Here is a 57671-nt window from a genome sequence, read left to right on the forward strand (position 1 = left end):
AATTGGTTACGGCATAAATGGAAAGGTTTACTATGCTTTAGAAGGAAGTATTTTTGTGGCTGGTTCTTCGATTCAATGGCTGAGAGATGGACTTCAAATGTTGCAAAAAGCTAGTGATTCGGAAGACGCGGCAAAACGCTCCACAAACGAAGATGAGGTCTATGTTGTTCCTGCATTTGTTGGACTGGGGGCTCCTTATTGGGATCAGTCAGCGCGAGGGGCTATGTTTGGTTTGACACGTGGAACGACAAAAGAAGATATCATTAAAGCTACTTTGCAGTCGATTGCCTATCAAGTGAGAGATATCATCGATACGATGCAAGATGACACTGGAATCAATATTCCTGTATTGAAAGTGGATGGCGGTGCAGCAAATAATGAATATCTGATGCAATTCCAAACAGATATCTTGAATGTACCGATCCAACGAGCAGAAAATTTGGAAACAACAGCACTAGGGGCAGCATTTTTAGCAGGATTAGCTGTCGGTTATTGGAAAGATACAGATGAGATCCGCGAATTTTATGAAGCTGGTAAGTTATTTGAAGTTCAAATGGAGGAAGAGCGCCGAGAAAAACTTTACAATGGCTGGAAAAAAGCAGTAAAAGCTACCCAAGCATTTGAATAAGGAGGAAATCCATATGTTTTCAAACAAGACAAGACAAGATAGCATTCAAAAAATGAAGCAAGAAGAATTGGATCTGTTGATCATCGGTGGCGGAATCACTGGTGCCGGTGTGGCAGTCCAAGCAGCAGCATCAGGAATCAAAACAGGATTGATCGAAATGCAAGATTTTGCAGAAGGGACGTCCTCTCGCTCGACCAAACTTGTGCATGGCGGTATTCGTTATCTGAAAACATTTGATGTGGAAGTAGTAGCTGACACAGTTGGTGAACGTGCAGTCGTACAAGGTATTGCCCCACACATCCCAAAACCAGATCCAATGCTTTTACCAATCTATGAAGATGAAGGAGCAACAACCTTCAATATGTTCTCCGTCAAAGTAGCAATGGACCTTTACGACAAACTGGCAAATGTGACAGGAACTAAATATGAGAACTATACCCTGACACCAGAAGAAGTATTGGAAAGAGAACCATTTTTGAAAAAAGAAGGACTAAAAGGTGCAGGTGTTTACCTTGATTTCCGCAACAATGATGCCCGTTTAGTGATCGATAATATCAAAAAAGCTGCAGAAGATGGGGCTTATCTAGTAAGTAAAATGAAAGCGGTTGGCTTCTTATATGAGGGCGATCAAATCGTTGGCGTCAAAGCTCGTGATCTGCTGACAGATGAAGTGATCGAGATCAAAGCAAAATTAGTGATCAATACGAGTGGTCCTTGGGTAGATAAAGTACGGAACTTGAATTTTACGCGTCCAGTCTCTCCTAAAATGCGTCCAACCAAAGGGATCCATTTAGTCGTAGATGCGAAAAAACTGCCTGTACCACAACCCACATACTTCGATACAGGAAAACAAGATGGGCGGATGGTCTTTGCTATCCCAAGAGAAAACAAGACTTACTTTGGCACAACAGATACGGATTACCAAGGAGACTTTACGGATCCGAAAGTCACACAAGAAGATGTGGATTATCTATTGGATGTAATCAACCATCGCTATCCAGAAGCAAATATCACATTGGCAGATATCGAAGCAAGCTGGGCAGGACTTCGTCCACTATTGATTGGTAATTCTGGTTCTGATTATAATGGTGGAGATAATGGATCGATTTCAGATAAGAGCTTCAATAAAGTAGTTGATACAGTGAGTGAATATAAGGAAAATAAAATTTCACGTGCTGAAGTAGAAGATGTGTTAAACCATTTGGAAAACAGCCGTGATGAAAAAGCACCTTCTACGATTTCCAGAGGTAGTTCTTTAGAAAGAGAACCAGATGGATTGCTGACTTTATCAGGTGGGAAAATCACCGATTACCGTAAGATGGCAGAAGGAGCTTTACGATTGATTCGTCAGCTGTTAAAAGAAGAATACGGAATAGAGACGAAAGAAATCGACTCTAAAAAATATCAGATTTCAGGTGGAAATTTCGATCCAACGAAATTAGAAGAAACAGTGAAGGAATTAGCAAAAGAAGGAGTAGCAGCCGGTTTAGAGGAAGAAGATGCTACTTATATCGCTGATTTTTACGGGACTAATGCTCGACGTATCTTTGAATTAGCAAAAGAAATGGCACCTTATCCTGGTTTGAGTCTCGCTGAGTCAGCTCGGTTACGTTATGGCTTAGAAGAAGAAATGGTTTTGGCTCCAGGTGATTATCTCATTCGTCGGACGAATCATCTGTTGTTTGAACGAGATCAGCTGGATGAGATCAAGCAACCTGTGATCGATGCAATTGCTGGGTATTTTGGGTGGACAGAAGAAGAGAAAGCGCAACAGACTAAACGTTTAGAAGCATTGATCGCAGAATCAGATCTGCGAGAACTAAAGGGGGAGAAATAAATGAACAGTGATATGACTCAAATCATGGGGGAGTTTATTGGGACATTGATCCTAGTCTTGCTTGGAGATGGTGTGTGTGCAGCTGTGAATCTAAACAAAAGTAAAGCACAAGCTTCTGGATGGATTGTCATCGCATTTGGTTGGGGACTTGCTGTAACAATGGCTGTCTATATTTCTGGATTCATGGGCCCAGCTCATTTGAATCCTGCAGTCTCTCTAGCTATGGCGATGACAGGGGCAATTAGTTGGAATCTTGTCGTTCCTTTCATCATTGCGCAAGTTTTAGGAGCTTTTGCAGGGGCCATTCTTGTTTGGCTTTCTTATTTGCCACATTGGAATGCAACGAAAGATGAGAGTGCGATTTTAGGTACGTTTGCAACAGGTCCTGCTATACGGAATTATCCAGCAAATGTAATCACAGAATTAATTGGTACATTTGTATTAGTTCTTGGGTTGCTAGCTTTTGGACAAAACGAATTTGCACCTGGAACGAACGTATTCGCTGTAGGTGGATTGATCTTAGCTATCGGTCTTTCATTAGGAGGACCAACAGGATACGCAATCAACCCTGCTCGGGACTTTGGTCCTCGATTAGCACATGCGGTATTGCCAATAGCTAATAAAGGAACTTCAGATTGGGCATATTCATGGGTACCAATTGCAGGCCCAATGATTGGAGCAATTATCGCGGTAGGTGTCTATTCGTTAATGGTGTAAGTCTATAAAACATACTAAGGTTTGACAATCAAAAGGCGTCTTGCTATAGTTAAGTGGAAAATAAATAAGACCTAGAAGAATGGGGAATGTTTTGTGAGTGTAGCTGGTATCTAATCAGTAAGTCGAATAGCCAATAAACAAGGTTTATTTGGTGTGCTTATGAAACGGTACCTGTCAGAAAAACAATATCTTTGTATTCTAATGAGGATAGGACATGACTTTTTTAAGCTGTGTTCTATCCTTTTATTTATCTCTAGGCCCTTATTTATTTTGGGACAGGTATCTCTTCAAGAAAAGGAGAGAGTATGAACAACGAAATGATTAGTCAATTACAATTTGATCGGATCAAAAAGGAAATCCAAGCAAGAGCAATCGGAAACTATAGCAAAAAACGAATCAACAATATGACGGCCTCGACAAACCTACAAACCGTCTTAGATCGTCAAGAAGAAACAAGAGAAGCACGCTTGATCTTAGAAAGTAGTCAGCATGTTCCATTTATGGGATTGCCGAGGATCGATACACTGACAGAACAAGTCAAAAAAGGGTTGGTTCTGTCGCCCGCTGATTTGATCGAATATGCGGATTTTCTAAGAAGCAGTCGGATGATTACAAAGTTTTTTGATAAGAATCAATACCAGGCACCTTTGTTGTTTGCTTATAGCAAGCATCTTCCTGATTTGATAAATGTAGAAGAGTTGATTGACCAAAAAATAAAAAATAATAAAGTCAGTGACGATGCTTCACGTAATCTGCGTAAAGTACGCAAACAATTACAAATAATCGAAAAAGAAATCCAGTCAAAATTGCTGAAATTCTTACGTCATCCGAAAAACAAAGAAATGATCCAAGAAGCAATGATCGTTCAAAAAGGTGAATATTATACGATTCCTATCAAAGTCAGCTATAAAAATAAAGTAGATGGGACGATCATCGATGAATCGAACAAAGGAACGACGGTTTTTATTGAACCGACTGTGGTTTCTAAACTGAATGAACACTATCAATTGTTAAAAGCTGAAGAAATCAGTGAAGAATATCAAGTTCTGGCTGCATTGACTGGTGCTATTGCAGAAAATGAAGAAGCAATCGATTTATTGATCGAAACGATGACGGTATTAGATATCATTTTTGCTCGGGCAAAATTCAGTCGAGAAATCAATGGGATCACGCCTAAAATCAATAAATCAGAACATATCGTCATCAAACAAGGCAGACATCCATTTTTACCTGATCATGCGGTACCATTGGATATTGAAATCGGTAAAGACTATCGAGGCTTGATTATCACTGGAGCAAATGCCGGCGGTAAAACAGTCGTGTTGAAGACGGTCGGTTTATTGACTTTGATGGCGATGTTCGGCATGCAAGTTCCGGCAAAAGAAGGGACAGAGCTTGCTGTCTTTGATGAGGTTTTCGTCGATGTCGGTGACCACCAAAATTTAGAAAATGCGTTGAGCACATTTTCTGGTCATATGCAAAACATCGCTGCTATTTTGAAAAAGATAAAAAGGAATACATTGGTACTTCTGGATGAGATTGGCAGTGGAACAGAGCCAAATGAAGGGGCTGCATTAGCGATTGCAATCATGGAATCTATGTATGAGCAGGGGGCATTGATCATTGCCACGACCCATTATGGAGAAATTAAGAAATTTGCCAGGGATCATGAAGATTTTGTGCCGGCTGCTATGGCTTTCGATCGGGAAGCACTTCGTCCTAAATATCAATTGCGTGTTGGAGAAACAGGAGAAAGCCAAGCTTTATGGATTGCACATAAAATGGCTATGTCTATGAAATTGATCCAGCAAGCAGAGCGTTACCTGGAGGAAAAAGCCTATCGGACACAGAAAAAAGAATTTCCTCCTAAGACAGCAGTTATAACTAGGAAGGACAATAAAAAAGAATGCCAGCTCTTTGCAAAAGGCGATCGAATATTTGTGAATGAATACCAAAAAGAAGCATTAGTTTATGAGGATATAGGTGAAGATACGATTGCCGTATATTTAGAAAAAGAAATGATCCGTGTGCCTCGTCAGCGTGTTCGTCTGGTGCGTTCAGCAGAAAATCTGTACCCGACAGGTTACGATTTAGACAGTCTGTTTATCGATTTTAAAACACGGAAACAGCAGCGTGACCTAGAGCGAGGATCAAAAAAAGCCCATAAAGCGTTAGTAAAAGAAATGCGTAAACGACAGGAAGAAAGAAGAGCAAAAGATGAAAAAAGCAAGTGATTATTTCAGACCAACTCATATGATCAGTGATTGCAAAAAAATAACAGCAGTAAAATCATTGGTTTTATTCTCTATGTAAGCTAAAATAAAAAAGAGTGCTGAGGAGGTGGGTCGGTCAAATGAAAATAAGCACAAACTGGCGTAAAGAAATCCAAACGATTCCGAATCTTTTATCGATATTCCGTATTCTCTTGCTGCCGATTTATCTTTATTTTGTGCTGAGACAGTCGTTTTATGTAGCAGGCACGATAATTGTTGTCTCAGGATTGTCTGATTATTTAGATGGGGTCATTGCTCGGAGATATAATCAGGTAACAGACTTAGGGAAGGTACTTGATCCGTTTGCAGATAAATTGACACAACTTTTCCTGATTTTGTCTATGGCATGGTATCGACCGTGGCTTTGGCTATTGTTTGGTCTATTCTTGATAAAAGAAGGCTTTATGTTTGTAGCTGGATTAATCGGGCTATCTAAAAATATCAAATTAAGTGGTGCGAAGTGGTATGGCAAAGTAGCGACTGCTGTCATCTATGTTGGCATGATCCTTTTGTTGCTTTTCCCAGAATTACCAACGCTGTGGGTGAGAGTCATTTTTGCCGTCATCACTTACGGTCTTTTACAATCTTTTATCTTGTATGCTGTCGAGTACCGAAAGATGTTTCAAAGAAAATAAAGAAGGGGTGTGACCTATGTCGCACTCCTTTTTTTGATAAATAGACTTCCAATAGCTACTTCTCGATAATAAGCCAACCAAACCAAAAACATGAAAAGTTGTTTTTAATATTATTTCTTGTAACTCGGAGTTAAATGGTAGGATCACAACCTCTACTGACTAGGGCTTGATATAAGCATAACCTTGGGATTGCAGTTCAACTAAATCAAGTACACCTGCTGGTACAACGATTACTTGTTCAGGTAAAGAACTTTCTGAAACATGATTAGCACGCATAGCATTCGCACAAGCGTGAAAAACGACTTCTTTCAAATTTAAGAATTCTGCATTGGCAGAGTCTAGATAACCGGTAATCGCGATGCCGTTGACGGAAACGACGATCGTCGTTTCAGGAGAAGCTTTTATCAGGTTTTTTACGTTTTTCCCTGTTTCTGACCATTTTTCTAATTCATCAATATGGAAAACGACTTTCATTGAAATCATTCCTTTACTTTTTAATAATCATCTTGATTGCTTGCTCTAATTTAGCTGCTTGTTCTTCTGGATTACTATCAGGATTTTCAAAGCAATTTTTCAGATTATCTGCAACGATCATTCCCATTACGCGATCAATGCTAGAACGAACAGCGCTTAATTGAGTGATGACATCCATACATTCTTTTTCATCTTCGATCATTTTTTGGATACCACGAATTTGTCCCTCTGTACGTTTCAAACGGTTCAGGATATTTTTATTCTCAATCTCCATAGCACATTCTCCTCCATTTTTATAACTCGATAATACCCCTAATCGGTATTTTATGCAAATATAAAAAGCAGTAAAAAAATGAAGAGTCATTCTGGTTGACAGAATAAGAAAGCTCTTGTTTAATATACCCCATAAGGTATTTATAAAATATAAATGAGGTGCAGAAAATGAGTTTGTTATTTCAACCCATAAAATCGATAACAGTCCCAGAATTAAAGGAAAAGCTTTTAGAAAAGCCAGTATTACTTGATGTTAGAACACCTGTAGAATACCGGGGTGGGCATATAAAAGGAGCTAAAAATATTCCATTACAAGGCATAAACAGATATGATGGAGACAAAGAAAAGACCGTTTATGTGATTTGTCAATCAGGGATGAGGAGTAAACAAGCAGCAAAAGAATTAAAGAAATCTGGTTATGATGTGGTGAATGTACGTGGCGGTATGAATCAATGGTTTGATCGAACAGTAGGAGGGAAATAAGATGAAAATCGTTATTGTCGGAGGTGTAGCGGGTGGGATGTCTGCTGCTACACGGCTTCGCCGTTTAATGGAAGATGCAGAAATCATTGTTTTTGAAAAAGGACCGTATGTTTCTTTTGCAAATTGCGGCTTGCCTTATTATCTTTCGGGTGAAATCAGTGACCGGGAAAATCTTCTGGTCCAAACGCCAGAATCATTAGCTGCTCGTTTTTGTTTAGATGTGCGTCCAAACCATGAAGTGACAGCTATCTTTCCTGAAAACAAAACAGTAGAAGTCGTACATGGAGGTCAAAAACACCTGGAACAGTACGATGTATTGGTTTTATCTCCTGGCGCAAAACCAGTTGTTCCGTCAATTCCAGGGATAACAGAAGCCGACAATGTTTTTTCTATTAGAAATGTACCAGACATCGATAAAGTGATGCATGCGTTAGAAAAACAGCCAAACCGTGCCGTGATCGTTGGTGCAGGATTCATCGGATTGGAAATGGCAGAAAACCTAAAAAAAAGAGGTTTAGAAGTCATGGTGATCGAACAAGCGCCGCATATTCTTCCGACACTGGATGAAGAAATGGCAGCTTTTATAGAAAAAGAATTGTCTCATCAAGGAGTAGAAGTGATTACTTCTCATGCTGTCGCTAGATTTGAAGACCACGGGAAACGATTGCGACTGGATGACGGGCGTACCATCCCTGCTGATTTAGTTATTTTATCCATTGGTGTTCGTCCTGATAACCAGTTAGCAGTGACCGCTGGAATCGAATTAGGTATACGCGGGGGTATCCTAGTAGACGAACGATATCAAACGAATATTCCTGATATTTATGCGGTGGGGGATGCTATCGTTGTAAAACAGCTAATCACTGGAAAAGATGCACTTATTTCTCTTGCTTCACCAGCCAATCGTCAAGGTAGACAAGTTGCAGACACGATTTCCGGAATTTCTCGAAGAAATCAAGGCAGTATTGGAACAGCAATTATACGAACATTTGGAATGACCGCCGCATCCACCGGATTAAGTGAAAGAACAGCCAAAGAAAACGAGCTGTCTTTTGAAGTCGTTCATGTGTCAGGAAAAGATCATGCAAGCTATTATCCAGAAGCAACAGATATTTTACTGAAGTTGATCTTCCATCCAGAGACTGGCGAGATTTATGGTGCACAAGGTGTTGGGGCAAAAGGTGTGGATAAACGGATCGATATTTTAGCAACAGCAATCAAAGGGCATTTGACGATCTTCGATTTGCCGGAGTTAGAATTGACGTATGCACCGCCATTTGGCTCAGCCAAAGATCCAGTAAACATGCTAGGATATGCAGCAATGAACATTGCAGAAGGGCTTAGTGAAACCGTACAATGGCATGAATTGCCAACAGAATTAGCCAAAGGAAAAATTTTATTAGATGTGCGAACAGCAGAAGAATTGGAAAAAGGCAAATTCAAGGAAGCCAAACATATCCCTTTGAATGAACTTCGGGACCGATTAAATGAATTAGACAGTCAACAAGAATATATCGTCAGCTGTCATAGCGGCTTACGTAGCTATCTAGCAGAAAGAATCTTGAAGCAGTCTGGCTACCACGTAAAAAACCTTGATGGAGCATTTTCTTTATATCAAACTGTCCGACCTGAAGAACTGATATATCCTAACAAATGATACTCGTTAAAAAGCTTGCATTCGACTCTTAAAAGAGGTAAACTAATCGGTTCCACCACTTTAAAAAAAGAGGAGAATGTGTATGGTCAACACACAAAAGCAGTTAGAAGAAGCATATCTGAAGAATGTGTATCAAAAGCTAATCGATAAAAGAAACGAACTGCGTGAATCGATGGATACGGCAAAAATAGAAGGAAACCAGTCGCTGAAAGAAATGGCTGGCGAGCTTCGATTGAATTTTGACAGTTACTTAGATAACCTGGATACTTTTTCGATGATTGAAATGAAAAATAGAGAAATCGATCAGATGAATATCAAACAGAAAAACGCAGAAAATCAGCTGGCAAAGATCGAACGTTTATTGAAAAGTCCCTATTTTGGAAAAGTCATTGTAGACTTTCTGGATAATGAGCCAAAAGAATCCTTTTATATCGGTACAGCAAATTTCACAGATGATGTAGATGAAAATCTTGTTTATGATTGGCGTTCACCAATTGCCGAACTTTTTTACAATAACGTGATTGGTCCGTCTTCTTATACGGTTCGTCAAAATAAAATCGATACGGTTATCAAAGAAAGACGACAATTTATTTTGGAAAGAGATCGTTTGGTCAAGTTTTTTGATACGTCTGTAGCTATCCAAGACGATGTGTTATTAGAAGTGTTAGGTCAAGATGAAACCAATGAAATGAAGGCTATCACTGCTACGATCCAATCGGAACAAAACACAATCATTCGGGATGTGAAAAGTCAAAATATCTTGGTAAATGGCGTAGCAGGAAGTGGTAAAACCTCTGCTATCATGCAGCGTATTGCGTATCTGCTCTATTTATATCGAGATACGATGACATCTGATGACTTGCTGATTCTATCGCCTAATCATCGGTTCATCGACTATATCTCGAATGTCCTACCATCATTAGGCGAAAGAAATCCACTGAATCTAACCATCTTGCAGCTGGTTTCACAGCTTTCAGCAGAGAAAATAGAAGGTGAAGAAGCTTATTTCAAACGTATCACGAAAGAAAATGTATCAGAGCAAGCAGAACATTTGCGTAGTAAAGAGTATATCGATGATCTAAAACGATCAGATCCTTTGTTTCTAGATCATCCTGATTTTATCCGTGGACTTACTAAAAATGGAAAAACAGTTCTTTCTAAAAAAACGATCGAAAAAATATATGAGAAAGTTCCTGCTCATCCTAAATTGATCGATAGGCTTCAAGCAACGAAAAAGGCACTGATGAGCGAATGGAAGAACCATCTTTTGAAACAAGCAAAAAGTCCTGCAGTGCAGAATCAGGTACTCTCGTTGACAGAAGATAGGCAGTTGAAATTATTCGGTGAATTGATTTCTGATGATTCGGAACAAAGTATCGCAACTTATGCAAGGAAACTTTTACAAAAAAACTATCGAAAAATAACCAGACAAATCGAAGAAATGGCGTGGGTGGATGAGCATCGATTGTTTGAAAGAATTTATGAAAAACGATATGGCTCAGCTTATGTTTGGCAACACACACGTACTGTTGATGAAGCAGTCATTTTATTAGCTATTCATCATTTGCTTGTTGAAAAGGTAAATGTACCAGCGTTTCGCTATTTATTGATTGATGAAGTCCAAGATTATACCCTGGCACAATTAGGTCTATTGATTGAATTATTTCCAAAAACTCACTTTACTTTAGTAGGTGACGAGAATCAAGCAATCTTTAATTCTTCCACTACTTTTGCTGATATTATGCGTTGTTTCGATGACTACCATCTGCCGATCCATCGATATGATCTTAGAAATAGTTACCGTTCTAGCGGAGCAATCACAGAGCTTTTCAAAACCTATGCTGTGGATCAAGAGAAGATCGACATCGTATCGATCCGACCGCAAGGAAAAGAACCCGAATACCGCTCTTTTCAATCCTCTGAAGAATTGTTGGAAATACTAGCTGAGATTTTGGCTTTTCTAAATGGAGAAAAAGCGGCAATTATCACCCAAACAGAAGAGGAAACCCAAACGCTACAAGAATCGATTAAAAAAAGTTCATATGGATTAGAAAACTGCCAGATCATTCCTTTGAGTCTAGCAAAAGGACTAGAATTTGATCATGTAATCTTGTATCCATTTGAAAACAATAGAGATGAGCAAAGAAGACGCAGACAAATGTACACGGCGATATCTAGAGGAATGAAAAGCATTGTCGTATTGGAAAGAGAAACATAATTAAGAGATAAAAAAATAAAAAGAACAACTGATAAAAAGAACAAAATATTTTTCATTTGCCGATGAGAAATGTTTTGTTCTTTTTCTTAGGAAAAATTTAGGAACACTTTATGTGAAAAGAAATGAAAAGTATGGTAAACTCCTACGTCGTAACAAAAAATGTGAGGTGAGGATATGAAAAAAGTAACAAGAGAAGAAGTTGCATCGATTTTGGTGAAAGATAAGTATTTTTCGAAAGGTAATTATTGGTTGAAAATTTGGCAAACGCTAGTGGCTCTTTTCGGTTGGATGATCGTTGTTCTTCCTTTTATATAGGTGTTTTTTCCATTGACGAGACCAGAAAGAGCCAAAGATTTTTACTTGTACGCTTTTTTATTGGAAAAGAAAATGCTGTATTTCTTCATCGGCTTTTTTGCATTGATCTTTTTCAGCTTCCTGATTATCTCATTTGTGTTGACTAGATGGAACAATCGAAATTTGTATAGAAAAGTAAATAAGTCTTTTGAATATGAAGATGAAGAATTGAAAAAAAGACAAGAATTACTTGAAGAAATGTATACGGAACGTTTTGGAACAAAGTAAGAGAGAGAAACGGTCCGTTTTTATTCTGTCTCCGAAGAGAAAAATCTAGATACGACACTCATTGCAGATTTGTATAAAGAAAATGGGGTGGAACTGAAATGACCTCAATCACTCATACAGGTAATCAATTCCTAGATACTTGTTTGTCTATCATGTATTTTTTTCTCGTTTCTTACCCGATTTTAGGCGGATTTGCATGGTTTATTGGTGTCTGGTGTTATGTTTTTTTATACAAACACAAACAAAAAGAATGGGTAGATGTTCCATCAGGTGTCGAACCGTTCATTACGATCATGGTACCAGCCCATAATGAAGAGATTGTGATCGAAGATACGATCGAGTATTTGATGACGAAATTGAATTATCACAACTATGAAGTATTAGTGACAGATGATGGTTCAACGGACCAAACACCAGAAATATTAGCCAGACTGATGAAAAAATACGCTAATCTTCGTGTGGTTCGGATCGAAAAAAATAAAGGAAAAGCCCATGCGTTTAATATCGGACTTGCCTTTGCAAAAGGGAAATTGATTTTAAGCAATGATGCAGATACGGTACCGGAGCCAGATGCACTGAAGAGGTATGTGAATTATTTTATTCGCCCTGGTGCAAGACATATTGCTGCGGTCACTGCAAATATGGATGTCCAAAATCGTACAAAGTTGATTGCAAAATCGCAAACGGTTGAATTCTCAAGTATCGTTGGTATTATCAAACGAACACAGTCAGCTGTTTTCGGTGGCCTTTATGCGTACAGTGGGGCAAATACGATGTATCGAAAAGAAGCCTTGATCGATGTGGGCGGATTCAGACAAGATCGAGCGACAGAAGACATCAGTATTGCTTGGGATCATCAGTTGAATGATTGGGTATCTGTTTTTGCTCCTGGAATCATCTTTTTCATGGAAGTACCTGTGACGTTGAAGATGCTATATCGACAAAGAAAACGTTGGGCAAAAGGTGGAACAGAAGTCTGGCTGACGAATTTCAAAAAAGTGATGCTCCATCCTTTTGAACATATCGGAAGAACGATCATCTTCATTGATCAAACATTGAGTATTGTCTGGTCAATATTCTTTTGTATTTCCGTGATTCTTTTTATTGGATTGATTGGGCATTATGTGTACCAAGGAAACTATGAACAGATCTATGTCACTTTTACATTCAGTTTTGTGTTCATCTGCTTTGAAATGGTCGCAGGATTTTTCCAGTTGTTAGCTTCGCTGATTGTAGATGATCGACGAAGAAAATTGAAATACCTTCTTTTCGCACCCCTATATATGCTTTTGTTCTGGATAGTGAACGCGATAACGATCGTGACGACTTTCATTCCAGCGGTCAAAACGATTTTAGGTTATGGAAGCGGGACATGGAAAAGTCCGGAACGTACAAAAAAATAAAAGATGCACCGTTTTTTAGACAAACAGCCTGTTGTGTTTATGGTTCTTCCAGACATTTTTGCTTATAATAAGAAATTAGTTAAAAAGTAGTAAGGATGGGAAAGTGATGAAAAAAAGAATGAAGCCGTTGATCTGGCCGATTGCTGTTTTCGGTATTTTCTTCTTCGGACAAACAGCTTTTGCAGAAACTTCTGAACCTGCTCAAACAGAGCCTTCAACAACTATAAGCTCTTCTGATGCTGAAAACGGAACCTCAGAAACAGAAATGACTTCCAATGTACCGACAGATAACTCAGGAGAAACGATTTCGTCTTCAGAAGATACATCAACGAATAGTTCTACCTCTTCTGACCAAATCGATCATTTGCAAGACTTGGAAAATAAAAGAAAAGAACTCGAAGAAGCATTAGAAGCTGCAAAAAACAAATTGAAAGAAGACCAAGCAGCAATCGATCAAGATTTAGCTGATCTTAAAAATAAAGCGGGAAATGACCGTGCACAACTTGAGAAAAAGCTTGCTGAAGCGAAAGCAAAAGCGGAAGCTGTCCAAACAGATCTTGACGGGAAGATCCAACAAGCAAAAGAATTCAATCAACAATTAGATCAGGTTGCTCAAACAGCTTCTGGAAAGCTAAGTCAAACTCAAGCGGATATCACAGCGGCCAGTCAAGCGATCCATGGAAAGATCAGCGAAGCACAAACAGTTGCTAATGATTTTGAAGCAAAAAAAGCAGACTTAGCAGCTAGTTTCCAACGAATAAAAGATATTTTGCATTCGGCAGGAGAAAAATCAGTGGCCTCTGGAACCACGACAGAAACAGTTCATCAAACGACAGAGCCATCCGAATCAACAAGTCAGACTTTACCAAAAACAAATGAAAAAACAGCTTCTGTCAATTACTCCTTCGTAGGCACAGGTGTGCTAGTTGCAGCAGCTTACGGAATCATTCGCAAAAAGAAATAAAAAAGAGAGAATGGGAAGGTAGTGAACCTCGAAGTTAGACTGAAAAATCTAACTCTTGGGTCCCACTACATGTCCCATCTCTTTTTATTTATTAAGACAGCTATTCCTACTTATCTTGTGGAGACAGCTGTTCCACTACATGTGACCATCAGCATACCATTGTCGCTACCTAATACTTCGTAGTCCATTTTTACGCCAATGATTGCATCAGCTCCTAATGCTTTTGCACGTTCGGCCATTTCCGCAAGTGCTTCTTCTCTTGCGCCCATTAGTTCATTTTCATAACTTTTTGAACGGCCGCCAAAGACGTTTCGCAAACCAGCCCCAAAATCTTTCAATACATTGATCCCAGTAATAACTTCACCAAAAACGATTCCTTTATAAGCTACTACGGTTTTTCCTTCCACACTATTCGTGGTTGTTGTAATCATTCGATCACTCCTCTCTTTAACGAAAGTATAACAAAGTTCAAGATGCGCAACACATATTTTCCCAAAATTAGGAATTTATTATATACTTGAATTGTTCATTAATGAAAGCGAAATCAATCGTTAGCAACTATGTAAAAGAAAGGAAGATTCTTGTGAAAAAGAGTATTTTGCTTATTTCTCATAGTCAAAAAGTAACAGATGGTATTAAAGAAATGATTGAGCAGATGCAAAAATCCCAAGAGGTGCAGATCTTTTCTCTCGGCGGAATAAATGGCGAGATCGGATCAGACCCGATGAAAATCGTAGAAGCTGTCAATGAATCAAGTGATGCAGCTAGTTATTTTGTTTTTGCGGATATCGGCAGCGCGGTATTGAATTCGGAACTGGCAAAAGACATGTTGGAAGAAGAACAGCAGCAACGTTATCATCTGGTGGATGCGCCTTTAGTGGAAGGAGCTTTTGCAGCAGCCATCACTGCCGGTATAACGGATGATACTCAGCAAATCTTAACAGAAGCACAAAATGCCGGAAAGAAAGGATGGGAATAAATTGAAAAAAATCATGAATGATCCAAGCAATATTGTCGAAGAAATGCTGGAAGGATTAGTAAAAAGCTATCCAGAACTTGTTTATCGTGTAGAATCTTCCCGTGTTGTAGCCAAGAATCAGAAATCGGAACAAGTTGGTTTGGTTTCTGGTGGAGGAAGCGGACATGAACCATCCCATGCCGGGTTTGTAGGGGAAGGAATGTTAAGTGCAGCGGTGCTCGGTGATGTATTTACTTCTCCAACTCCAGATCAGATTCAAACGGCTATCAAGGAAGCGGATAGTGGCAAAGGAGTTTTACTAATCATTAAGAATTATACAGGGGATGTATTGAACTTCGATATGGCAAAGGAACTAGCTGCTATGGACGATATTGAAGTAGAAAGTGTAATCGTAGATGATGATATCGCCGTTGAAAATAGTACGTATACTGCTGGAAAACGCGGAGTCGCAGGTACTGTCCTTGTACACAAAATCGTGGGCGATGCAGCAAGAAACGGTGCTTCCCTAGCAGAGTTGAAAGAATTGGGAGAAAAGGTCGTACAGGCAACTAAAACAATCGGTGTAGCGCTTCGAGCAGCAACTGTACCAGAAGTAGGGAAACCAGGATTCGAACTAGGAGAAGATGAAATCGAGTACGGTGTTGGTATCCACGGTGAGCCAGGCTATCGTCGAGAAAAGATGCAGCCTTCTAAAGTACTGGCAAAGGAACTTGTTACTAAGATTTTAGATGATTACTCGAATTTGCCAAAAGAAGCAGGTGTATTCGTCAACGGAATGGGCGGGACGCCTTTGATGGAACAGTTCGTATTCATGAATGATGTTTTAGCTCTGCTGGAAGAAAGAGGCGTCAATGTAGTTTTCCGAAAAGTCGGTAATTTTATGACCTCACTAGATATGCAAGGCCTTTCTCTTACGCTGATCGACTTGACGGAGACACAATGGAAAGATTCTTTAGAAAGCAATGTACAGACGATTTCATGGTAAGACAATCTCAAGATAAAAGGGTGATAATATGAAACTAACCGTTCAAGAAATCCAAGAATGGCTCTCACAATTTGCAGAGGCAATCAATCAGAACAAACAATATCTCAGTGATCTAGATACCCCGATTGGCGATGGAGACCACGGAAATAATATGGGAAGAGGGGCTTCAGCTTATGAAGAAGCTTTTCAAACCGATCATCCTGGAACAATTAGTGATACATTCAAAGTATTCTCTATGGCGATGATATCGAAAGTCGGTGGGGCTTCTGGTCCGTTATACGGATCTGCATTCATGAACATGATGAAAGCGACAAAAGGGGTCGATTCTATTGATTCTCAAGAAAAATTAGGAGAAGTGATCGAGCAGGGAACAGCGGGTATTCAAAGCCGAGGAAAGGCAGAAGCTGACGATAAAACGATGTTAGATGTTTGGCTACCAGTTACAGAGGCGTTGAAAGCAGGGAATCTAACAAAAGAAATTATTGACCAGGCAAAAGAACACACCAAAGACTTGGTAGCTAAAAAAGGACGAGCTTCCTATCTAGGAGAGCGTGCAATCGGACATATCGACCCGGGAGCTGCTTCCAGTGCCATTTTATTTACGTCACTACTCAATGTGATCAAAACTTCATGACCATTCCTGTAAATGGAAACAGAGGCTGAACTCGAAAAGCAATCAGTTGCTTTTTCGATTCAGCTTTTTTACAGTTGTTTCTTTTAAATAACATAGTTAAAATAAAAAAGAAAAGAGGGAACAAAATGGATTTAATGAAAGAAGACTATCAGTTATTTGACAGAGACAATTATGCATTCAAACAACTCAAAGAAATACATACACCAGATGAAGTCGAACTAATCAAACAAGAATACAAAGCACACTGGCAAAAATGGAAAGAGATCCAGCTCCAGACAGCTGCACTTTTGCCTGATACATATGGCATGAGCAAACCTAAAATCGAAAGCTGGACGAATGGCTGGAATTTACGCAGTCATTTTTGGAGTGCTTATCGAAGTGAAGATCGGCAAAACGAGAATGCCTGTCTAGCAGTTTTGTTGAATCAAAAACAATACCAAATCTATTTGATGTATCAGCACTATAAAAGTGACACGAGAGAAGGAAGCGTTGAAGGATACAATCAATTGCTATCTTTACTGCAGGAATGGAGTACCCAGGTAGCGATTGAAGATTATTATATCTGGCCTCAGCCTGAAAATGAGCTGGAAGATCATTTGCCTTTATCCGTTTATTTATCAGATAAGAGCAAGCAAGAAGAGCTGCGAGAAACAATGGGCGATCGAACCTTCCAACTTGGCAAACTGTTTTTTTCTCCAAATGAATACACAAACATCGAAGAGAAAACTGCTGAGGCACTCAAAGAACTAGCGCCATTGTATCACGCGATAAAAAAGAAGTTATGAAAAAGCTGATTTGCGTTGCGTACTAAATAGATGGCATATCATCGAATCCACTGCTCTCATGATGCAACATAAACAGACACCTGCGAAAAATCATTTTTTTGCAGGTGTCTGTTTGGTTTTTCCATCAGTCAAATCAGAATAAAAATTTAAACAAATCTAAAAACATAACAGTTAACAATCTCTAAAAAACAACAATTACTTGCGCCTGTTTATTCTTTTGTATATGTGTTTCGATTTACATAACAGAAAAAATGAAAAAATATTCATTTCGTTATCAAACAAGGAAAAGTAAGAACAAGGCTTCTTTTTTCACTGATAAGCCTATGGTAAAATCCATTTAAAGCGTTTTCTTTGTGAAGAGAAGTAAGAAGAGCAAGTATGAAAAAAATCATTTTCAGAGGAGTCATAGTCATCATCGCACTAAGTATAGGAGGGAAAATATTGATGGATAGAAGAGAAAAAGACAATGAAGAACTGCGTACCATCCAAACCGATCTGGCAAATTATTTGTATAATCATTATGAGATTTCAACAGTAGATGAAAAGCGAGAAAAGGAAATCTTCAAAGAATTTAATCAAGGTAAAGGAGACATGACTGAACAGGAATTTTTTGAAAGATTAGATTCTATAACTGAGTATATTGATATTGAGAAAATAGAATTTACAGGTTTTTCTGTAACCCCTATGAAATCTTTAGAGGTCCACTTCGAAATCAATGACCTGCTCTCCCACACTGCGACATTAGGAGTAAAGTCTGCAGAAACAGGTCAGTGGATCTATAGGATTGATAGTGGTATAGAAAAACCGAGGCAAGATCATTATCTCAGTAGAAAAGACCAAGAGACCAATAGGAGCATACCCATGAATATCGTCACATTCTATGATGGGGGGATCGACTGATGGATCAGAATCGAGTTTTTTCAGAAACAGTTTATCAAGTAGAAGTAGGAAATATAAAAAAGCTGGATAGATTTGGCGTGAAAAACGAATATTTAATTCTTGATATGGTAAACACCGACAAACATACAATCGGAAAAGAAAAAACACCAAAGAAAAACGGAATGCAGGCCATGGTCGTGGCTGAAATCAAAGATGAATATAAAAGTAAGAAGCAAGATCAATTACAGCAAATTTCCGGCTACCCCAAATCCGTCATCAAAAAAGACCTGACTATCGCCTACGCGGGCACTAAAAACTGGCAGGATTGGAAAACGAACATCCGAGAAGTCGGCTTTGAGGACAAACACGACAACGGCGCCTTCCAGTCGGCTTTAGCGTATGCCGATGCAATCGAAAAGACCTATTCTGTCAAAGACGGCTACACCATTTCCACGACCGGTCATTCCTTAGGTGGAGCGCAGGCAATCTATGTCGCTGTTTTAAAAGGCTATCACGGATTTACATATGCAGCGGCAGGCCCAGGCTTGAGTGAGAAGCAGCTCATGAATTATGAAGGGCAGATCATCAATCTGTATGACACTTCAGACATCGTGACTAGTGGCTGGCTGACTGGCGGGAAAGGCCAACTGCCATTTCACAGTTTCGGAATCGACAACGCCGGCTGGAAAAACTATGGACACGATCTAAATCAGTTCAATCTCGACAAAAACGGGAATTACATCGATAAATATGGCGATATCATCATCTATTCCGACCAACATGGAGGGGTCGCCCTCGAACAGACCTTACTCGCCCAGCAAATCATCAAAAACAAAGCTATGATCCGTCAAATGGAGACATATGGCGAAAAAAATCAATGGGAGAAAGATCGGATCAGTCAACTGAAAGAAGAAAACAAGTGGCTCCAGCTACAAATCAGTGCTTTCTCCAAGCTAGTGACTTGGCGGAAAAGATTCACAGCTAGCAGCGGCGGTCTGTCGACCAATGAACAGATCTATTTAGACGACCAGCAGGCGCTGATGATCGTGAAACATGCGGCTTCCGTCTTCGATCAAGCGATGGAACAAGTGCTAGTCATTTACCAGCGTGGAATTCGTGATTTGGAACAGCTGTGGGCAGATGGTCTTGCGATGGTCCGCAGACAGACACCGCTTTTGTCTCAGAACGAAATGCTCGATGCTCTGCGAGAAGTCGGTTGTACAAAGCAGACGATCGTTGATGAACCTACGCAGGAATTCAGGGAAAAAATCTTCAAAATCAAGCAGCTTTCAGCAGAATTCTCTACCTTGGCAAAAGAGATCGAAGCGAAAATCAATGAGCTGGTCCAACGTGATCGAGACTTGGCACGACAATTATTTTAAAACAAGGAGTAGTGAGATGGAAAAAGAAAACCAGATTCATGAAACATACCGAAAAGAACGACTGCAGCTAGAAAATCAGGAAGATCAGCTCAGACAGATGCAAAAGAACATGCAGCAGCTGGCAGAAACGACTTATTCCAATATACGTTTTTCGGTGTGTTCCTTTGAATGCCCGAAGGATTCTTTGTATTTTGCACAAAAAGAACTCAGACGTTTAGAAGAGAGGTTCTCTCATGAATTGATGCAGAAACGAAAAAAAATCTATGATCAGCAAGATGAAGTCGAACGCCGTTATCGTGCTGATCTGCAACGATTAAACAAAAAGTAACAAGAAAGGAGATAATAAGTGATCATTCTAGAGGAAAAAATTTGGGAAGATTACCAGAAAGAGATACAAAAAATCTCAGCAAGAGCTTTAGGGATTGCGATGACTCAAGACAAAGTCACGAAATGCAAAAAGGCGAAACAAGCCGCAGAGGTGGAAGCAAGTACGGCAAAAAAAGCGGTATCCTCTGCAACGACTGGATTGGAAAAAGCAGTAAAGGGTCGTTTCGGCAAACAAGTAACAGCGGCATTTAGTAAAAAAAGCCGAATGTTAGTAAGTTTTTGAACACTGTGAATCTCGGAGGTTGTGAACTTGCCGTTTAACCCTGAGTCACAAGGAACAATTTAAAAAACAGCTTCTCATGTTTGATGAATATCGTGACTTGTATCCGAGAAGTTGGCAGGAGAACACCATTTATTCAAAAAATAGGAGTTGCGACAAGGCGTTTGTCACAGCTCCTATTTGACATAAGAGGCAATTTTCAATTTTACTTATAGATAGTATCAAAAAATGATTTTAAGGCATAAAACACTCACCGCCATTATTACCGAGAGTCTGATCCTAGTGGCCGAGGTGGCAAACGGTATGCTTTTCCATGAAATGAGTATTCTGATCGTGGTCATAAACGGCATGTGTCTGCTTACTTATCGCACAAAAAGAAAAATCTTGATACAACAATTACCCAAGTTAAACGAACAAGTAGAATAACAAACAAGGAAGAAATCCAAAGGAGGAATCTGCTATGAGACATGAAGGATTGTGTGTTTCACTCGTTCCATTATTCAATCATCTCGAGATAGAAGATCAGCAAAAAATCCACTCGTTAGTGACACACAGAAAAGTGGAAAAAGGAGAACAGCTTCTTGCGCCGAATAGAGAGTCTCAATTAGTAATCGTGGCTTCCGGTAGTATGAAAGTGTATCAATTATCTGCTAGCGGAAAGGAACAGCTTTTACGAGTAGTAGAGCCGGGCGGATATGAGGGAGAGAGCCAGTTGTTAGGCGTTCCAAATGAATCTTTATTTGGCGAAGCACTAGAAAAAACGGAAATTTGCGTATTGAGACAAAAAGATTTCTCGGAACTTTTACTGCATTATCCCGCCCTTAGTCTGAAACTTTTAGCAATCAACGCTGAGAAATTAACAAAAGTACAGCAGCAGACAACTTTTTTGATGATGGAAAAAGTAGAAGAACGAGTCGCTGTCTATCTGCTTGACTTAGCTAAAGCGACAGGGAAGGATCACTTTTTCCTGCCAATGAAAATGAAAGAACTTGCTGCATTTATCGGTACGACCCCCGAAACTTTATCTAGAAAATTTAAATTATTAGAGGAGAATGGTTATGTAAAAAGAGAGAATCGGGAAGTCTGGATCATTGATAAAGAACAGTTAGAAGACATGTAAATACAAAAATGACCTCCAAATGTTGGATTTTTGATCCCAATTTGGAGGCTAGCATGAAATTGAACATGCTCTTTTTTTGTTATCCTTCCACTAAATCTCTTCTCCTATAACCGATAGCACCAAGGACGATCAGTGCAAGGCTGATACAGGATAACGTAAGGAATACGGAAAGATCGAAAGAATCGTTTGGCATCCGTGGTACCCAGCTAGGGACCGCTGTTTTGGAGAACCATTCTGGTAAATCCAAAATCCCGCCAAAGTAATTGAGCGCAAAGGAGTAAGCTAAGTAGATATAAGCAAATTTACCCATTCGAGGAAGCCATCCGAATAGAAAGCCACTCATTCCGATAAACACTAAAACAGCAGGCAGAAAGTTGAATCCGGCTTTAAGAAACAGCAATAGATCCATATCTTTCGCATCCTTCATCGATGCCAAAGCAGAAAGTCCTAGCGCACCAGAACTAATCAGAATCGACAATATAGAAAACAGGATCGCTAGTAACAGATTTGTCCAATAAAGTTGGTTCCTAGAAATTTTTGTTGCGAACAGCTGATTCATACGTCCGTGGGTTTCTTCTGTAAATAAACGATTGATGCTAGCAATTGGTAAAATAGCAGCTAGACAAATCAAGACGACCATGATCGTGCTTGTAAAGTTTTTTTCAATTGAGACGCCAGATTGGATAAACATCTGTTTCATTAAGTCGTTACTTTCTAAAAACTGTTGCATATTCCCGTAGATAGAGCCGTATGCCGCCCCCATCAAACCAAAAGTGATAAGCCAACTGATGGTCATTCCTTTATTTAGATAGAATAATAAACCACGCAAGGATAGAAGAGAACGTTTAGCATACGGTTTTCCTTCACGTTCGGGGATATAGCCGGTGTTCAAGTCTCGATGTTCCTCTAAAACAAATGAACTGATTATCAAGATGAGACTGAACAAAAACAAATAAAGCAAAGGAATCCAGTTATTAGTTGTAAATGGATAGGACAAATAAGACCAGCCTAAAGGATTCCACATCGAAAGAGAGGAATCAGCTACATCTGTTATTGCTCTTAGAAGGTAAAGTCCACCTAAAAACGCTAGAGACAGACCATTCGAACTGGCTGCACTTGGCATCAGTTGTGAAGCAAACAGTGCAACGGCACTCCCCAAAATCCCCGTACTACCTACAGATAGCCCAAAAAGCCAAGCACCTTCTGCAGTGATCGAATCTGCTTGAAAAAAAATCATCGTACAGCTGATCGATATTGCTAAAAGCAAATTAATCAGAATACTTTCAGCGATGACAGCTAAAGAGTTTGCTTGACGTCCGACTCGAAAGGAACGAATAAGTTCAATCAGACCAAGCTCCTCTTTTTTTCTCGTTTGGCTCACCACATGCAAAACAGAGATCACAGCAGCAAACAAACTGCAAAAAAGCAACATTTCATTTGCATACATCGCTCCTAAAGTATACTCAGCAGCATTCGAAGCGGGAGTTGGTCCGACCATTGCTATCATTGCCGGGTTTTGCATTGTTTCGTATAATCCAGCTAACCCTTGTCCTGAAGTCAATTCTTCAAACGCAGGGACAAAACCACCAGAAAAAGCAGTGACACCGACTAGCCATATCAAGATCTTTTTCCAGTCACGGCTAAGGTTTTGAGAAAAAAGGGTGGACCAGCGTGAAAATTTATCAGTCATTTCGTTTCCTCCTCATCCTTCATAGTGCCTCATGAATAAATCTTCAAGAGTCGGTGGAATAGATTCAAATTTTTTCACACCTAATTTGGAAGTTTCAGCTAAAATCTCATCGAAAGCTTCGTTGTCAGCAGCAAATTGAGCAAGGTGGCCTTTTTGCACAAAATCATGGACACCGTTCAATTGTGCTAAGTGGCTGTTATCTGCTTCTGTTTCTATAGTAATGGTCGAGCGGGTCAAATGACGCAATTCATCGAGTGTTCCTTCTTCTACGACTGTTCCCTCGCGGATGATCACGACTTTATCTGCCAGCCGTTCGACTTCACTGAGAATATGAGAAGAAAGCAGGATGGATTTGCCCTGTTCTTTCAGTTTTTCAACTTCTTCTTGAAAAATGGTTTCCATCAAGGGATCTAAACCAGAAGTAGGCTCATCAAATAAATAGAGATCCGAATCAACAGCTAAAGCAGTAATCAAGCCCACTTTTTGACGATTTCCTTTTGAATAGTTTTTTGCTTTTTTCTTAGGATCAAGAGAGAAACGTTGAATCAGTTCGTCCTTTTTTTGAGCGTTCCCTTTTCCATGAAGCTTCATGAAGAGATCGATGATCGCTCCTCCAGTCAAATTTCCCCATAAAGAGATGTCACCTGGAACATAAGAAAGACGTTCATGGATAGATAAACTATCTTCCCATACATCTTGACCAAAAATCGTTGCCGTTCCGCCGTCTTTTTTTATAATCCCTAAAAGTGTCCGAATCGTCGTGGATTTTCCAGAACCATTTGGTCCGATAAATCCAACGACTTCACCTGAATGTACGGTGAAAGAGACATCTTTTAAAGCTTCGAAACGACCAAAGCTCTTTTTCAAATGTGTGACTTTGACGATTTCTGCCATAAAAACCCCACTCCTTTTTCTTAAAATATATACTAAAAAAGATTAATCAGTTTAATAAAATGGTTTTATACCTTTTTATAAAACTTTTTTTTATATTTTAGTACATAATATTCTTTTTATAAATTTCTGTCAATGAATTCATAAACAAGGAATTGCTAGCTTGATACTTTCTCAATAGATAGTTATAATAAACCTCAGAATAAATTTGAACTATATATATTATAAAAGTTTAAAATTACGGGAGGCTCTATAAATGAACGGTTTTGAAAAGAGAGCACAAGAGAAAAAGAAAGAGATTTTACAAGCAGCTTTTGACTTGATGAACACAGACATAGGAACCGCTGGAGTGACGATGGATAAGGTTGCTGAGAGCGCTCAGGTAAGTAAAGCGACGATTTTTAAATATTTTGGCAGCAAGGAAGGGCTGATTTATGAAGTATTTTTCACATTTATGAATGATTTAGGGCAAGAAGCGAAAGCGTTGATTGCGGAAAATCTTCCATTTGAAGAAACGCTGATTGCTATGAGTGAAAATAAAATCCGCTATCTCAATCGAGTGAACAAACAATTTTATATCGATTTGATGACATACTATACAAAAAAAGAAAAAAAAGAATTTTCTGACGCGATGGATGCGTATACGCAAGAAAGTTTCAGTATCATGCTTGATCTTTTCCACCGAGGACGTAAAGAAGGAAAAGTGGATTTGAAATATTCGGATGAGTTTTTGATCCTCTATTTTCAAGCAATGGTAGAAGGAATTTCTAAGCCGGAGATATACGCAAAACTGCTTCCATATACAGCAGAATGGACAGAAGTCCTGATCAAAGGTATCGCGCCGAAGAAGAAATAAAGCATAAAAAAAGCCGAAACTGACGATAAAATGTCAGTTCGGCTTTTTTTGTTTATAAATGATGTAAAATCAAGCGGATTCGCGTGCTTCTTTGTCGTAGACCTCATGAACATTGATGAATGCATCAAGAATAGGGTTTTGTCCGTCTAAATCTGATTGGAACCGAATGCCATCAATATTGATTCGAGCATTTCGATAGAAATCCGTACCTAATTGTCCCCAAGCGGGAGTAGAAGCATCTACATTGCAGAAAATATCGAAACCTTGACTCTTCAAGTAAGCAAATTTTTGATTTTCTGCTGAATAAGGCTGCCAGTCGCTAATATCTGCACCAAATGGATAAATCAGGATATTTGTTTTTCCTAGGATAGGTGCAACTTCTTGCTGCCATAATTCATTGTCTTTTTTGACATCCTCTAATGAAGCTTGAGTCATATTCAAGTGTCCCCAGGTATGGGAAGCAAAGCTCCAACCATCTTTCTTCAACTGATCAGCCACTTTTTTAGCTTCTTCGCTCTCTTTTTTTGTTTTTTCGTTATCTCCGTATTGAGACTTGGATGTTCGATAACCTAAAACACCGTTGTAACCTGTCAGGGCCAAGGTGCCTTTTGCGCCTCGATAAGAAAAATCAGGATGTTTCTTGACAAAAGCATCGATCAGAGGAACCATGTCAAAGTCCCCAATTTCTTCCTTATCATTCTCTTTATAAACATTTTTGATTTCATTGTTATTTGATACGACTAATCGGCTAGGAAAACCGGAATTATCCATATATTCATAATAGCTGACATCATCTTGTGAAAGAATTAATGGTTTTTTTCCTTCAGGTAGCGCAAGCCCGTTAAAGGAAAGATTCCCTTGTTCGTCTTTTTGGATCAAATCATTCAAATTGACTAAAACAAAATCATTTTGATAGAGTTGTTCGATTGAACGGTTGAATTCTTCAACAGTTACCATATAGTCTTTATATCCTTGAGCCTGTTGAGAGTGGAAGGCTTTTTGTGGGTCCACGATCAAGCTGTGAAAAAAGACGTGAGAGATCTGAGTAGGATCAGACCAGTCAATTAGTTGTTCTTTCTCCTTTTTCAGTGTTTGAAGAAGCTGCTGTGTTTCCGCAGATCCGTTTTTACTGTTTTTCTCCAATAAAGCAATCGCTTGGTCATAATCATAGCTTTGTGCCAGATTTTTTGCTTGAGTCACTAGCTGTTGCTTATCATCCATTGGCTCTTTTGTCTTTTCTGTTATTTTTTTTTCATGAATAATCGGTTCTTTTTTTGTGTATGCTCGGATGACAAAAAAAAGACTTAAAATTAAAATAACGACAGTTAAAGCAGAAGTGGCTCCTAAAATAATTTTTTGCTTTTTTTCCATATACCTCGTCCCTTACTTTTTCATTTTTTACTCGTCCCGTTGTTCATTGTAACGAAGAAAGAATAAGAGGAAAAGTAAAGTGACTTCTCGATAAATTGCAGAAAAAATACAGAAAAAATAGTTTCTTTTAACAATAGTTGAAAATAAAATGTTCGGGATTAGAGCGGATTCAAAAAAGAAAAAATGAGGAATTTAAAAAAAATATCTTTTTTCTGTTGACAAAGAAAAAGTTGCGCTCTATGATAGACACATATTAATAATAACAAGACGAAGATTGAAACGAAGTAGTTGTTAAAGCCAATGTTTCAGAAAGCTGGTGGTTGCTGCAAACCAGTACATGCTTTAAAGCGAATTACATTTCAGGAGTCTCTGGCAGTGATTGCCACGCGACAGCGTTAAATGTTCGAGAGGTATGTTGGATATCTAGACATACAAATTGGGTGGTACCGCGAGATTTCGTCCCTTGGCTATATGCCAAGGGACTTTTTTTATTTTCCATCCCGAAGAAATACTCAATGACGCATGCTAGCAGGTTCCTGCTTTCATAAAAAAACTACACGGAGGTCAGTAAAATGAATATTATTGATGAATTAACTTGGCGCGACGCCATTAATCAGCAAACAAACGAAGAAAGACTTCGCGAGCTCGTTGAAGAAAAGAGCATTTCACTTTATTGCGGCGTTGATCCAACTGGTGATTCGATGCATATCGGACATTTGATCCCATTTATGATGATGAAAAGATTCCAATTGGCAGGCCATCATCCATATATTCTGATTGGCGGCGGAACAGGAACAATCGGCGACCCAAGCGGCCGTAAAACAGAACGTGTGTTGCAAACGATGGAACAAGTACAACATAACGTGGATGCACTTTCCAATCAAATGAGAAAATTGTTTGGTAAAGACGCAAATATCACATTTGTGAACAACTACGACTGGTTATCAAAAATCTCTTTACTTGAATTTTTGAGAGACTACGGTAAAAACTTCAACATCAACACGATGTTAGCAAAAGATATCGTTGCCAGCCGTTTGGAAGTAGGGATCTCATTCACAGAATTCACTTACCAAATCCTGCAATCCATCGACTTTTTACATCTGCATAAAACATACGATGTACAACTACAAATCGGTGGAGCAGACCAATGGGGAAATATCACAGCTGGTTTAGACCTGATCCGAAAATTAGAAGGACCAGAAGCAGAAGCGTTCGGTTTAACGATTCCATTGATGTTGAAAGCGGACGGAACGAAATTCGGAAAAACCGCAGGCGGTGCCATTTGGCTTGATCCTAAGAAAACTTCACCATTTGAATTCTACCAATTCTGGTTGAATCAAGATGATCGTGATGTAGTGAAATACTTGAAATTCTTTACGTTCTTATCTCAAGAAGAAATTGAAGAATTAGCGAAAAAAGTAGAGACAGAACCTGAGAAACGTGAAGCACAACGCCGTTTGGCAGAAGAAGTTACAAGATTTGTGCATAGTGAAGAAGACTTGAAAGAAGCGCAAAAAATAACGCAAGCATTGTTCTCTGGAAATATTAAAGAACTAAATGCGGAAGAAATCGCGCAAGGATTCGGTAAAATGCCGAACGTTGAAATTTCAAGCACACCTGAAAATATCGTGGAGCTACTTGTTTCCACAAAAATTGAACCATCTAAACGTCAGGCACGGGAAGATGTTTCAAACGGAGCTATAAGTATTAACGGTGACCGCGTTACCGATTTAAATTTTGTCATAAATCCATCCGATGAATTCGATGGTAAGTTTGTGGTTATTCGAAAAGGTAAGAAAAATTACTTTTTGGCCAAAGTAATTGATTAGAATTTAGTAAGTTTTTGCCTTGAAAAAGGGGAATACTATTACAACATTCCAATTTTGAAACCCATCCTAAAATAGAACGCTGGTTGTCGTTAATACAATCTTTGCGAGGGAGTTTACTTTTGTAAATTCCCTCGTTTTTTTTAATTATTTCAAAAGTGCGAACAATTCGAATAATTGATACATATTAAAATACGATTAAAAAACGGTCGAAAGCTTAGTTTACAGAATAGGAGAACAGGTGTAATGTAGGGCTCGACAAAATTTAAATATTTTTTTTAGGAGGGTTTCACTATGAGTGAATCATTGTCGAAAGATCTAAACCTAAATGCCCTATTCATTGGGGACAAAGCTGAGAACGGCCAAATCTATAAAGCTTTGTTGAATGAATTGGTGGACGAACATTTAGGCTGGCGTCAAAACTACATGCCTCAAGACATGCCTATCATTACGCCAGAAGAAAAAAGCAGTGCTAGTTTTGAACACACTGTGAATAAAACAAAAGATGTTCTATCAGAAATTTCAGCGCGGATGCGTACCCATTCCGTTCCTTGGCATAATGCCGGACGCTACTGGGGTCATATGAACTCTGAAACATTGATGCCATCTTTACTAGCGTACAATTTTGCTATGCTATGGAATGGTAATAACGTTGCTTACGAATCTTCTCCTGCAACAAGCCAAATGGAAGAAGAAGTAGGCATGGAATTTGCAAAATTAATGAGCTATAAAGATGGCTGGGGACACATCGTTGCTGATGGTTCTTTAGCAAACTTAGAAGGACTTTGGTATGCCCGCAACATCAAATCATTGCCACTTGCTATGAAAGAAGTGACACCTGAACTAGTTGCTGGAAAAAGCGATTGGGAATTGATGAACTTGTCAACAGAAGAAATCATGAACTTGTTAGACAGTGTTCCAGAAAAAATCGACGAAATCAAAGCTCACTCAGCACGTAGCGGAAAACATTTAGACAAATTAGGAAAATGGTTGGTTCCACAAACAAAACACTATTCATGGCTAAAAGCTGCCGACATCATCGGTATCGGTTTAGACCAAGTAATTCCAGTGCCAGTTGACCATAACTACCGCATGGACATCAACGAACTTGAAAAAATCGTTCGTGGTCTAGCAGCTGAAAAAACACCCATCTTAGGTGTAGTCGGTGTTGTAGGATCAACAGAAGAAGGAGCAATCGACGGTATCGATAAAATCGTTGCATTGCGTCGCGTATTAGAAAAAGACGGTATTTACTTCTACTTGCATGTAGATGCTGCTTATGGCGGATACGGTCGTGCGATTTTCTTAGACGAAGACAACAACTTCATTCCATTCGAAGATTTAAAAGATGTTCATTACAAATACAACGTCTTTACAGAAAACAAAGATTATATCTTAGAAGAAGTACACAGTGCATATAAAGCAATCGAAGAAGCAGAATCTGTAACGATCGACCCACATAAAATGGGCTATGTTCCATATTCTGCCGGTGGTATCGTCATCAAAGATATCCGCATGAGAGACGTTATCTCTTACTTCGCAACATATGTATTTGAAAAAGGTGCAGATATCCCAGCATTACTTGGAGCGTATATCTTGGAAGGTTCAAAAGCAGGGGCAACAGCAGCCAGCGTTTGGGCAGCACACCATGTCTTACCTTTGAATGTCACAGGATACGGTAAATTGATGGGTGCATCAATCGAAGGGGCACACCGTTTCTACAACTTCTTGAATGACTTGTCATTCAAAGTAGGTGACAAAGAAATCGAAGTTCATCCATTAACTTATCCAGATTTCAACATGGTAGACTACGTATTCAAAGAAAAAGGCAACGACGATTTAGTTGCGATGAATAAATTGAACCATGACGTATATGATTATTCTTCATACGTGAAAGGAAGCATTTACGGTAATGAATTCTTAACTTCACATACTGACTTTGCTATCCCAGACTATGGCAACAGCCCATTGCAATTCGTGAACCAACTAGGATTCTCAGATGAAGAATGGAACCGTGCCGGAAAAGTAACTGTATTGCGTGCCAGCGTAATGACACCATACATGAACAAAGAAGAACACTTTGAAGAATATGCTGAAAAAATCAAAGCAGCTCTTCAAGAAAAATTGGAAAAAATCTACGCAGACCAATTATTGGCAAGCGAAGCAAAATAAGCAAGGTAATCATGTTAGAAAACAGCTTGAATGCTAACTGTTTCTGACGCATGTTTGGATCTGAAGAGCAAGGGGTGACCTAAGCTCTTCGATCCCTTTGTTTTGAGGTTGTCTTTGAAGAACTCCTTCAAGCAATAGACTCAAAGAATCCCCTCAAATATTCGCTGAATTGTTTCGTTTATTGCTGAAACTACTTCAAAGACACCGTTATTTTATCCAAAAAATCAAGGAGAGTGTCAACGGTGAGTAAATCTGAAGTAAGTAAAATGGGTCTTGGGACCTTTATCGGTCTGACAATGGCACTGTGTGCAACGGTTCGGAGTATTCCTACGTTAGCCGCAGTCGGTTGGACATTGATTTTTTATTCAATTTTTGCAGTTTTGTTTTTTGCCGGTCCGATATCAATGGTTTCCGGTGAACTTTCAACGATGCTTCCTCAAGAAGGCGGTCCTCAGTTATGGGTAAAAACAGCACTGGGCAGCAAATGGGGATTTGTCGTTGCATGGCTATTATGGGTGCAAATGTTCCCAGGTATGGTAATGGTCGCTTCTACTTTAGGACCATTGTTAGGAAACACATTTGGTAATGTAGAACTTGGCAATAATCATTGGTTCGTTTTAGGTTGTATTTTAGTTATTTACTGGATCATCACGATCTTGAACTTGAAATTCGATATGGCAAAAGTCGGCGGGAACATCGGTGTATGGCTAGGGGTATATATCCCAGTAGTCATCATGTTCGTTTTAGGTGTTTTGGCAGCCTTCAAAGTCGGACTAGTCTCAAACGGCTATCTAGGTGACTTTTCATGGTCAAAAGCTTTCCCTGACTTGGAACATATTGATTCATTGAAATACTTAGCTGGTATCACATTTATTTTTGTTGGGATCGAAATGAGTTCTGTTTACATGCCTCGTTTGAAAGACGCAACAAAAAATTATACAAAAGGCGTATTTATCGCTTTGATCGGATTAGTTTTATTGAATGTCATCAATGCGATGCTTGTTGCCAATGTCGTACCAGATGGAAAAATGGAATTAGCAAATATCACGCAGCCAATCTTGATTGATTGCCAAATCCTAGGCTTACCAGAAGTGATCGGAAATATCTTCAGCTTCATGGTATTTATTGGTGTGCTTTTACAATTATCAGCTTGGGTTACTGGACCATCAAAAACAATCATCCAAGTAGCTCGTGAAGGATTCCTTCCACCAAAATTCGGATTCCATAAAGAAAACAAATACGGCGTATCTAGAAATGTCGTTCTAACACAATCAATCGTTATTTCATTATTTGCTTTGCTTTATGGTGTAATGGATGACGTAAGTGCTGTATTCTTGACACTTACAAATGCTACAACTGTTATTTATTGTATCGTGTACATTTTGATTGCTGTTTCATTGCTTAAAATGCGTAAGAAACATCCAGAATTCGAACGCCCTTACCGAATTGGTAAAAACGGAAACGGCTTAGCTTGGGTAGTCAGCTGCATGCTGATCTTCTCTATCATCGTTGTCGTATTTGCTACATTAGGTACAGCGACATTGAGTGATGCATTGTTAGTAGCAGCTATCACAGTGGTCATGTTCGTTATTCCATTGATCATCAATCACTTCAAGAAAGATTCTTGGGGGATTGAGGTAGAAAAAAGTTTAGAAGAAAAATAAAAAAATAAGTCTTTCAGCCGACGATCTGTCGCTGATTTAGTAGGAGGTCCTGCCAAGTGAATAGTTTTTTCATGGCAGGGCCTTTTCATTTGAAATAGGAGATCGACGATGAATAAAAATATTTCTTTAAAAGAAAGTATCGCTGTATTGATCGTGTTGTTGGCACTCCTAGGAGTACTGATCATCGGATTCCAACTCTCGCCACATATCCCGATCCTTGCAGCTTTCATGTGCTTGTTGTTTTATGGCAGATTTAAAAAGTTCTCATGGGATGAGATCCATGACGGGATCGTCAAAGGAATCACTCCGGGGATCATCCCAATCCTGATTTTTCTTTTGATTGGCGTCTTGGTTGCCTCTTGGATTCTATCTGGAACCATCCCTACGATCATGGTTTATGGTTTCAAACTTGTCTCTGTACGTTTCTTTTTGCCGACAGCATTTCTTGTTTGTGCAATTGTCGGAGTGACAGTCGGCAGTTCATTTACAACGATTTCGACGATTGGGATTGCTTTTTTGGGAATCGGACATTTGCTTGGATTCAACGATGCAATGACTACAGGTGCGGTCGTTTCTGGTGCATTTTTAGGGAATAACTGCTCGCCTTTATCGGATACGACGAACTTGGCAGCTGGTATCGGTGGAGTCAATCTATTCGAACATATCGCTGGTATGCGTTATACGGATTTTCCGGCATTCGTCCTTTCGTTGCTTTTTTATACGATATTAGGACAGAACAGTCATTCAGCCGACCTAGCCAGTATCAATGAAATGATCCAAAATATGAAAGCAAGCTTTTGGATCTCTCCTTGGACATTGATTCCGTTAGTTATTTTATTTGGCGGGGCAATCAAAAAAATTCCAGCTATCCCTACATTATTAGCAGGATCGACAGCCGCCCTCGTTCTTTCCTTTATCCATGAGAAAAGTTTGACAATTGGAAAAGCAGCAGACATCTTGATGAATGGTTATGTCGCGCATACACCTGATCCTAAGCTAGATGAACTGCTTTCTCGAGGCGGTATCATGAGTATGTTGGGCTCAGCCAGTTTGATTTTACTGGCATTGGCATTAGGTGGTTTATTGATCAAATATTTGATTGTTGAGACCATCGTGCAAGAATTAAAAGAAAAGATGGATCGACCTTCTCGTTTAGTCGGGTTTACTGCCTTGAGTTGTATCGGAGTCAATCTGATCGTTGGAGAGCAGTACTTGTCCATCATTCTTCCAGGAGAAACATTCAAACGCTCCTTTGATGAGGTTGGCTTATCAAAAAACTATTTGACACGGACGCTAGCAGATTCAGGAGCAACCGTCAATTCTCTTGTACCGTGGGGAGTTAGCGGCACATTCATTATGGGGACGATGAAAGTTAGCGCGTTGCATTACTTGCCATTCGCTTTTTTCTCGATCCTTGCTCCTGTCTTTACAATAATAGGCGGTTTTTTATTGAATCGCCGACATGTGAAAAATTGAAGAAAAGATCAAAAGGTTGTGACTATTTTTGTCACAGCCTTTTTTGCGAAACTAGCGATTTATACGATTGAAAACTATCTTTTCTTCAAAAAGAAATAATAGGAATAGAAGCTTTGATAGTTGCGATAAAATAAAAATGGATAGATAAAATTCGAGAGAAACATGTATTGACGTAGCAGATGAAAGGGGTAGATTTGTTAGTGTATCAGGAGTGCCGTTAGAAGAACAAAAGGAGAGAAAAGATGGAATTATTAGAAAAAGAAAGTATTGATTTTTATTTGGAGCGTGCTTGGACTGTGTTACGGTATGCTTTTTTCAAGGAAGAAGAATATGACGGGCTAAATAGTCATCAGGAGGCAGTTTTAGAATTTCTCAATTACTCAAGCAGATTGTGTGCTGGTTGGTCATGGCGAATCAAAGAAGGGCTTATAGTTTCTAAAAAAATATATGCACAGAAACTTTACGAATTCAGAGAAGAAAAAATCAACTATACGGATATCCAATTTTTTGACAAGATGAAAGAGTACCCTATTTATGTAAATAAAGAAATGATGAAGGCGAAAAGAATCACGCCTGGATCATTCTGGGCTGAGGATAGTATCTATCGGACTTCTTTTCTTGATGCGCCTCAAGGAGCGGCAGGAACGGAAGAAGAATTTAACCAGTTGAATGATCGTCTTTTCCCAGATAAAGATCATCTGCATATTTACCTTTGGAACAATGGATTTACGAATTATTATAATAATGGTCGTTATTGGAATGGTGCTTATGTGTGGTCAGTGTATGACGAAAAAAGAAAGCGATTTACTGTTTTCGATGCTATATTGGTATTGGATTGAATTATTCCATATAGTGAACTGGAAAAGGAGAGAAAAGATGGAATTATTAGAAAAAGAAAGTATTGATTTTTATTTGGAGCGTGCTTGGACTGTGTTACGGTATGCTTTTTTCAAGGAAGAAGAGTATGACGGACTAAATAGTCATCAGGAGGCAGTTTTAGAATTTCTCAATTACTCAAGCAGATTGTGTGCTGGGTGGTCATGGCGAATCAAAGAAGGGCTTATAGTTTCTAAAAAAATATATGCACAAAAACTTTACGAATTCAGAGAAGAAAAAATCAACTATACGGATATCCGATTTTTTGACAAGATGAAAGAGTACCCTATTTATGTAAATAAAGAAATGATGAAGGCAAAAAGAATCACGCCTGGATCATTCTGGGCTGAGGATAGTATCTATCGGGCTTCTTTTCTTGAAGCAACTCAAGGAGCAGAGGGAACGGAGGAAGAATTTAACCAGTTGAATGATCGTCTTTTCCCAGATAAAGATCATCTGCATATTTACCTTTGGAACAATGGATTTACGAATTATTATAATGAAGGTCGTTATTGGGATGGTGCTTATGTGTGGTCAGTGTGTGACGAAAAGAGAAAGCGATTCACTGTTTTTGATGCTATATTGGTATTGGATTGAATTATTCCATATAGTGAACTGGAAAAGGAGAGAAAAGATGGAACTATTAGAAAAAGAAAGTATTGATTTTTATTTGGAGCGTGCTTGGACTGTGTTACGGTATGCTTTTTTCAAGGAAGAAGAGTATGACGGACTAAATAGTCATCAGGAGGCAGTTTTAGAATTTCTCAATTACTCAAATAGATTGCGTACTGCCAGGTTATGGCGGAGCAAAGAAGGGCTTATAGTTTCTAAAAAAATATATGCACAAAAACTTTACGAATTCAGAGAAGAAAAAATCAACTATACGGATATCCGATTTTTTGACAAGATGAAAGAGTATCCTATTTATGTGAATAAAGAAATGATGAAGGCGGAAAGGATCACACCTGAATCATTCTGGGCAGAAGATAGTATTTATCGGACTTCTTTTCTTGATGCGCCTCAAGGAGCAGAGGGAACGGAAGAAGAATTTAACCAGTTGAATGATCGTCTTTTCCCAGATAAAGATCATCTGCATATTTACCTTTGGAATAATGAATTTACGAATTATTATAATAATGGTCGTTATTGGGATGGTGCTTATGTGTGGTCAGTGTATGACGAAAAGAGAAAGCGATTCACTGTTTTTGATGCTATATTGATATTGGATTGAAGAAAGAGGAGCCGCCCTTGGCGGCTCCTCTTTTACGGTTCTTCGTAAGTCAGGATAAGCAGTTAGGATATAATACTTTCGTTTTTTCCATACGATGTTGGGCATTCTTTGGATGACCACTTTGGCGTAATAGATTGAATCATATTGAACATATTTCTCATAAGGCGTTTTGTAAAATCCCCATCCTAATGTCTTTCCAAGAGCGATCGATTTATACGATCGATAGATTACACGATTACCATCTTGTAAAGAACAATCACCTAAAGGTAATTTGATCGTACCCTCTAAGTATTTTTTATTGGCAGTATAGATCGCGCAGTTGATAAATATCAAAGCTTGTTCCGTAGTATGGAAGGCAGCGGAATAGGTTATGTCCTCCAATCGGGCTTGTAGGGCATCCGCAGTTTGTCCCACATGTCGTTCCATCGTATGCCCTTTCCCACCGTCTGCATACCATTCGTCATAGTACAAATCAAGAGGGGAATACCATTCGAATTCATCGTCATCATCGTCATCATCGTCATCCCCTTTGAAGTTTTTGATTGCTTCAAGGACGCGGGCAAGACTCAACGCATTCCATGCAGCGCCCATTGCGCCTTCGACTAATGTTTTACCTGTACCATCTTCTACGATGTCTCCAGTTTCTTCATCTAATACACCTCTTCGCCCATCGATCGTGATCGAATCATCTATTGGGATGGCTGCTTCACTGTAAGCAAAATCGATCGCTCCCCACTGGTATTCTGGAACGGCTACGCGAGTGTCAGCGTACACGAACTTTCCTGTTGCATCAAGGACAACCGTTTGTCCGTATAAGGTAGCGATTATACCAGAAGGATCGAAGCTCAATCCGTTTTCAGTCGGTGCCAAGACTTCCGCTAAGTTCTTTTGTATATCGGCAGTGCGTGTATGATAGGCTTGCGCCATTTGCTGAGCCGTCTGGACAGCGACTTCTCTTGAGGGTGTTTCGATCACCCCAAATTCAAAAGTGGTGTTTTGCTGGATGTATTCCAGAAAGTCTTCTTGAGTCGCGATCTGGCTCATCAAGACAGACATCGGGACACTTAATTCGACTTCATGGACAAAGGAACCGTGACTACCCCGATGGCCATAATTATGACCGGAGATCGTTAGTAATGTTGTATCACTGCCGACTCGAGTTTCCATGACACGAACCATTTCCAGTAAGAAGAATTGATCTTCGATGAACATTCGATCAGCTACCGAGGCATCACGTCCGATTACGCCAGTCCGAGCCGTTTCAGTAGAAAGAGAACCATAAGAGATCAGTTTACGAAAAGCCGGATGGTCATTGATCGAAAAGCGATAAGCACCATGATCCGTTGTTCCTGTCAAATATTCCCGCATCAATGCATGACTGGTCACGTCTTGCGCGTATCTTTTTTGCAGACCTTGCGAGAAATTATAGGTACTAGTAGTAGAATCAATTCCCGAAGTGGCAAAAGCGGCCAATTCTTGTTGCAGGGCAGGATTATTGGAAGATAATTCATACAAGCTCGCATTCGTTTTGAGTAAGTCTGCAGTGGCGACGCCTAAGGAGGAACCTAATTAGTAAAAACTATAACCAAGTCCTGCTCCTAGGATAGCAGAAACTACTGCAGCAGAAGCAGGGAGGGAAACCAATGCAGAACTTAATGTAGCACCAACAGCAGAAAAAGGAGAGAGAAAAGAGGAGAAACTGACGCCACCGGTTAAAGGAACCAATGCTGCATTGTGCGGATCTGGTTCTTGGGTAGTGACAGGGATACGAGAGATAGACGGGAGTTCAGGAACAACTTCGGTCGTCGCATGTTGTTCTGCTTTAATCGTATACGTTTCTTGGGCGTGCGTTTGGACAGGCGTGGCAGCAAATGGCAGAAGTGTCAACACAACAAAAAACAAATGAGTGAGTTTTTTCATGTTTTCTCCTTTCAAGAACACGTGCGGCTGATCGACAAGGGGGTCTTTTGCACCTCCGTTCATTCGTATTCGCTTACACATTTAATTATTCTTGAAAAAAAAAAGAATACAAGGCGTAATAGAAAAAATCAATTTAAAAAAATGTTTTTTATATTATTGGTGTTTCCTTCGTGTATTCTCATGGAAGATAGTAGTTATGTCAAATAATCGTTTGTTTTGGATGCATAATCGTTCGCATAACTGATAAAGAAAAAGAAGGGATAGATTTATTTATTTTAATATTGATGTTATTTAATGTTTTCTTTTCAAACTTATAGAAATAACATATTTTATGTAAAAAACTGACCATAGGATAAATGGTCAGCAAATTCAGTGATTTAACTAAGTTTCGTGCTTTCTAAAGGAACAACTGTCTCTCTTTTGATCAAGCGATGAGGGATGACCAAGCGTACGCCGCTACTTAATTCTTCATGGATTAGTTCACGCAGTTTTTGCATAGCGACACGTCCTAATTCGGAGATATCAATATCGATGCTTGTAAGGTAAGGATGTGTCAATGTTGAGAAGATCGAGTTGTTGAAGCTAATGACGGAAAGTGTCTCTGGAATGACATAACCATACATTTGTGCCAACTGCATCGTGCGAAGGGCGAAGATATCGTCAATGACTACCAATGCTGTGGCTTCGTTTTCTTTCAACGTTTTCTCAAAGGTCAGATAATCTTCTGTATGTTCCAGTACTACACTGGAAAACGCAGGAAAATCAGCCATCATCATCGCTTTTTGATAACCGAAATATCGTTCGAAATACAAACTCTCATGAGTCGTATTCGTCACGAATAGGATATTCTTATGTCCGTTCTGAATCAAAAATTCTGTTGCTTGTTTGCCTAGAAGTTGGTTGTCATTATCTACATAAACGATTTCGTTTTCGTGATGATAAGGCTGTCCGATCAAAGTGAAAGGGATATGGTTTTGGTATAAATAATCAATGACAGGGTCTTGACTATCTGAATACACTAGAATAAAACCATCTACTTGTTTTTGTAGATGCATACGCTGGACGTTCTCTAACAGTAAATCAAAATTTTTAGCAGTAGCAATCGCTGTCGTCATATCATAATTCCGCGCTTCTTCGTTGATTGCTTCCATGATCTCAAGATAAAAGGGATTCCCGATCCGCTCTTTTGAATCAAGAGGGGGTAAGATCACGCCGATGGCACTGGAAATGCGTTTTCCTAGATTGCGGGCAGTCATGTTAGGAACATAACCTAGTTCATCCATGATTTTTCGGACTTTCTTCTTTGTTGCTTCGGAAATACTAGGATGATCATTGATAACACGAGAGACGGTCGAGGTAGCAACACCGGCTTTTTTCGCCACATCTTTTACGGTAATAGCCATGATAAAAACACCTTTCTCTTGTTATTGTGCAGAGAACCGATAAATCGTCTGACTGATCCGTTCTTGACCAGGATGGAGGTTGATCGATCCAAAGTTGGGAAAATGAACGATATCAGGGATTTCTTGCGGTTCGATTGCTAATCCGTAGTTTGAATGCATCTGTTTTCCGTTGACAGAGAAATCAGCTTCAAATCCAGTCGTAGAAAATAATACCATACTTTTATTGGAAGTTGCTATAGTCATTTGACGACCAGAATGCTTCTCGAATAATTGTAAGGAATTTCTGGAAAGCCTAGGATGATGCAAAAGAAATACATCATCTAGTCCAGCTGGATAACAAGCAAGGATTTCTTGCAGTGTTGGAGATTTTCTAAAGTCGATGGGCAGGTCTTCTTTTTTCGTCCAATTTCCAGTAGGTAGTTTTTCTTGATCTAATTCAAGGATACCATCTAAGAAGACCGTTAACTGATGGTCATAGATGTCTCTTTTTCCATTTCCTGAAAGGTTGAAGTAGGCATGATTGGTCGGATTGCAGATGGTTTCGACTAGGCTACTGGCAGAGGTCGTCATCTCTAACTCGTTTTTTGTCAAACGGTAAGTGATCGTAGCAGTGATTGGTCCTGGATAGGTAGAAAATTCATCTTTTAAGTAAAAGACCACGCCTATTGATGAAGGAGTTTTGAAAACTTCTACTTCCCAATATTGGAAAGACCAGCCTTTCGTGCCACCGTGGATATGGTGTGATCCGCAGTTTTTTTCCAATCTATGCTCACCCCAAGAAGCATCTCGGATCCTTCCAGCTACAGGTCCGACAGTTGCGCCAAAAAAGCTTTTATCTGTTAGAACATCTTCGAAACGATCGTAAGACAATAAAATATTTTCTGATTTTCCTTCTTTGTCTGGCGCGAAGATTTGATGCAGGCGGGCACCATAGTTGAGAAGAACGACTTCTAAATAGTCGTTCTTCAACGTGATTTTCTTTATTTCAGTCTCTGGAACTGGTACGACGGAGATTTCTGGATTATCCATGGTCATGCCACTTTTCTTTCAAGTAATCGATCGTAAGAAAAGTCGTATCAGGGACAAGCGGGATCTCCTCTCCAAGGTCTTCAGCACGTCCCACGCCAATTGGTTGAGCACCACTTGAGAGGATGGCTTGGATACCAGCTTGCGCGTCTTCGATCCCGATACATTCTTCTGCTTTTAGTCCGACAGCTTTTGCTGCAAGGAGAAAGATATCTGGCGCAGGTTTTCCGTTTGCTGCTTCTGCCGGGTCGGCAATAGCGTCAAAGTAAGGTGTGAGACCCATTTTTTCAAGTAGGAAAGGCCCATTTTTACTTGCAGAAGCAAGAGCGATCTTGATTTTTTCTTTTTTTAAAGAATCTAGTAAAGGGACGACTCCAGGGAAGACATCTTTTGGTTCGATCGTCTGGATCATCTCTAAATAATAATCATTTTTTCTTTTTGCTAATTCTGCAAATTCTTCCTTTGAAAAAGAGTGTTCTTTTCCGCCATAAGCTAAAAGCAAAGAGAGAGAGTCTTCTCGGCTAACGCCTTTTAGCTGTTCATTGAATGTACGGTCGATCGTAATGCCGATTTCCTGACCAAGCTTTCGCCAAGCACGATAATGGAATTCGGCAGTATCGGTAATGACGCCGTCTAAATCGAACAATACCCCTTTAAACATTTGCTTCCTCCTTTCTTAGCGTTATTTCTAGGCGATCCTCTAAAGTGTAAGACTGTTCATAGACGAAAAGTTCCAGAGGCATACCTTCTAATAACTCGAAAGTAACTTGTTCATCTGTAACTGAGATGAATAATAAACGTCCGCGATAATTGATATGGAAAGAATAAGCATTCCAGGTTTTTGGCAGAAATGGTGCGAATTTCAATTGATCATGGGCGGTTTTCATTTGTGCAAATCCTTGGACGATCGACAACCAGCTGCCAGTCATGGAAGTGATGTGCAAGCCGTCTTCTGTGTCGTTATTGTAATTATCCAAATCCAAGCGAGCTGTTCGTTGGTACATTTCTACAGCTTTGTTTTCCATTCCTAATTCTGCTGCTAAAATCGAATGGATACTTGGTGAAAGGGAAGACTCATGGACAGTCATTGGTTCATAGAAATCAAAGTTTTTTTGTTTTTCTTCTTTTGTAAAAGTATCGTTGAAGAAATAAATCCCCTGTAATACATCTGCCTGCTTGATGAAGCAAGATCTAAGGATTTTGTCCCAAGACCAATGCTGGTTCAGAGGAAGATCGCTTGTGGGAATATCGGATACAGGCATGAGATCTTTATCTAAGAATGTGTCATGCTGGACAAAGATCCCCAATTCTTCGTCCACTGGGAAGTACATGTTCTCTGCGATATCTTTCCATTTGGCTAGTTCTTCTTCGCTGATAGTGATAGCAGCTTCTTTTTGATAAGTTAAATAATTTTCTCGCGTGTAACGCAAGACCCAAGCTGCGATCGTATTTGTATACCAATTGTTATTGATGTTGTTTTCATATTCATTTGGTCCAGTCACTCCGTGGATCATGTATTTATTTGCTCGTTTTGAAAAATGGACACGGTCTGCCCAGAAGCGGGCGATTTCTGCTAAAACTTCTAGACCTTCATTTTTCAAATATTCTGTATCACCGGTGTAATTCGTGTAATTGTAGATTGCATAGGCGATTGCACCATTTCGATGAATCTCCTCGAAAGTGATTTCCCACTCGTTATGACATTCGACGCCAGTGAAGGTGACCATAGGATAAAGCGCGCCTTTTAATCCTTGCTGCTGAGCGTTGTGGATCGCTTGCGGCAGCTGGTTATGCCGGTATTTCAGAAGATTCTTAGTTACTTCGGGTTTGGCTAAAGCGAGATAAAGAGGGACTGCATACGCTTCTGTATCCCAGTAAGTGGCACCGCCGTATTTTTCTCCTGTGAATCCTTTGGGTCCAATATTCAATCGTTCATCTTCGCCGTAGTAAGTAGAGAATAGTTGGAACAAATTGAAGCGAATACCTTGCTGTGCTTCTTCGTCTCCTTCGATGACCACATCGGCAAGCTTCCATCGTTCTGCCCAAGCCGCTGTTTGTTCTTCTTTTGCTTGGATATAATTGTTTGTCTGATTTGCTAATTCTGAGAGGGCTTTTTCTGCTTGCTGCGCTTCTGGGATATCTCGACTAGTAAGAACGATGATTTCTTTCTCTACTGTCCATGTCTCGCCTTGAGATAATTCAGCAGACAGGCAACCATGTAAGGCTAAAGTATCTTCGTGATAGTCAGGAACGACTGCTTTTCCGTTAACGAAATGACGCATTGCTGCAGTAACAGTGAATTGTTCGATCCCAAAGTTATTTGGAATAGTTTTAGTTGTCAAATAGCCGATTTCTTCTATGGTTCCACGATCGATCTCATTCCAAAAATGTTCATCATAGTTGCTGTCTTCGTTTTGGACATTTCCATCCAATTTCGATACGAGGTCGACTGTTCCGTTACCTTCAAGCATTTCTATAGTCAAACGGATGTAAGCTGCTTCTTTTTTGATAATGCTCAAAAAACGTTCAAATGAAATACGTACTTTATTAGTAGAAGTAGTGATTGTGAATGTACGAGATAGCACACCGTTTTTCATATCTAGTTCCCAATAAAAATCTTCTGGTTCCAAAGAAGCCAAGTCGATCAGCTGATCGTTGATCGAAATATCTATTGCGATAAAGTTCAAGGCATTGATCACTTTTCCAAAGTACTCTGGATAACCGTTTTTCCACCAGCCGACACGTGTCTTATCAGGATACCAGACACCTGCCAAATAAGTACCTTGATGGTGATCTCCTGAGTAAGTTTCCTCAAAGTTCCCACGCATCCCCATATAACCGTTTCCAATACTTGTCAGAGATTCTTGCAGTCGAAGATTTTTTTTATCTAATTGGGTCGTGCTGATTTTCCATGGATCAATAGCAAATAGTCGTTTGATCTGTTTCATTGTTCTCCTCCTAATGAGCTGTTTTATACGTTCATAATAAACGCAACCGATTGCGCAAGTCAATAGACAATAAGAAATATTTCAAAGAAAAAAGCATAAAAATAAATTTTTTTCGAGCTATTTATAGAAGGAAACTTATGTACTATAGGTTTTGAAGAATGGTATAGACAGAAGAATGAAAAATAAAGCATTTACAAAAAAGAAAACGTACGCTATAATACATTTAACGAAACCGATTGCGTAAAGGAGCTAAACGGAATGAAAAAGATATTTAGTTTTGAGTTTTGGCAAAAATTTGGAAAGGCTTTAATGGTTGTGGTGGCAGTGATGCCGGCAGCTGGATTGATGATCAGTATAGGGAAATCAATTCCTTTGATCAATCCTGAGTGGACGCCGCTTGTTACAACGGGCGGAGTAATAGAAAATATTGGTTGGGCAATTATTGGTAATCTTCATATTTTATTTGCTTTAGCAATAGGAGGAAGTTGGGCAAAAGAACGAGCAGGTGGGGCATTTGCTGCTGGGATCTCATTTATTCTGATCAATCGGATCACTGGGGCCATCTTTGGTGTCACAAGCGACATGCTTGCGAATGAAGACGCGTTTACTCACACTCTTTTCGGTACGAAGATTATGGTTAAAGGGTTCTTTACAAGTGTGTTGGAAGCACCAGCTTTGAATATGGGTGTATTTGTAGGGATCATCGCTGGTTTTGTCGGGGCAATGGCTTATAATAAGTACTATAATTATAGAAAATTGCCGGATGCTTTGTCTTTCTTCAATGGAAAGCGCTTTGTTCCGTTTGTCGTTATCTTATGGTCAACAATTGTGGCATTGATTCTTGCTGTTGTGTGGCCAAACGTACAGGCCGGAATCAATAATTTTGGTTTATGGATTGCAGAATCCCAGGAAAGCGCACCGATTCTAGCACCGTTTTTATTTGGTACATTGGAACGTTTGCTATTACCGTTCGGATTGCATCATATGCTGACGATTCCTATCAACTATACACAGCTTGGCGGATCGTACGAGATTCTATCAGGTGCACAGGCAGGAACACAAGTTTTTGGACAAGATCCGTTATGGTTAGCTTGGGCCACTGATTTAGTGAATCTTAGAGGTGCAGGGGATATGGCGCAATATGAATTTGTGCTGCATAACTGGACACCGGCCCGTTTCAAAGTAGGACAAATGATTGGTTCTTCGGGTATTTTGATGGGGATGGCATTTGCGATGTACCGTAATGTCGATCCTGATAAGAAAGCAAGATATAAATCAATGTATTTTTCAGCAGCGTTAGCTGTCTTTCTAACAGGTGTAACAGAACCATTGGAGTTCATGTTCATGTTTGCGGCTGTACCATTATATGCCATTTATTCAGTCATTCAGGGAGTGGCATTTGCAATGGCAGACATTTTACCATTGCGGGTCCATTCATTTGGAAATATCGAATTGCTGACGCGGACACCGTTAGCTATCAAAGCGGGTCTAGGTGCAGATCTTATCAACTTCGTGTTATGTGTAATCGTTTTTGGTGTTGTTACTTATTTCTTAGCAAATTTCTTAATCAAAAAATTCAACTTTGCTACACCTGGGCGTAACGGAAATTATGACAATGACAGTGAAGAAACCACTGTATCTAACAGTGGAACAGGAACAGCAGATCAGCAAGTGGTCCAGATCATTCATTTGTTGGGCGGAAAAGAAAATATCAAAGATGTCGATGCCTGTATGACTCGTTTACGTGTAAGTGTAAATGATCGGGAAAAAGTTGGGACTGAAGAAGCCTGGAAACGAGCAGGAGCAATGGGGCTAATCGTCAAAGACAATGGAGTCCAAGCAGTTTATGGACCAAAAGCAGATGTCTTGAAATCAGATATCGAAGATTTGTTGCAATCAGGAGCAGAGATTCCAGAGCCGCAAATGGTTTCTACAGGAAATGGACAAGCAGATAGTAAGCATTACTTAGGTATAGAACAAGAACTAGTTTCCGCAGCTTCTGGGGAAGTGATTCCATTAGCTGAAGTAAAAGATCCAGTATTCTCACAAAAAATGATGGGTGATGGCTTTGCTGTTATTCCAACGTCAAGAGAAGTTGTTGCGCCGATCGCTGGAAAAGTTACAAGTATTTTCCCTAGCAAACATGCAATTGGGCTAGAAACGAAAGATGGCGTCGAAGTTTTGATCCATATGGGGATTGATACAGTCCAAATGAATCAGTCAGCTTTTGAGATTGCTGTCAAAGAAGGACAAGAAGTAGGAACAGGAACGAAATTAGCTGAGATGAATCTTGAGGTGATCCAAAACGAAGAAAAAGATCCAACGATCATGATCGTATTTACGAATGATAAAGTGGAAGAAGTAGTGATCAAGCAAGTAGGGACAGTGGCAGCTGGTAAAGTGATCGGCTCCATTAAAATATAAGGGGAGGTTGTGAAATCAGCGCCCTGACCTGAGTATTAGAGAGGCAAAACGGAAAAATAGCTCCTCATATTTTGCCGTTTTTGAGCTAATACCGAAGGTCAGCTGATTGAACACTGTTTACTGGGGAGGTTGTGACAAAATTTTGTCACAACCCCTTTTGTTTCGAAATGAAAAGAAGGAGAAGAACCATGAAATTCATGACATTGAACACACATAGCTGGCTTGAGCCAGAACCAGAGAAAAAATTACAGGAATTAGCAGAGAAGATCCTGTTAGAAGATTATGAAGTGATCGCTTTACAAGAAATCAACCAATTGCTGGAATCTGAAGAAGCAGACCCTGCAAAACTAATGAAGTTCTGTCCAGTAGAGAATCAAGTTCCTATCCGCAAAGATAATTTTGCCTACTGTTTAGTCCAGCTTTTAAAAGAACAAGGAAAAGAGTATTTTTGGAGTTGGGAAATGAGCCACATCGGTTATGATAAATATGAAGAAGGAAATGCGCTGCTTACGAAAAGACCATTGGAAAGTCAGGTCCTCACCGTCTCCGAATCTCAAAAGAAAGAAGATTATCGGACGCGCAAGATCTTGATTGGAAAAACAAAGATAGATGATCAAGATATTTTTGTCTCTAGCTGCCACTTTTCTTGGTGGACAGATAAAAAAAGCGGCTTTTATTTTGAGTGGAAAAACTTGGAAAACTACTTTTTTGAAACACGCGCACCACTTTTTTTCCTAGGTGACTTCAATAATCCAGCAGATTCTGAAGGTTATCATATAGTAAAGGAAAGTGGTCTTCTTCTTCAAGATTCGTATGTTATCGCGAATGAAAAAGGCAAGGCGGCTACTGTGGAAAAGAAGATTGATGGTTGGGAACAAAATACAGAAAAATTGCGTATAGATTTCATTTTTGTCCCTGAAGGAGTACAAGTAAAAAAATATCAACGGATTTTTGACGGGATCGATAGCCCAATCATCAGTGATCACTATGGGGCTGAAATCGAAATAGATGGACGATGAACGAACAAAAATATGACACAAAAAAACTAAACAAAATAAAACTCTCCGATCGATCCTACCGTTCGGAGAGTTTTTTTGATTGGATGTATCATCCGTTTTGACTAAGCATGTAGATGCTTGTATCTATGATAAATAAATAAGCACAGCAAGGTAAACCAGCCAATCAAAGTAAGAGAAAGAATGAAATAGAAATAGATTGGCGTTCGATAGTGAAGCGTGAGCTCGTTGATCCCTTTTTGCTGATTCACAATTGGGGTCCCGATATCCGTTAATTCATAATCAGTCAATGTTTTTCCATTTTGCTGTAGTACAGTCCGATCATAAACGATAACAGGGATATGAACCGTTTTGTCCCCAGTATTTTTCCACTTGATTGTCAAAAGACCGCCTGGATGTGTTTTTATGAAAGTTGTTTCGTTTTCTAATATTTCTTCGTTATATCGGTCGTATTTGTTGTCTTTTGTCTCCTTATAGATTGGGAGATAGTCAGGGGTGGTTTTTTGGAAAACGAATAAGCTGGTAGACATATCTTTACTGAAGAATGTTTTCCTTGCTTCTTCCGGTGTATCGAAGAGATAAGTATGTCGACTGACAAATGTTTCATTCTCCCACTTTTCTAGATGCTGGTATAAGTTTTGGATCGTCTGTGCAGAAAAAATAAGAATACCCAATATACCTAAAAGACGGAACCACTTTTGCTCAGACCATTGATTTAGTGATAGGGCAAGGTAAAGCAGAAGCAATAGCGTAAATGGGACGAAAAATCGAAATGGAAATTGAATTAAGCTAATAAAAGGTACATTTTTTTCGATCAATGTCGTCCATGGAATCAAGCTAGTAGAAAGAAAAAAGAAAACAAGACTTGTATACAACACGATTTTTTGGAACAAGGTGTTCTTTTGTTGAAAGAAAATAAAAAGCAAAAAACCTGACAATATCAATATCGGAAAGGCTTTAGGGTAATGAAGCCAATAACTGCCATCTAGGTCAATCGCCTTTTGACTCATTTCTCTGTTAACAAAGGGGGGAAGAATCTTATTCCCGCTGTAAACAATAGCTAGTCCTGCCCAAATATTTGCTGTCAGGACAAAATAAAGCAAGACCGACTTGATCAGTTGAAGCAGTGCTTTTCCTTTTTCAGTCTGGTTAAAAAAGTAATAAAGATAAAAAGGAATATACATCAAGGCTAACATGATCGAAGACAGCAGATGAATCTGCGTCATAAGTCCAACTGAGATCGCAACTTTGATCACAGGAAACTTTTTATGAAGGACGAAATCAACAATAGGGATCATGCATAAAGGATAGAAACAAGTCCCCCAACTAGTGAATCCTTGATTGATAGACCAATATTGAATAGAATACGTACTCATGAATAAAACGGCTACTGGTACACTTACCCAGTTCCGAACATTGACATATCTCAGTAAAATCAGCATAGAAAATCCTGAAATAAGATAAAGAATGAAGTTTGAAAGAATCTGATAGTGAAACCAACTACCTGCAAGCAACACGATCAATCCTTGTAAATAAGCAAAAAATGGGCCGTAAACGGCATTAACGATCCTACCGCTTTGCTGGAATCCATAAAGGGAAGGAAAATAATGGAAATCCCCATGTTTGATTTGTTGCGCAGCATCGTAGAACCGATTGTAATGGAAGGGGGCATCAGCACCCAAAATTAGTTTATGTGTGAATAAATGAGGCATGAGAAATACCAAAGCAATGAAAAAAATTGCTAAAAACGGGCCATATTTTTTCAATTGTCGAACTCCTTTGCAAACTTTAGATAAATTCATCATATATCCTATGCGATAGGGAGGCAAGAAATTAGAAAATTCATGAAAATATTTATGAATTTTACAAGAAAAACACAAGTGAAATTTCTAAGGAGAGAGGATGTGACAAAGCCATGTCGCCTCCCTTGTTTTGGGTAATAAGCTCACTAGCCTAGAAAATATGAAAAGCTATTTTCTGACTAGCGCTCTTATTACTCAAAGCATAACGCAGTTTTCACAACCACTTCCTTAAGCGGTCTTCAAAAGCTTGCATCTGCGGTAATAAGTCCAACCAAACGAAAAATATGAGGAGCTATTTTTGTTTGGTTGTTCTTATGACTTGATGCAGGACAGCTTTTTCACAACCTCTGATTCACGGTGTTCCAGAAGTAGCTTCTTCAGAAATCTCTTCTTATTTCTTGAAGCTAACCACTTCTGTCACAACCTCATCGGCTTTCATTTTCTATTTTTTTCCTGAACCCATATAATAAAAGAAAGAACAAAAAAACTTGCAAGGGAGGAAACATGTGAAGCAGAGAAAGCAAAAACAGTCTCGTCGGCTTTTGTTTCGTTTATTTTTATTGATATGTATCGCCGTAGGGTTATTAATCGCTTTGTATCCATTTTATGTGGATTCTTTAAATAGTCTTATGGATCAAAAACGAATGGAACAAGTACAAAAACGAACCGCAGCCGAAAATGAAGCGCAACGAAAGAAAATGGAGGAGCAAAACCAACGATTAACTGACCAAGGATTCAATCCTGGGGCTGATCCTTTCGATGAACAGAACAGAAATGAAAGCACGACATCCAGCCAATTAGAGGAATGGCTGATCGGAAGTGTCAATATACCTAAAATCCAAATAAGTATTTCACTTTATGACCGGCTTAACGGCATGATTCTTGAGAATGGAGCAGGCGTCTTACAAGGAACTTCTTTCCCACTTGGTGGAAATTCGACGCATTCAGTGATTTCTGCTCACAGCGGGTTACCCAATCGACGATTATTTACCGAGTTAAATCGCTTAGAACACGGAGATACGTTTATTTTGACTGTTTTGGGGGAGAAATTGGCTTATCAAGTTGAAAATATACAAGTGGTACTGCCAGATGACACGTCTGTTCTAACGATTGAAGAAGGAAAAGACTTAGTCACCTTGCTTACATGTACACCATATATGATCAACACGCATCGTTTGCTAGTGACGGGACATCGGATTCCTTATAGTGAATCGGTAAAAAAGGAAGAAGAAAAAGGAAATCAGGAAAGAAATTTGCGACAGTTGCTTATTCTTGCAGGAACGATAATAGCTGTAGTCATACTGTTACTGTTTATTGGTCGATTGATTTATCAGTATCGGTTAAGTAAAAAAGTGCTTGATTTTTCATTTATTATAAGTGATTCAGCAGGAAATCCAGTAAATGGTGGCTCATTTATTTTGAAACATAAGAAAAAAACACTTACTAGAAATGGTGTGCCGTTTTCAGTGCAAAGCGATCATTATGGGAAAGTCAAGCTGGATCAATTGCCTGGTGGGACTTATCGAATCGTATCAGTTGATGATCCTAAAGTCGCTGCATCTTTTGGTATCAGAAAATTAAAACAAGAAAAGATGTACTTTTTTGAGGGGCGAAAACTAGTGAAAGAACTTCAAAAAAATGGTTTTTGGTTTAAACTCAATGACTAAGTAAGGAGAGAAAAAATGATTCGTACAACAACAGAGTTGTCTGCTGAAGAACTGGAAACTGTTCTATCGATTTGGCTGCATGCTAATTTGGATTCTCATGGATTCATCTCACCAACTTATTGGGAGAATCAAGTAGAATCTGTTAGGAAAGCTTTACCAGATGCGGTGATTTACTTAGCAGAAATAGATCAAGAAATCGTCGGTTTTGCTGGGGTGATCGATCAGTTCATCGCAGGAATCTTTGTAAAAAGGGAATACCGGCAACAAAGAATCGGTACGCAACTAATGAAAAAAATAAAAGAAACCAATAAAACATTGACTTTGACAGTTTATCAAAAAAATCAATCAGCTATTCATTTCTATCTTTTACAAGGCTTTACCGTTCAAATACTGCAAAAAGATGAAGCAGTAAATGAGGAGGAGCTTGTGATGCAATGGAATCAAACCACTGATTTTTGATGAACAGAATAACGAAATAATGCTCCCAGCCTATTTTTTTGCTGGGAGCATTATTTCATTTTGAAGTCACTATTTTAACTGTGTGAAGATGCAGGTTACAATCTTTGATAAACAGTGTTCAAAAGCTTGCATCTGCGGTAATAAGCCCAACCAAACAAAAAATATGAGAAGCTATTTTTGTTTGGCTGTTCTTATTACTTGATGCAGAACAGCTTTTTCACAACCTCTCCACTAAACAGTGTTCAATCAGCTGACCCTCGGTATTCGCTCAACAAACGGCAAAATATGAGAAACTATTTTTCCGTTTGTTTCTCTAATACTCAGGTCAAAACGCTGATTTCACAACCTCTTGATAAACGGTGTTCAATCAGCTGCTTCTCGGTAATAAGCCCACTAGCCTAGAAAATATGAAAAGCTATTTTCTGACTAGCATTCTTATTACTCAAAGCGTAACGCCGATTTCACAACCTCTCTTTCACAACCTTATTTTACTCGTTTATAATTTTCATCGAAATATTTTCCGCTACGGATATCATCAGGCATTCCATCATATGGTGCTTCACTAATAACATCTTCATTGTCTATACCTGCATCACCCATATAAGTGATCGTAGCAAATTCAGGAACAAGTAATTTTGGATAAGTTTCATATTTTTCACGAGCTGCTTCCATTTCTGCGATATGTTCATTTTGGAAAGTAACAGTGATTTCTGGATGTTCTTCAACCCATTTAGGGAAAAAGATCATTCCGTGAAGTTTCTTTTCATTTGGCATAAAGTCTAATGCAACGTCTGTCCCTGTTGGTTCTGTCCAAGTAATTTTGAATACGCCATCTGTCAATTTAACGATATCAGCTTCTTGGTCTTTTACCCAACGACCTTTGACCATTCCGCCGTGGATACGGTAATCGACAGTATGGTCATTTTTTGCATACCATTCATATTCCCAACCGTTGTCATACGTATAAATAAAGTGAGTTCCAATAAAATCTTCCAATTCTTTAAATTCTTTCATGTTTAAGCATCTCCCTCTAAATTAAAACATGTAATAAACTACATGTTTTTGATTACTTGTTTATGATAGAATGGATTTAAAGATTTGTCAAGGAGGAAAAACTGATGGCAAGAAAAAATACACTTCGCTATATTTTATTAGGATTATTAAGTAAGAAGCAGATGACAGGATATGAATTGAATCAATCATTCAAAAATGAAATAGGAGAATTTTGGCAAGCAAAACATAGTCAGATTTATCCTGAGCTGGCAAAAATGGAAGAGCAAGGAATCATTCAGCATCAAGTAGAGATCACAGGCGAAAAATTGGAAAAAAAAGTTTATGAATTAACAGAAGAAGGGAAGGAACAATTAGCAGAGTGGATTCATACACCGACCAATGAACTGCCGGTTAATCGAGACGAATTCGTTTTAAAATTGTATTTCGTCAAAGACGTAAATGATCCGGCATTAGTAGAAATTATCCAGCAGCAACGTGATCTTCATGAAGAAAAACGCCTTCATCTATTAGAGCGGAAAAAAACAATCTTTCCTACAGAAAAAGAAAAACATGAAAATTACGGACATTACTTGATTTTAGCGCATGCGATCAATCGGGAAACAGAATATGCAAGTTGGCTGACAGATGTATTGGAAGAAGAAAACAACCGAAAAAAATAAACTAAAAAATATCCGAACAGTGATGGATGCTTCCTTTCTATATGAAAGAAATGCAGATCACCGTTCGGATATTCTTATGTTCAAGCAGGCTTTTTCTAAGTGTTATATGTATCATCTACTTTTTAAAAAGTCTGATGTTTAGGAGATTAGCGGAGCTTAGAGTTCTTTTAACAGCTGCTCGTAGTCAGCTTTTTCATCGACAGGAAGGAGTTTGTAAGACAATTCGTCTGTCTCGTTGTCATGAATGATGTACATCTTCGCATTCTCTTCTTTGAAGTTACCGATTTGTAAAATCGTATAGCGTTCGTCGATCAATTCGATATCTTTGATTGCTTTTGAAAAAACTTTGCGGACATGATGCATTTTCTTTTGTCGGATTTCTGCCTTTTCTGCAGCTTTAGATAAGGTAAATCCGTCATCTAAGTATTTTTTGATCAGTTCTACTTTTATAACTGTAGGCAAACGATATTTTCTAGGACAATTCGCATCAGCTTCGATCGAACGAATGAATCCCTTTTGTTCCCAATACCGTAATTGACGTGGAGACACACCGACGATATCACTTAATTCACTGATGCCAACAACCAATTGATCGTTTTCCAACAAACGTTTAAGGGAAGCCCCAACCATTTTTGTCACTCCTTTTGTCCTCTTACTTTCTTTAATTATATCTGTATTAACTAATATGTCAAGTAGGTTGACAAATGGTGGATTTAGGACTAAAGTATTCTAGTAGTTTCAGAAAAAATTCAGAAAGAAGGAGAAATATGAGTAACAACCAACCCGTAGATATTTACGGAAAACCATATAATCGGACACTTTTAGTTGTTGTCTTATTAATTGGTACATTTTGTACCGTTTTGAATCAGACCTTATTGACGACAGCTTTTCCTACATTGATGAAAGCTTTCGATATTTCAGCGTCTGATGTGCAATGGTTAACGACTGGTTTCTTGCTAGTCAACGGGATCATGATCCCAATAACAGCATGGCTGATCAATAAATTCAGTTCAAGAAATTTATATCTTTCTGCCATGACGATCTTTTTGATCGGAACGATTACTTGTTTTACAGCACCTAATTTTAGTACATTACTAATCGGTCGCTTGATCCAAGCTTGCGGTGTGGGAGTATCGATGCCATTATTGCAAAATATCATGTTGTCTATTTTCCCACCAGAAAAAAGAGGATCAGCAATGGGGATGTCAGGAATCGTTATTGGGCTTGCTCCTGCTTTAGGCCCTACATTATCTGGTTACATCATTGATAACTACCATTGGCGTGACTTGTTTGGTATGGTACTGCCAATCGTTGTTCTTGTCTTGGTTTTAGCATTCTTCCTAATGAAAAGTGTTATTCCATTGTCAAATCCTAGCATTGATATTTTATCAGCTATTTTGTCAACGATTGGATTCGGTAGTTTGCTTTATGGATTTTCTAGTGTAGGTGATGATGGCTGGGGAAGCTTGAAAGTAATTGGTTTCTTAGTCGTTGGTGTGATTTTCATCGCCTTGTTCTCATGGCGTCAATTACATTTGGAACATCCATTCTTGGAGCTTCGTGTATTCAAATCATCTACATTTACGATTGCAGCTGTTTTAGCCGGTGTAACGAATATGGCGATGGTAGGGGCAGAAATGGTCGTGCCGTTGTATATCCAAAACATTCGCGGAGAATCAGCATTCCATTCTGGCTTGATGTTGTTGCCAGGTGCTTTGATCATGGGGGCTATGATGCCTGTTACAGGTGCGATTTTCGATAAATACGGCGCGAAACGTTTAGCCATTACAGGGATGTTCATTTTGACAGCCGCAACTGCACCATTTGCTTTCTTGACAAAAACGACTCCAGTTTTATATATCGTGATCCTTTATGCGATCCGTATGTTTGGGATCTCCATGGTCATGATGCCGGTAACGACTTCTGGTATGAATGCATTGCCAAATAACTTGATCAGTCACGGGACAGCGGTAAATAATACATTCCGTCAAATTGCAAGCTCGATCGGTACAGCTATTTTGATCAGTGTGTTGACGAATGTGACAAAAGCAAATATCCCAAGCAAATCTGTATTGGACAATACACCATTAGCTTATAAAGATCAGGCAATTAATGCCACACTGTCAGGTTACCATGCCGCGTTTATCGTAGCGATCATCTTTGGGATCCTTGGCTTTATTATTGCCTTTTTATTGAAGAAAAAAGAACCTGTTCTAACGAAAGCGGGGGATAATGCATGATTATTGGAGTTTTGATTGTCAGCTTGCTTGCTTTTGCTTTAACGAACGTGTTCGCTAAAAAAACATGGCAAACCTTTTTATCTTTGATTTTCGGACTACTCTTCGTCGCTTCACTAAGTTTGATCGTCGCTAATTTGTCCAATCACTTTGGAATGGAAAAAGTAACGGAAACGAAAACAGAAAAAATTGTTTCCAGTGCTGATTCCCAAGGAGCAGATATGCTTTTGTATAAAGCTTTAGGGAATGGAAAAGAAAAAGTGTATCTTTACCGAACGAATGAAAAACAAGAGAAACCAAAAGCAACTGGTACGGATAACGAAACAAATAAAGTAGAAAAGACAGACGGCGATGCTGAAAAAGTGACGAAAACTACTTATTGGGAATACAAAAACGACATGTATAAATTCTGGTTCAATATTGCTGATAACAATCACGAATATGACAGCCGAGTGAATACATTCAAAATCCCAGAGACATGGGTAGAATTAAGTACGGATCAAGCATCCAAGTTAGCTGAATTAGTGAAGAAACAGCAAAGTACGATGGAAAGTGAAGCAAAAGCTTATGTGCAAGACGGTATGGTAAAAGCAATGACTGAAAATCCGCAAATGAGCAAAGCAGAACAAGAACAACGTACGAAAGCCTTAACTGCTGAATTCCAACAACAAGCATTCGCGAAATTAGTGAAAGAAGCAAAAGGCGGATAATATTTTGAACACCGTGTAGGAGGTTGTGAAAAAGCTGCTCTGCATCAAGCAGTAAGAACAATCAGATAAAAATAGCACTCCATATTTTTCATCTGATTGGGCTTAGTGCCGTAGATGCAAGCTTTTGAACACCGTTTAAGGAAGAGGTTGTGAAATCAGTGTTTTGACCTGAGTATTAGAGAAAAAAACGGAAAAATAGCTCCTCATATTTTGCCGTTTTTTGAGCTAATGCCGAGGGTCAGCTGATTGAACACCGTTTGAGGAAGAGGTCGTGAGCCTGCCGTTTCACTCTGAGTCACAAGGAGCAATTTCAAAAAACAGCTTCTCATGTTTATTGAATATTGTGACTTGTGACCGAGGAGTTGGTAGGAGAACACCGTTTATTCGAAAAAAGGAACTGCGACAAGACTTTTGTCACAGTTCCTTCTTTTTTTGCTATACTAGATGTAAAAAATAGGAGAAATAAAATGAGGAAAACTTATTCTTTTGAATCAAAAATCTATGCTTCCGAAGTCGGCAAGGGTGGCGCATATATTGTTTTTCCATATGATATAAGAGAAGAATTCGGTGCTGGAAGAGTGAAAGTCCAAGCAACTTTTGACAATGTGCCGTACGAAGGCAGTATCGTGAATATGGGCGTGAAAAATTTAGATGGTTCGGTCTGCTATATCCTTGGACTACGAAAAGATATTCGTAAAAACATCGGAAAAGATATTGGTGATATCGTAGTAGTTACAGTGAAGCAAAAATAAAAACAAGAGGTTATGACAAAAGATGTGTCACAACCTCTTCTTTCATAATGGTTTTTCACCATCTGTATAATAAACTGGTTCTTTGATATGGAAATCTGTTTTTTCCAACCAATCTAAAATCTTGTAACCTAACTCTTCTGACATCGGAAAAGAAGCGTTGATTTGTGCATTGGAGATATGGTCAACATGGATACCGGAAGTGATTGTACAGCTTCCTGGAACGGCATTTTTGATGATCACAGCTATTTTTTCGGCTAAGACATCGTCTTTGTGGAAACGACCATCGTGGCTAGGGAAACGTACAGTTTGGATCTCTGTATCACGAGAAAATGTAGTGACTGTTCCGATATGTGGTGTATCTCCGCCTGTTAAAGTAATCAATAAGTCTTTACCGATTACTTTAACAGCAGCTTGGATCGTGAAACCTAGTTTTGTTACTTCAACTATCGTTTCTTTTTCCATATTAATCACCTTGCCAACGTTTTGAATGTTCATTTACAATCCCAAATTGATCCAAAAGTTTCATTGTATGGTGATCAACAAGATCTTGGATCGTTTGAGGCTGATTATAAAAAGCAGGGATCGGTGGTATGATTTGCACACCTAGTCGTGCTAATTTAGTCAAGTTTTCCAAGTGAATGGCATTTAATGGCGTTTCACGAGGGACAATGACTAACTTTCGTTGCTCCTTCATTGTTACATCAGCAGCACGTGCAATCAGGTTGTCGCCTAAACCAACAGAGATACCTGCGACTGTTTTCATACTTGCCGGTACGATGATCATTCCATCGGTCAAAAATGATCCGCTGGCGACAGCAGCCCCTAGATCTTTGTTTGAATAATGGTAATCAAACAGGCTTTCGAATTCATTTAGGGATAAATCGGATTCCAGCTTTAAGTTCTGTTTTGCCCATGGACTGATGATTCCGTGTGTTTCTACCATCGGATATTCTTTTAGTTTCTTCACTAGGTTGATGGCATAAATGGTGCCCGAAGCGCCACTTACACCAATCACGATTTTTTTCTTCCGTTGTGCCAATTGTTCCATTTTCCGCACTCCTTTTTATGATGTCAAAACAGTTGCAGATCATTCATTATTTCAAATATTTTTCCCAATCTTCTACTTCTTGGAATTTTGCACGTACAAAATGTTCTTTCATATCGAAAGGAACTGTACCGTCAAAGATAGTTTTTGCACTCATCCCACGGAAACGAATAGAGCCAGGATTATATTCTGGTAATTCTGATGGGTCCAATGGATGGTTTCTCATTCCTGGGATCACAATGACGTCTTTATCTCCTTGGAACCGAGTGTTGAAAGTCCAAACTACATCGTTCATGTCGAAAATATCAACATCTTCATCGACTAAAATGACTGTCTTCAATTCTTTGAAGGCTGATAAAGCAAGAATAGCTGCTTGGCGTTGGATACCTTCATCCGCTTCGTTTTCTTTACGGATCTGCATGATGGTCATCAATTTACCGCCACCTGCAGGAGGATTGTAGACATTTACTACTTTTCCTGGAATAGCTTTATCAACCAAGGCAAGAATACTTGCTTCTGTAGGAATACCGGCCATAGATACGTGTTCTTCACTTGGACCAATCGTTGTTTGCATGATTGGATTGTCTTTTCGATGAGTAACTGCTTTGACTTTCACTACTTGTACAGCTGGATTAGCATCCCCAGTATAGCCAGGAAATTCTGGCATTGCTTTTCCTGAGTTCGTGTTGATATCTTCTTGCATTGTTTCATTTGGCATGATTTCTGCTTCAATGATAAATTCAGCACGAGCAATACCCACTTCATCGACTGCTACACCATCAACGATTTGAATAGGTTCGTTACGCAAAGCTCCTGCACACCATAGTTCGTTGTAGCCAAGTGGAGTGGTAGGTGGTTCGAAAGTCGTACCAATGGCAATTGCTGGATCTAAACCAATATTGATAGTGATAGGCATTGGTTTATTCAATGCTTCAAATTGTTTTTGGAAGTGACCAATGTGGCGTCCACCAGGCATGATGTACATACCGATCGTATCTTTGTCTTCTAGGACCATACGATG

The 57671-nt window shown here is 39.2% G+C and carries 54 protein-coding genes, 1 pseudogene and 1 other annotated feature (2 of these 56 cut by a window edge); of the genes and pseudogenes, 37 read left to right on the plus strand and 18 right to left on the minus strand.

Features of this window, described 5'->3' with window-relative positions:
* The 5 genes from glpK to AC1F25_RS11900 all read left to right on the plus strand — a co-directional run.
* Positions 1-628, plus strand: partial view of a glycerol kinase GlpK gene (gene glpK, locus AC1F25_RS11880; RefSeq protein ID WP_002314031.1) — the final stretch only. The gene continues 869 nt to the left of window position 1, outside the view; 628 of the gene's 1497 nt are visible here — the last part of the coding sequence; its start codon lies off the left edge, out of view; the stop codon is at positions 626-628.
* 13 nt (positions 629-641) lie between these two features.
* On the plus strand, positions 642-2465 hold the full coding sequence (gene glpO, locus AC1F25_RS11885) for a type 1 glycerol-3-phosphate oxidase (RefSeq protein WP_479994133.1): 1824 nt from the start codon (positions 642-644) through the stop codon (positions 2463-2465).
* A complete protein-coding gene (locus tag AC1F25_RS11890; RefSeq protein WP_002292560.1) occupies positions 2466-3182 on the plus strand; it encodes an MIP/aquaporin family protein in 717 nt (238 codons plus the stop codon).
* Between the two features lie 305 nt (positions 3183-3487).
* Positions 3488-5416, plus strand: coding sequence for an endonuclease MutS2 (locus tag AC1F25_RS11895; protein WP_087064089.1), 1929 nt, complete (start codon positions 3488-3490; stop codon positions 5414-5416).
* Positions 5417-5535: 119 nt separating this feature from the next.
* Positions 5536-6090 carry a CDP-alcohol phosphatidyltransferase family protein gene (locus AC1F25_RS11900; protein WP_002310692.1) on the plus strand — a complete coding sequence of 185 codons (555 nt, stop codon included), beginning with the start codon at positions 5536-5538 and terminating at the stop codon, positions 6088-6090.
* A 159-nt stretch (positions 6091-6249) separates the two neighbouring features.
* Here the strand turns inward: AC1F25_RS11900 and AC1F25_RS11905 are convergent, their stop codons facing one another.
* Positions 6250-6564 (minus strand): DsrE family protein, encoded by a 315-nt coding sequence (locus AC1F25_RS11905; protein WP_002330734.1) that lies wholly within the window; start codon positions 6562-6564, stop codon positions 6250-6252.
* Positions 6565-6577: 13 nt separating this feature from the next.
* Positions 6578-6838, minus strand: a complete 261-nt coding sequence (locus AC1F25_RS11910; RefSeq protein ID WP_002292566.1) for a metal-sensitive transcriptional regulator — start codon at positions 6836-6838, stop codon at positions 6578-6580.
* Positions 6839-7005: 167 nt separating this feature from the next.
* Between AC1F25_RS11910 and AC1F25_RS11915 the strand changes: the two genes are divergently transcribed.
* From AC1F25_RS11915 to AC1F25_RS11940, 6 genes and pseudogenes are all read left to right on the plus strand, one after another.
* Entirely contained in the window at positions 7006-7320 is a 315-nt protein-coding gene (locus AC1F25_RS11915; protein ID WP_002316644.1) for a rhodanese-like domain-containing protein, read from the plus strand.
* A gap of 1 nt (position 7321) precedes the next feature.
* Entirely contained in the window at positions 7322-8977 is a 1656-nt protein-coding gene (locus AC1F25_RS11920) for an FAD-dependent oxidoreductase (protein WP_002310698.1), read from the plus strand.
* Positions 8978-9059: 82 nt separating this feature from the next.
* On the plus strand, positions 9060-11195 hold the full coding sequence (locus AC1F25_RS11925) for a HelD family protein (protein WP_479994134.1): 2136 nt from the start codon (positions 9060-9062) through the stop codon (positions 11193-11195).
* 174 nt (positions 11196-11369) lie between these two features.
* Positions 11370-11879: pseudogene (locus AC1F25_RS11930) on the plus strand (hypothetical protein).
* On the plus strand, positions 11876-13180 hold the full coding sequence (locus AC1F25_RS11935; protein WP_002348305.1) for a glycosyltransferase family 2 protein: 1305 nt from the start codon (positions 11876-11878) through the stop codon (positions 13178-13180). Before AC1F25_RS11930 ends, AC1F25_RS11935 begins: the two are co-directional and overlap by 4 nt.
* Before the next feature lie 106 nt (positions 13181-13286).
* Positions 13287-14144 carry an LPXTG cell wall anchor domain-containing protein gene (locus AC1F25_RS11940; protein ID WP_147606897.1) on the plus strand — a complete coding sequence of 286 codons (858 nt, stop codon included), beginning with the start codon at positions 13287-13289 and terminating at the stop codon, positions 14142-14144.
* A gap of 110 nt (positions 14145-14254) precedes the next feature.
* On the opposite strand, the gene AC1F25_RS11945 is transcribed toward AC1F25_RS11940, so the two are convergent.
* Positions 14255-14575 (minus strand): putative heavy metal-binding protein, encoded by a 321-nt coding sequence (locus AC1F25_RS11945; RefSeq protein ID WP_002292575.1) that lies wholly within the window; start codon positions 14573-14575, stop codon positions 14255-14257.
* Positions 14576-14727: 152 nt separating this feature from the next.
* Here AC1F25_RS11945 and dhaM point away from each other — a divergent pair, with 152 nt between their 5' ends.
* The 10 genes from dhaM (at position 14728) to AC1F25_RS11995 (ending at position 21515) form a co-directional block, all read left to right on the plus strand.
* The gene (gene dhaM, locus AC1F25_RS11950) at positions 14728-15123 is read left to right on the plus strand and encodes a dihydroxyacetone kinase phosphoryl donor subunit DhaM (RefSeq protein ID WP_002310703.1); all 396 of its coding nucleotides are present in this window, start codon (positions 14728-14730) and stop codon (positions 15121-15123) included.
* Positions 15098-16108: a dihydroxyacetone kinase subunit DhaK gene (gene dhaK / locus AC1F25_RS11955; RefSeq protein ID WP_479994135.1), complete on the plus strand. Its 1011-nt coding sequence runs from the start codon at positions 15098-15100 to the stop codon at positions 16106-16108. The genes dhaM and dhaK overlap by 26 nt, the downstream gene beginning before the upstream one ends.
* A 28-nt stretch (positions 16109-16136) precedes the next feature.
* Positions 16137-16742 (plus strand): dihydroxyacetone kinase subunit DhaL, encoded by a 606-nt coding sequence (gene dhaL / locus AC1F25_RS11960; protein WP_147606899.1) that lies wholly within the window; start codon positions 16137-16139, stop codon positions 16740-16742.
* Between the two features lie 125 nt (positions 16743-16867).
* On the plus strand, positions 16868-17527 hold the full coding sequence (locus AC1F25_RS11965; protein WP_087064084.1) for an HI_0552 family protein: 660 nt from the start codon (positions 16868-16870) through the stop codon (positions 17525-17527).
* A gap of 378 nt (positions 17528-17905) precedes the next feature.
* On the plus strand, positions 17906-18427 hold the full coding sequence (locus tag AC1F25_RS11970) for a hypothetical protein (protein ID WP_479994136.1): 522 nt from the start codon (positions 17906-17908) through the stop codon (positions 18425-18427).
* Entirely contained in the window at positions 18427-19788 is a 1362-nt protein-coding gene (locus AC1F25_RS11975) for a Tle-like phospholipase domain-containing protein (protein ID WP_172757220.1), read from the plus strand. Before AC1F25_RS11970 ends, AC1F25_RS11975 begins: the two co-directional genes overlap by 1 nt.
* A 16-nt stretch (positions 19789-19804) precedes the next feature.
* The gene (locus AC1F25_RS11980; protein WP_002310709.1) at positions 19805-20116 is read left to right on the plus strand and encodes a hypothetical protein; all 312 of its coding nucleotides are present in this window, start codon (positions 19805-19807) and stop codon (positions 20114-20116) included.
* Positions 20117-20134: 18 nt separating this feature from the next.
* Positions 20135-20398 carry a hypothetical protein gene (locus AC1F25_RS11985; protein WP_002312757.1) on the plus strand — a complete coding sequence of 88 codons (264 nt, stop codon included), beginning with the start codon at positions 20135-20137 and terminating at the stop codon, positions 20396-20398.
* A gap of 300 nt (positions 20399-20698) precedes the next feature.
* The gene (locus AC1F25_RS11990; RefSeq protein WP_002320700.1) at positions 20699-20821 is read left to right on the plus strand and encodes a hypothetical protein; all 123 of its coding nucleotides are present in this window, start codon (positions 20699-20701) and stop codon (positions 20819-20821) included.
* 34 nt (positions 20822-20855) lie between these two features.
* Positions 20856-21515, plus strand: coding sequence for a Crp/Fnr family transcriptional regulator (locus AC1F25_RS11995; protein WP_002310712.1), 660 nt, complete (start codon positions 20856-20858; stop codon positions 21513-21515).
* A gap of 79 nt (positions 21516-21594) precedes the next feature.
* Here AC1F25_RS11995 and AC1F25_RS12000 read toward each other — a convergent pair whose 3' ends face one another.
* Both AC1F25_RS12000 and AC1F25_RS12005 read right to left on the minus strand, forming a co-directional pair.
* Positions 21595-23205 carry an ABC transporter permease gene (locus tag AC1F25_RS12000; RefSeq protein WP_002310714.1) on the minus strand — a complete coding sequence of 537 codons (1611 nt, stop codon included), beginning with the start codon at positions 23203-23205 and terminating at the stop codon, positions 21595-21597.
* Between the two features lie 12 nt (positions 23206-23217).
* Positions 23218-24099: an ABC transporter ATP-binding protein gene (locus AC1F25_RS12005; protein ID WP_479994137.1), complete on the minus strand. Its 882-nt coding sequence runs from the start codon at positions 24097-24099 to the stop codon at positions 23218-23220.
* Positions 24100-24352: 253 nt separating this feature from the next.
* Here AC1F25_RS12005 and AC1F25_RS12010 point away from each other — a divergent pair, with 253 nt between their 5' ends.
* The gene (locus AC1F25_RS12010; RefSeq protein WP_002292597.1) at positions 24353-24952 is read left to right on the plus strand and encodes a TetR/AcrR family transcriptional regulator; all 600 of its coding nucleotides are present in this window, start codon (positions 24353-24355) and stop codon (positions 24950-24952) included.
* A 69-nt stretch (positions 24953-25021) separates the two neighbouring features.
* Here the strand turns inward: AC1F25_RS12010 and AC1F25_RS12015 are convergent, their stop codons facing one another.
* Complete coding sequence (locus AC1F25_RS12015) at positions 25022-26323, minus strand: polysaccharide deacetylase family protein (RefSeq protein ID WP_479994138.1); 1302 nt, start codon at positions 26321-26323, stop codon at positions 25022-25024.
* Between the two features lie 261 nt (positions 26324-26584).
* Positions 26585-26790 (plus strand) — a binding site (T-box leader).
* 105 nt (positions 26791-26895) lie between these two features.
* Between AC1F25_RS12015 and tyrS the strand changes: the two genes are divergently transcribed.
* From tyrS to AC1F25_RS12050, 7 genes are all read left to right on the plus strand, one after another.
* Positions 26896-28152, plus strand: coding sequence for a tyrosine--tRNA ligase (gene tyrS / locus AC1F25_RS12020; protein WP_002310719.1), 1257 nt, complete (start codon positions 26896-26898; stop codon positions 28150-28152).
* A 291-nt stretch (positions 28153-28443) separates the two neighbouring features.
* Complete coding sequence (tdc, locus tag AC1F25_RS12025; protein ID WP_087064078.1) at positions 28444-30321, plus strand: tyrosine decarboxylase; 1878 nt, start codon at positions 28444-28446, stop codon at positions 30319-30321.
* A gap of 242 nt (positions 30322-30563) precedes the next feature.
* Positions 30564-31985 carry a tyrosine-tyramine antiporter gene (gene tyrP / locus AC1F25_RS12030; RefSeq protein ID WP_002286392.1) on the plus strand — a complete coding sequence of 474 codons (1422 nt, stop codon included), beginning with the start codon at positions 30564-30566 and terminating at the stop codon, positions 31983-31985.
* Positions 31986-32093: 108 nt separating this feature from the next.
* Complete coding sequence (nhaC, locus tag AC1F25_RS12035; RefSeq protein ID WP_002310724.1) at positions 32094-33461, plus strand: Na+/H+ antiporter NhaC; 1368 nt, start codon at positions 32094-32096, stop codon at positions 33459-33461.
* A 242-nt stretch (positions 33462-33703) separates the two neighbouring features.
* On the plus strand, positions 33704-34300 hold the full coding sequence (locus AC1F25_RS12040; protein ID WP_479994139.1) for a hypothetical protein: 597 nt from the start codon (positions 33704-33706) through the stop codon (positions 34298-34300).
* 37 nt (positions 34301-34337) lie between these two features.
* Positions 34338-34934: a hypothetical protein gene (locus AC1F25_RS12045; RefSeq protein ID WP_479994140.1), complete on the plus strand. Its 597-nt coding sequence runs from the start codon at positions 34338-34340 to the stop codon at positions 34932-34934.
* 37 nt (positions 34935-34971) lie between these two features.
* Positions 34972-35568, plus strand: coding sequence for a hypothetical protein (locus tag AC1F25_RS12050; RefSeq protein ID WP_479994141.1), 597 nt, complete (start codon positions 34972-34974; stop codon positions 35566-35568).
* Here the strand turns inward: AC1F25_RS12050 and AC1F25_RS12055 are convergent.
* From AC1F25_RS12055 to AC1F25_RS12080, 6 genes are all read right to left on the minus strand, one after another.
* Complete coding sequence (locus AC1F25_RS12055; protein ID WP_479994142.1) at positions 35506-37083, minus strand: RNase A-like domain-containing protein; 1578 nt, start codon at positions 37081-37083, stop codon at positions 35506-35508. The two genes, AC1F25_RS12050 and AC1F25_RS12055, sit on opposite strands and share 63 nt — an antisense overlap.
* Positions 37084-37137: 54 nt before the next feature.
* On the minus strand, positions 37138-37551 hold the full coding sequence (locus tag AC1F25_RS12060) for a hypothetical protein (protein ID WP_479994143.1): 414 nt from the start codon (positions 37549-37551) through the stop codon (positions 37138-37140).
* 314 nt (positions 37552-37865) lie between these two features.
* A complete protein-coding gene (locus AC1F25_RS12065) occupies positions 37866-38891 on the minus strand; it encodes a LacI family DNA-binding transcriptional regulator (protein WP_002312769.1) in 1026 nt (341 codons plus the stop codon).
* A 21-nt stretch (positions 38892-38912) separates the two neighbouring features.
* Positions 38913-39920, minus strand: coding sequence for an aldose epimerase family protein (locus tag AC1F25_RS12070; protein WP_002335179.1), 1008 nt, complete (start codon positions 39918-39920; stop codon positions 38913-38915).
* A complete protein-coding gene (gene pgmB, locus AC1F25_RS12075) occupies positions 39913-40578 on the minus strand; it encodes a beta-phosphoglucomutase (protein ID WP_047927984.1) in 666 nt (221 codons plus the stop codon). The genes AC1F25_RS12070 and pgmB overlap by 8 nt, the downstream gene beginning before the upstream one ends.
* Positions 40571-42865: a glycoside hydrolase family 65 protein gene (locus tag AC1F25_RS12080; RefSeq protein WP_479994144.1), complete on the minus strand. Its 2295-nt coding sequence runs from the start codon at positions 42863-42865 to the stop codon at positions 40571-40573. Before AC1F25_RS12080 ends, pgmB begins: the two co-directional genes overlap by 8 nt.
* A gap of 258 nt (positions 42866-43123) precedes the next feature.
* Between AC1F25_RS12080 and AC1F25_RS12085 the strand changes: the two genes are divergently transcribed.
* Positions 43124-45289 carry a PTS transporter subunit IIBC gene (locus AC1F25_RS12085; protein WP_002310738.1) on the plus strand — a complete coding sequence of 722 codons (2166 nt, stop codon included), beginning with the start codon at positions 43124-43126 and terminating at the stop codon, positions 45287-45289.
* Positions 45290-45477: 188 nt separating this feature from the next.
* Positions 45478-46308, plus strand: coding sequence for an endonuclease/exonuclease/phosphatase family protein (locus tag AC1F25_RS12090; RefSeq protein ID WP_047927982.1), 831 nt, complete (start codon positions 45478-45480; stop codon positions 46306-46308).
* A gap of 101 nt (positions 46309-46409) precedes the next feature.
* Here the strand turns inward: AC1F25_RS12090 and AC1F25_RS12095 are convergent, their stop codons facing one another.
* Complete coding sequence (locus AC1F25_RS12095; protein ID WP_002316660.1) at positions 46410-48110, minus strand: hypothetical protein; 1701 nt, start codon at positions 48108-48110, stop codon at positions 46410-46412.
* Positions 48111-48613: 503 nt separating this feature from the next.
* Here AC1F25_RS12095 and AC1F25_RS12100 point away from each other — a divergent pair.
* The gene (locus AC1F25_RS12100) at positions 48614-49774 is read left to right on the plus strand and encodes a class C sortase (RefSeq protein ID WP_002314050.1); all 1161 of its coding nucleotides are present in this window, start codon (positions 48614-48616) and stop codon (positions 49772-49774) included.
* Positions 49775-49789: 15 nt separating this feature from the next.
* The gene (locus AC1F25_RS12105; protein WP_002310743.1) at positions 49790-50233 is read left to right on the plus strand and encodes a GNAT family N-acetyltransferase; all 444 of its coding nucleotides are present in this window, start codon (positions 49790-49792) and stop codon (positions 50231-50233) included.
* Positions 50234-50716: 483 nt separating this feature from the next.
* Here AC1F25_RS12105 and AC1F25_RS12110 read toward each other — a convergent pair whose 3' ends face one another.
* Complete coding sequence (locus AC1F25_RS12110; RefSeq protein ID WP_002314051.1) at positions 50717-51247, minus strand: phenolic acid decarboxylase; 531 nt, start codon at positions 51245-51247, stop codon at positions 50717-50719.
* A gap of 104 nt (positions 51248-51351) precedes the next feature.
* On the opposite strand from AC1F25_RS12110, the gene AC1F25_RS12115 reads away from it, so the two are divergent.
* The gene (locus tag AC1F25_RS12115) at positions 51352-51906 is read left to right on the plus strand and encodes a PadR family transcriptional regulator (RefSeq protein WP_002293202.1); all 555 of its coding nucleotides are present in this window, start codon (positions 51352-51354) and stop codon (positions 51904-51906) included.
* 156 nt (positions 51907-52062) lie between these two features.
* Here the strand turns inward: AC1F25_RS12115 and AC1F25_RS12120 are convergent, their stop codons facing one another.
* Positions 52063-52536 (minus strand): MerR family transcriptional regulator, encoded by a 474-nt coding sequence (locus AC1F25_RS12120; RefSeq protein ID WP_002293203.1) that lies wholly within the window; start codon positions 52534-52536, stop codon positions 52063-52065.
* 137 nt (positions 52537-52673) lie between these two features.
* Here AC1F25_RS12120 and AC1F25_RS12125 point away from each other — a divergent pair, with 137 nt between their 5' ends.
* From AC1F25_RS12125 to AC1F25_RS12135, 3 genes are all read left to right on the plus strand, one after another.
* Positions 52674-54146, plus strand: coding sequence for an MDR family MFS transporter (locus tag AC1F25_RS12125; protein ID WP_002293204.1), 1473 nt, complete (start codon positions 52674-52676; stop codon positions 54144-54146).
* Positions 54143-54853, plus strand: a complete 711-nt coding sequence (locus AC1F25_RS12130) for a DUF4811 domain-containing protein (RefSeq protein ID WP_479994145.1) — start codon at positions 54143-54145, stop codon at positions 54851-54853. The genes AC1F25_RS12125 and AC1F25_RS12130 overlap by 4 nt, the downstream gene beginning before the upstream one ends.
* Positions 54854-55320: 467 nt before the next feature.
* Positions 55321-55605: a DUF1905 domain-containing protein gene (locus AC1F25_RS12135; RefSeq protein ID WP_002310749.1), complete on the plus strand. Its 285-nt coding sequence runs from the start codon at positions 55321-55323 to the stop codon at positions 55603-55605.
* A 42-nt stretch (positions 55606-55647) separates the two neighbouring features.
* Here AC1F25_RS12135 and lpdD read toward each other — a convergent pair whose 3' ends face one another.
* The 3 genes in view from lpdD to AC1F25_RS12150 are tightly spaced (at most 46 nt apart) and all read right to left on the minus strand, a layout consistent with a single transcriptional unit that may run on beyond the window.
* Positions 55648-56067, minus strand: a complete 420-nt coding sequence (gene lpdD, locus AC1F25_RS12140) for a prenylated flavin chaperone LpdD (protein WP_002310750.1) — start codon at positions 56065-56067, stop codon at positions 55648-55650.
* 1 nt (position 56068) lies between these two features.
* Complete coding sequence (locus AC1F25_RS12145) at positions 56069-56653, minus strand: UbiX family flavin prenyltransferase (protein WP_002293209.1); 585 nt, start codon at positions 56651-56653, stop codon at positions 56069-56071.
* Between the two features lie 46 nt (positions 56654-56699).
* Positions 56700-57671: the 3' portion of a UbiD family decarboxylase gene (locus AC1F25_RS12150; protein WP_002314053.1), read on the minus strand. Its footprint extends 504 nt past the window's final position; the window shows 972 of its 1476 coding nt (coding positions 505-1476); its start codon lies off the right edge, out of view — the gene reads right to left on this strand; its stop codon occupies positions 56700-56702.

The organism is Enterococcus sp. M-BR2, assembly GCF_056612775.1.

Excerpts from the sequence above, each read along its gene's own strand:
- glpO (WP_479994133.1), top strand. The coding sequence starts at position 642 with ATGTTTTCAAACAAGACAAGACAAGATAGCATTCAAAAAATGAAGCAA.
- AC1F25_RS11890 (WP_002292560.1), top strand. The coding sequence starts at position 2,466 with ATGAACAGTGATATGACTCAAATCATGGGGGAGTTTATTGGGACATTG.
- AC1F25_RS11895 (WP_087064089.1), top strand. The coding sequence starts at position 3,488 with ATGAACAACGAAATGATTAGTCAATTACAATTTGATCGGATCAAAAAG.
- AC1F25_RS11900 (WP_002310692.1), top strand. The coding sequence starts at position 5,536 with ATGAAAATAAGCACAAACTGGCGTAAAGAAATCCAAACGATTCCGAAT.
- AC1F25_RS11905 (WP_002330734.1), bottom strand. The coding sequence starts at position 6,564 with ATGAAAGTCGTTTTCCATATTGATGAATTAGAAAAATGGTCAGAAACA.
- AC1F25_RS11910 (WP_002292566.1), bottom strand. The coding sequence starts at position 6,838 with ATGGAGATTGAGAATAAAAATATCCTGAACCGTTTGAAACGTACAGAG.
- AC1F25_RS11915 (WP_002316644.1), top strand. The coding sequence starts at position 7,006 with ATGAGTTTGTTATTTCAACCCATAAAATCGATAACAGTCCCAGAATTA.
- AC1F25_RS11920 (WP_002310698.1), top strand. The coding sequence starts at position 7,322 with ATGAAAATCGTTATTGTCGGAGGTGTAGCGGGTGGGATGTCTGCTGCT.
- AC1F25_RS11925 (WP_479994134.1), top strand. The coding sequence starts at position 9,060 with ATGGTCAACACACAAAAGCAGTTAGAAGAAGCATATCTGAAGAATGTG.
- AC1F25_RS11935 (WP_002348305.1), top strand. The coding sequence starts at position 11,876 with ATGACCTCAATCACTCATACAGGTAATCAATTCCTAGATACTTGTTTG.
- AC1F25_RS11940 (WP_147606897.1), top strand. The coding sequence starts at position 13,287 with ATGAAAAAAAGAATGAAGCCGTTGATCTGGCCGATTGCTGTTTTCGGT.
- AC1F25_RS11945 (WP_002292575.1), bottom strand. The coding sequence starts at position 14,575 with ATGATTACAACAACCACGAATAGTGTGGAAGGAAAAACCGTAGTAGCT.
- dhaK (WP_479994135.1), top strand. The coding sequence starts at position 15,098 with ATGCCGGAAAGAAAGGATGGGAATAAATTGAAAAAAATCATGAATGAT.
- dhaL (WP_147606899.1), top strand. The coding sequence starts at position 16,137 with ATGAAACTAACCGTTCAAGAAATCCAAGAATGGCTCTCACAATTTGCA.
- AC1F25_RS11965 (WP_087064084.1), top strand. The coding sequence starts at position 16,868 with ATGGATTTAATGAAAGAAGACTATCAGTTATTTGACAGAGACAATTAT.
- AC1F25_RS11970 (WP_479994136.1), top strand. The coding sequence starts at position 17,906 with ATGAAAAAAATCATTTTCAGAGGAGTCATAGTCATCATCGCACTAAGT.
- AC1F25_RS11975 (WP_172757220.1), top strand. The coding sequence starts at position 18,427 with ATGGATCAGAATCGAGTTTTTTCAGAAACAGTTTATCAAGTAGAAGTA.
- AC1F25_RS11980 (WP_002310709.1), top strand. The coding sequence starts at position 19,805 with ATGGAAAAAGAAAACCAGATTCATGAAACATACCGAAAAGAACGACTG.
- AC1F25_RS11990 (WP_002320700.1), top strand. The coding sequence starts at position 20,699 with ATGCTTTTCCATGAAATGAGTATTCTGATCGTGGTCATAAACGGCATG.
- AC1F25_RS11995 (WP_002310712.1), top strand. The coding sequence starts at position 20,856 with ATGAGACATGAAGGATTGTGTGTTTCACTCGTTCCATTATTCAATCAT.
- AC1F25_RS12000 (WP_002310714.1), bottom strand. The coding sequence starts at position 23,205 with ATGACTGATAAATTTTCACGCTGGTCCACCCTTTTTTCTCAAAACCTT.
- AC1F25_RS12005 (WP_479994137.1), bottom strand. The coding sequence starts at position 24,099 with ATGGCAGAAATCGTCAAAGTCACACATTTGAAAAAGAGCTTTGGTCGT.
- AC1F25_RS12010 (WP_002292597.1), top strand. The coding sequence starts at position 24,353 with ATGAACGGTTTTGAAAAGAGAGCACAAGAGAAAAAGAAAGAGATTTTA.
- AC1F25_RS12015 (WP_479994138.1), bottom strand. The coding sequence starts at position 26,323 with ATGGAAAAAAAGCAAAAAATTATTTTAGGAGCCACTTCTGCTTTAACT.
- tyrS (WP_002310719.1), top strand. The coding sequence starts at position 26,896 with ATGAATATTATTGATGAATTAACTTGGCGCGACGCCATTAATCAGCAA.
- tdc (WP_087064078.1), top strand. The coding sequence starts at position 28,444 with ATGAGTGAATCATTGTCGAAAGATCTAAACCTAAATGCCCTATTCATT.
- nhaC (WP_002310724.1), top strand. The coding sequence starts at position 32,094 with ATGAATAAAAATATTTCTTTAAAAGAAAGTATCGCTGTATTGATCGTG.
- AC1F25_RS12040 (WP_479994139.1), top strand. The coding sequence starts at position 33,704 with ATGGAATTATTAGAAAAAGAAAGTATTGATTTTTATTTGGAGCGTGCT.
- AC1F25_RS12045 (WP_479994140.1), top strand. The coding sequence starts at position 34,338 with ATGGAATTATTAGAAAAAGAAAGTATTGATTTTTATTTGGAGCGTGCT.
- AC1F25_RS12050 (WP_479994141.1), top strand. The coding sequence starts at position 34,972 with ATGGAACTATTAGAAAAAGAAAGTATTGATTTTTATTTGGAGCGTGCT.
- AC1F25_RS12060 (WP_479994143.1), bottom strand. The coding sequence starts at position 37,551 with ATGAACGGAGGTGCAAAAGACCCCCTTGTCGATCAGCCGCACGTGTTC.
- AC1F25_RS12065 (WP_002312769.1), bottom strand. The coding sequence starts at position 38,891 with ATGGCTATTACCGTAAAAGATGTGGCGAAAAAAGCCGGTGTTGCTACC.
- AC1F25_RS12070 (WP_002335179.1), bottom strand. The coding sequence starts at position 39,920 with ATGGATAATCCAGAAATCTCCGTCGTACCAGTTCCAGAGACTGAAATA.
- pgmB (WP_047927984.1), bottom strand. The coding sequence starts at position 40,578 with ATGTTTAAAGGGGTATTGTTCGATTTAGACGGCGTCATTACCGATACT.
- AC1F25_RS12080 (WP_479994144.1), bottom strand. The coding sequence starts at position 42,865 with ATGAAACAGATCAAACGACTATTTGCTATTGATCCATGGAAAATCAGC.
- AC1F25_RS12085 (WP_002310738.1), top strand. The coding sequence starts at position 43,124 with ATGAAAAAGATATTTAGTTTTGAGTTTTGGCAAAAATTTGGAAAGGCT.
- AC1F25_RS12090 (WP_047927982.1), top strand. The coding sequence starts at position 45,478 with ATGAAATTCATGACATTGAACACACATAGCTGGCTTGAGCCAGAACCA.
- AC1F25_RS12095 (WP_002316660.1), bottom strand. The coding sequence starts at position 48,110 with ATGATGAATTTATCTAAAGTTTGCAAAGGAGTTCGACAATTGAAAAAA.
- AC1F25_RS12105 (WP_002310743.1), top strand. The coding sequence starts at position 49,790 with ATGATTCGTACAACAACAGAGTTGTCTGCTGAAGAACTGGAAACTGTT.
- AC1F25_RS12110 (WP_002314051.1), bottom strand. The coding sequence starts at position 51,247 with ATGAAAGAATTTAAAGAATTGGAAGATTTTATTGGAACTCACTTTATT.
- AC1F25_RS12115 (WP_002293202.1), top strand. The coding sequence starts at position 51,352 with ATGGCAAGAAAAAATACACTTCGCTATATTTTATTAGGATTATTAAGT.
- AC1F25_RS12120 (WP_002293203.1), bottom strand. The coding sequence starts at position 52,536 with ATGGTTGGGGCTTCCCTTAAACGTTTGTTGGAAAACGATCAATTGGTT.
- AC1F25_RS12125 (WP_002293204.1), top strand. The coding sequence starts at position 52,674 with ATGAGTAACAACCAACCCGTAGATATTTACGGAAAACCATATAATCGG.
- AC1F25_RS12130 (WP_479994145.1), top strand. The coding sequence starts at position 54,143 with ATGATTATTGGAGTTTTGATTGTCAGCTTGCTTGCTTTTGCTTTAACG.
- AC1F25_RS12135 (WP_002310749.1), top strand. The coding sequence starts at position 55,321 with ATGAGGAAAACTTATTCTTTTGAATCAAAAATCTATGCTTCCGAAGTC.
- lpdD (WP_002310750.1), bottom strand. The coding sequence starts at position 56,067 with ATGGAAAAAGAAACGATAGTTGAAGTAACAAAACTAGGTTTCACGATC.
- AC1F25_RS12145 (WP_002293209.1), bottom strand. The coding sequence starts at position 56,653 with ATGGAACAATTGGCACAACGGAAGAAAAAAATCGTGATTGGTGTAAGT.